Genomic DNA, 57,671 nt, shown 5'->3' on the forward strand with positions numbered 1-57,671 from the left:
GCGGCAAATCATGATCTCTGTTCAAACTCTGTTTGTAAAATGCCTGGGATTTCCTCATTCTTGGTGAGAATTGTTGTGATGACCCTGACAGGGTCATCATGAATAGAAGTGTATATTGAGTCAGTTTGGCGCAACTCAGCTTTTTCGTCTTCTCTAACTCTTGTCCTAAAATATGAAACTATTTCTGTTCAACAAGCTCCAGAGCTGATTTATGAAACGTATCTTCAATCTTGAGCTGATAATCAGATAGTCCTTGCTCGTGAGAGTAGCGGAACAGCGTTTCTAGTGTTTTTGTGTTTTTCTCATCAAGACCGTAGGTAAAGAAGTTATCTCCCATTAGGGTACGCGTTGCTTCTAGCTCTTGCACATACCAAGGCATCATATCTGCAGCCCAACCAAGCTTGTTCATTTGAGCGTAGGCAATGTCTTTGGCTTCAACATAGGCATCAAAAACAGCCTCTGCAAGCCACGGATGCTGCTCAAGCAACTCAGTTTTTATGGCGACAGCATGCATAATTGGAAAAATGCCAGTCTTGGCATAATAGGTTTGTTCTGCAGTGCGAGAATCTTCAAACAGTCGACCCACGCTCTCGTGCCTTTGCACGTAGGCTTTCGGTTCAGCGGCATGGAAAAGGGCATCCACTTCGCCCGTGACCAGAAGTTCTGATTCGTCTTTGCCAGGAGTGCCCGTGCGAATAACGACACCGTTTGGCATCATTGCTTCCTGCGCTGAAACCGCACCCGTCAGCTCTTTAGAGGAGTCTACATCGGATGCAATCCAGTTAACATCTTGCGGTGTAATGTCGTATTCATCTTGCAGCATGCCACGAATCCAAGTGAGAGATGTCGATGAATAACCCGGAGTGCCAATGGTTTTTCCTTTTAAGTCTTCAGGCTTTTCTATGCCAGATTCTTCATTGATGAAGATACTTTTGTGGCGGAAAACACGGAGTGGATAGATTGGAAGCAAGGTGTAATCACGAAAGTCTTCGTTTGCGTAAGCAAGCATATATGGGTGCAAACCGATTTCCGTAATATCAAGGGTTTGTTCGCCATTGAGAACATCATTATTCATCTCACCAATGCCCATTTTGACGTAATCTAGGTCAACACCTTCAATGTCAACTTGCCCGTTGAGTATCGGCTTTAGACGAGGAAACTCATAGCCAGAAATGGTTAACTGCAAGTTACCTTGTGCTGCGACTTGTGCTTGTGTTGTCGGAGCCACGTTAGCAAAAGCGCTAGAAGAGCCGATAGCAAGCGTTAAGAATGAAATGGATTTGTTCATAGTGTTCTCTTTCTCAATGTTTTAGATGATAGTGCGCCTCCTTGTGCAATCATCCGGCAGATTATTATGTGGTCAATAGAGACTTATCATTTCACCCGATAAGCCAAATAGTTGAGTCGTGACTGTTGTCAGTGATTAGATGATGTAACGTTGATTTTTGCCGATGGTTTGCATCATTCTTTCATCGCTGTAACGACCAAATTTAACCGGATAACCATAGACACGAGCGATTCGCGCGAGGCTTTGGTCGATATGTGCGAAGTACTTTTTCCAGCCAGCACAGAGGTAGTTGTGATTAGCCTCACCATTGGCATTTTTGATGAAACGGTTTTTGGGACATTCGCCATAGCATGCAAATACGTACTCGCAGCGTTGACACTCTGAAGTCAATGTTTCGATCTTCGCATGACCAAAATCTTGCTGCTTGTCGCCATATGAGACTTCATCGAGTTTGTCGTGATGAATGTTACCCACTTTGTATTCAGGATAAACATAGTGGTCACAGGCATAGAGGTCACCGTTAGGCTCCATGGCTAAACCTTTTCCGCAGACAGGGTTTAAGGTACAGAGCTGGCTGCTTTCTCCTATCCAAGAAGCTAGGTTCGCTTCAAAATATTGAACAAAGACATTACCGATGTCATTTTTTACCCACTCATCAAAGACAGCAATTAGGAAATTGCCCCAACCGAGATCAGAGACACAAAATGACTCGACAACAGAGTTCGCATTGCCAGGAATAAGGCGTTTGTCACCTTGCTTCACTTGTTTCTCAGCTTGCCATGATTGTCCGTCACTCTGTGGTGCTTCATCGCGAAATGTTTTTTGTTCAACAATCGGGATAAACTGAATCTGTGTCGATTTCACTACATCACGCAAAAATCGGTACACCTCAATCGGATTTTTGCTGGTGAGATTGTTCACACAGGTTAAGGTGGCAAAGCTGACATTGTGTTTATGAATAAGATCGACAGCCTTCATGACCTGTTTGTATGTCCCACGACCGGCACGGTTGGTACGGTGTGCATTGTGCAGCATTTCTGGACCATCAATACTTAACCCAACTAAAAAGTCGTGTTGTGCTAAAAATTCACACCATTCATCGTTGAGTAGAATGCCATTGGTTTGCAGATCATTTTTGATGATCACACCTTCAGGTCGGTATTTATCTTGTAATGCTACGACGTTTTTGAAGTAATCGAGCCCAAGTAGAGTCGGCTCACCACCTTGCCATGAGAAGATAATCTCAGGAGCATTGTGTGATTCAATATAGGTTCTGATATACGTTTCGAGTGAGTCTCCTTGCAAAGTAGGCGTACATCCTTGTTTGTATTCAAGCAGGTCTTGTTTACTTAGGTAATAACAATAAGTGCAATCAATATTGCATGCTGCACCAATGGGCTTCGCCATAACGTGGGTGCGTTTGATAGGTTTGCTATTAAAATTTTGACTGTCGAGAATAGTGTTCATGTATCACCTAAAGATTCGTTTGGGTATAAAAGCCTAGCGTTGACGGTGTTATTCGATATGGTTGAAGCGTTAAGCTTGCTATTGTTCAACTTTGGTTTTGTTTTTCGGTTGCTCTAGCAATATCTTCTTGGAGTCGCTCTAATAGTTCTGATGACCCCGCAGGTGAAACCAAGCTTGAGCCAGCAAAGGCATCATTAATACCCTCTAATACATAGTTTTTATCTACTTCGATGCCAACTGAAGTGGGGTGTTCTAATCCCTCGATGAGACGATTCGCGAACGTTGTACCTAAAGCATACGCTTGTTGTTGCTCGCGAGTTTCGATAATAAATTCTGATCTTTCGTGCTGATTAGTGACAGTGACACTGGGTTCTGATTGAACAGATGGTTGTGTTAATTGTGCTGCGCTTTCATCCGTTGGTTGGCATCCGGTAATTAATATCGCTGTGCTAATGAAAGCAGTGATTTTGATATTACTTCTCACGATGTTCTCCAAATGTAATGGTTTGTATTTTGTGGTGTGGAGAGACAATAAAGTAAATGATCTATTGAAGGAAGGTTATTTAGTGTGCAGGGTGAGTTGAGACGCTCGTAGCGGAAGGTATCTTAACATATTTGTTTGAGATTAAAAATAAAAGTTATTTATTTTCAGTATCTTATGCTTGTATCTTAGTGCTAATCATGAATCATAAATGAAAGTGAGGTCACAGTAAAACTTAGCTTTATGATGTTTATTTTGGTGATTCATAGAACATGTTATTCACTTTTCTTTATTGCTGCAGTATGTCGTTACAATACATAAATCAAATTGAGGTATTAATGCAAATCCACCTAATTGATTGGTTTGTTGAAAATATTCAATATATGCCCTGCACGGAGCGCAACCTTCTGTCAAATAGACAAGGGTAAAGCAGTCAGTATAGAGATTATTATTTGTCATCAGGGTTGGTGCTTAATAGATAGTTATTTCTAGCCTCAACAATAGGCAGCTGGCAGAACTATTCACCTTGATGTTGTGTACCAAGACGAGCATTTCGATATTTATGCTCGACCCAGAGAGACATAACGAAAAAGGATCATGCTGTGTTAAAAATTAATAAATCAATCGTAGCGGCGTCAGTAGCTACTGCGACTTTCGGGGCTGCTGCCGTTCAGGCTAATGAGATCATTCATGATGCGGAGCATTATATTCTGCATGCACAGAGTGGCGAACGTTGGGCTGTTGAAGATAAAGATCTTGATGCAAAACTTGCGGAGCTTGAAGCTCGTTTTGGTACTAAGCCAAACATCATTCATTACATGTGGGATGATACGCCACTGGGCGATGTGGGTATTCCCGATATTCAAAAAACACGTGGCTATGAAACTCCCGTTTTTAACCAAATGGCAAAAGACGGTGCAAACTTCATGCGCATGTATACCGAGCCTTCGTGCACGCCAACTCGAGCAGCTGCACTAACAGGCCGTTATGCCGTTCGTAATGGTATGTACACAGTTGGGTTCCCATATGAGTACGGTGGCCTACCGCGCACAGAAGTTACCATTGCAGAGGTTTTGAGCAATGCTGGTTATAAAACGGCGTTCCATGGTAAGGCACACCAAGGTGACACCGAAGGTGGCAATATGAACGAACAGGGATTTGATGAAGCATTCTGGACACCATATAACCAGGTGCCAAGTCTTTATAACGCACGTGGTCAGTTTGGCCCGTTAGCGAAAGGGGTACTGTTGCCAGAAATGTTCCCTGAAGACCCTTATGATCTCGATCCAGAATGGCGTCCAAGCGGTTTTGTTTATGCCCTAGAAGGTAATAAAGGTGGCCCTGTAACTGAATGGGGTGAGCCAACGGAAGAGTATTACTACAACATCGACCGCGAGGCGACAGACCGTACAATGGACTTCATGCAACGTAGTGTGGAAGAAGGTAAACCATTCTATGTCGCTCATTGGCCAACCATGGCTTCATTTATGAACATTCATCCGTCTGATCAGTTCCGCACAACCAATGGCTCTCACTTAGCTGAAGGCTTGGTAAGAATCGATGAAATGATGGGCGAGATCCAAGATAAAGTAATAGAGCTCGGTATTGAAGAAAACACTCTAATCATTGCCATGGCAGATAATGGCCCAATGGTTAACGGTGGCCCAGTGGGCTTCAATGAAACATTGCACACTGGTGGTAAAGGCATGTTCACGGAGGGGGCTGTACGTGTTCCTATGCTCGCGACTTGGCCTGGTATGATTGAAGAAGGCAGTACAGTAGGCGATATACTTCACGTCACTGACTTGTTCACTACATTTGCTCGCCTAGGTGGCGCATTAGATGGCGTACCGACCGATCGCATCATTGATGGTGTTGACCAAACATCACTATTCATTAATGGTGACACGTATAGCCGCCGTGATTATGTTTACATCTACACAGGTGATGAGCTAGGTGCGATTGTGAAAGGTCGTTATAAGCACCATGTAGCGGGTGCAGCGAAAGGTCTTTCTGGTGCAGAATACTACGATTTGTATGCTGACCCTCGTGAGCGTGTAGGTATGATGCTACCAATGTTCCCTGCGAAAGGTATGTTTACTTCAATGAAGACGCGCCACAACATGATGATTGATGCGTTCCCGAACATTGAGCAAGAACGTCAAATGCCGTTTACTTCAGTAGAGAACCCTCGTGCAGAAGTTGAGCAAGCGGGTAAGCTGCGCGTAGATGAAGAAACATTCCCAATTGATATTCGTGAGCATGTGAAAAACCTTAAAGGTTACGAAAACATTCAAGAAGAGTGGAAGCGCGCTCAATAATAGTGATTTAGACACCCCCAGAAAAGCCCTCATGATGATTTCACCAAAGGAATCCGCTCTTGAGGGCTTTTTTACGTGAGACAAAACAAAAGATTGGCTGTATTAGTCGGTGAACTATTGATAAGTTGTTGCTTCTACGTTCAATAATGTCCAATCAATAGGGAGAGCTCAATGGAACTGATGGCCCCGACACTTGAATTGATAGAGGCTTTTCACGCCTTTTATGAAGACTTTTTAAATCACGATGCTGAAAACGCTGATTATTATAAAGAAGGAAGAACGGATTTCACGACCTATGTTCAGCGGTTAACTGATGAATCACAGGGTCGTAACTTGCGAGTCGGCTATGTCCCATGCAGTCATTTTTGGCTGGTGGATACACAGCAAAATATACTCGGCGCTATTCGCGTCAGACACAACATTGATAATGAGTTTCTAGCTTTGGAGGCTGGTCACATTGGCTATGACATCGCGCCTTCTTATCGAGGGCGAGGCCATGGTAAGCATATGCTTGAGCTTGCTCGACCACAGGCCAAGCAGTTAGGTATTGGCCGTGCTTTGATCACCGCAGATGAGCACAATTGGGCTTCACGTAAAGTTATTGAGGCCAATGGCGGCGTGTTTGAAAGCATAGTGATGGGTAAAGTCTTTCCTGAGCCCACCGCTAGGTATTGGGTGGACTGCTAGCAACGGCTTGTTTGAAGTGAGTCGAAAACCTTGAGGTCAACTCAAATACATAGGCGACGTGAGGCTAGTATGTGTCCAGTTGATTAAAACAGGACTCACTGTGATTTTAAAAAGAATAGAGCAAGTACTAGAGCTAAATAGTCTTGCGTATGAAATCGGCGGCAATGTTATCTATTGCAAATTAGGTGGCGGTGCAAACGAGATTAAAATCCGCTATCAAGCTTCAGACAACACTTTTAGGCTCAATTATGGGTTTTGGAATCAGGTAGTCGTGTTTTTCTGTACTGCCACTGCATTTATGACATTGAACTTAAGTCTGCCTGATTGGAACAGTCACTGGCTGGTTTTGTTATTGATGATTACAGGTATCAACACTTTAGTTGTGCTAGTGATCACAGAGATACGGCTGTTGGATTTAAAAATCCAGTTAAGAGAGGTGGGGGTTTATCTGACTCCTGAAAGCCAGTTTAAATTTTCAAAAAATAAGATTCGGAATTGATCATTCCGACGGTGACGAGAAAAGTACATGGTGTTAACGAGGCATAAACGCCAGAGGTTATGCCTCAGTTCGGTAATTGGTCAGTTGGCAGCGAACATTATGCTGCATATTTTGACAGCTCGTGCGGGTAGATGCGCATTCCTGTCATTGTGTTCTCATACACTGAGTATTCTTTAAGGTATGACCAAGCGGTGATATCCGTGCCAGTGCGTGTTGCTAGGCGAAGAATCATGTTGTCGATATCACGACCAGCATAGTCTTTTTGAGGGACAAATAGGTTTTTGATTACTGTTAACATAGTAAAACTCCGTTTTGTAATTAACTTTCAGGTATGTATGTTAAATACAATAGACTAAAAAAATAATGTGATCAAGGTCGAGTTTATTGTGTCATTTAACTTTCATATTGTGAAATTTAATAACATTACTATCAATCAGATTGTGCAACTGTTGCACTGTTTAACTAGCGATATTATTAAATACTAAAGATCCATCACTGATCGGTTGCGTACGAGACTGTGTTTGTTAACCTAGTTTGGAGCGCACTATGGACTTAATCGTTGAATCGTTTGAAGGTGATATTTACCTCGCTTACAAGGTGCGTGGCACACACCGGCAGGTACTCGAAGACGAACGTCACCAGCCGCTTCGCTTTAATAGCCTCAATCAAATCAAAGAATACTGTGCTCATGAAGAGTATCTCACCGCGACCTTAATGCATTACAGCGCGTACAACGAAATGTGCGGTTCAATGGACGAACCACATGAGCCTGCCAAAATAGACTTAAAATGGTTTTAGTTGACGACAGCGATCGCTATTGGATCTGCGAGTGCAGGCCATCGATACACCTCTACTCAAAAGCACTCCAAGACGTTGCATCGCCCTCTTTGGTAAGAGGGTGAATCTTTTTGTCTGGCTTTGCATAGCTTAGTCGAGCCACTCGCTGTGTGACGTGGTAACTATCAAGGCCGGAGACGGACACAATATCAAGCGTCTCAATATCGATATAGCCATCAGTGTAGTGGCATAGTTAATTTGGCCACCTGATTAGAGGTGTTAGAATGCACCTCGTACACAACAGGTGAAACTATGACAAAACGTACAAGAAGAACTTTTAGTCCCGAATTTAAGCTAGAGGCCGCTCAGTTAGTCACTGACCAGGGCTATACCGTTGTTGAAGCAGCGAAGGCGATGAACGTAAGCAAGTCAGCCATGGACAAGTGGGTGAGACAACTCAAGCAAGAGAGGCAAGGTGTCACGCCAAAAGCTTCACCGCTCACCCCCGAACAGATCGAGATCCGTGAGCTTAAAAAGCGGATTGCTGAGCTGGAAGAGCACAATGAAATCATAAAAAAGGCTACTGCTCTGTTGATGTCGGACTCACTGAACAATTCTCGATAATCGAGAAACTCAAACAGAGCTACAGCGTAGCCAAGCTGTGTAAAGTGTTCGGTATCCATCGAAGCAGTTTTAAGTATTGGTGTAAGAAGCCCAAGACTCAATCTGAAGAAGATGTTCGTCTACGAGCCCTAGTTCAAGAAGCTCACAGCGTTAGTAACGGCTCAGCCGGTGCTAGAACTATTGCGAGTATCATAACGAACTCGGGCATCAAGTTCTCTCGCTACAGAGCCACTAAACTGATGAAAAAGCTTGGGCTAGTTAGCCGACAACTTCCCAAACACCGCTACAGCAAAGCAGCTCAGGAGCACATTGAAATCCCAAATCATTTAGATAGACAGTTCGCTGTGACTGCGCCTAATCAGGTCTGGGTTGGTGACGTGACCTATGTGTGGGCTGGAAATCGTTGGAGTTATCTTGCCGTTGTAATCGACCTCTTTGCACGTAAGCCAATCGGTTGGGCGATGTCATTTTCACCCGATAGCCAACTGACAGGAAAAGCACTTAAGATGGCCTATGAGTCACGCGGTAAGCCCTCTAATGTGTTATTTCACAGCGATCAAGGCAGTCACTATACGAGTCGTAAGTACCGCCAAACGCTCTGGCGATATCAGATAAAACAGAGTCTATCTCGACGAGGAAATTGCTGGGATAACAGTCCAATGGAGCGCTTCTTTAGAAGCCTAAAAACTGAGTGGGTGCCAGCTTGTGGCTACAGTAGTTTATCCGAAGCTTGGAAGAGCATTGTTGGCTACATCATTAGATATTACAGCCAAATCAGACCGCACCAGTACAATGGTGGCCTAACACCGAATGAATCGGAGAGGCAGTACTGGGAAACTTATAAAGCGGTGGCCAATTTTAGTTGACCACTACACAGGCATCACCGCGCGTTCTGGAACAATAACGTTATGAATTTCACCAATAATAAGCTCCGTTTGATTAACGGCTAAAGTTTGGTGTTCGACTAATCTCATTGCGAGCTTCAATGGACTTTCTAAAACGAAAGGCGCGGTAAAGCCATCAACGTAATAAGGAGAGAGATGGGCTTTATCAAACTCAGATTCACTCCTGTCATATCTCGCTGAGGTTTGATGAGCAGACGTAAGAAATTCAAGTGCTACAGCGTTAATGGTATAGCACTCAGTAGCAAGTATGTTTTCTAGTGTATGACGCTCAACACGATTAGGGCGAATTATAAAACCCATTAAGGGTGGCTCAGCACCAAGATGGAATACTGAGCTAACAATAGATAAGTTGGTATTGCCATTCTTATCACAGGTACCGATAAGGTTTGCACTTTTAAACCCTGATAAACTATTGATGAATCGTACACGTTTTCTCGGTTCCATATTAGCGATGCTGCGAGAGTCATAGTGCATCTGAACCTTCCTAGTCAGTGTCTTATCTCTTTATTGTAGGCTTTACGCTTGAAAGCTGACGGAGATCATTATAGTGAATACAACGGGTGAGGATATTAATGCCATTCTTTGAAACACAAGTAATTGTGGTAACTCGACTTTATCATCCTATACTCCAACTAATGGCTGTGCATATTCGTGCAAGCTTCTGATAAATTTAACAAAGGTTTAGGGCAATGATGAGGAAGGTTCGAATCGCATGTTGGAGTGTCGTCGTGATCGCAAGTATCAGTAGTTATCTCTATTTTGCGTATTTTGAATCAACACACAATGTACCGCATATTGAGCAACTATCACCGCACTCCGTTGAGCACGGTCATTAGCGATTAGACCCGATGGCGAGGGCTTACAATGAAATATCTGAATACTTTTGAGTCGATAGCAACGTTATTCATCGCTGTTTTGGCATCGGTATTTTTCGCTTTTAGTGCTCAATACAATTTAGTGTCAAAGCTTGAACATGCTTTTGTGAACCACTCAGAAAATCTTGTTGTACTCAAAAACCAATCATTGAAGCTGCCCTTTAATAATGAGGAACACAGAGCACAGCTTGCCTCTCACATCGACTCAGCCATTACTCAACTCGAAGTACTGAACAAAGTCGCTACAGATATTGAAAGGGCTTTTCCGCCTCTATTTTGGCTAGGAGAAAGCAATCTTGATGAGGTTGAAGTCTATTATGAAACAGCTGGGGAGTATCTGATTTTTCTCGCGTTAATCACTGATTCTTCTGATGTTGAGTCGCAATCTAGTGCTTACGTTGATGAAGAGACAATGAACGCTATCTTAAATGAAGAAGTTCACTATGCTGGTGTTGCTATTCATGAACACTTAATGAGTGCACTATTCACCACTAGCGATGGTGTTTTTCTCGCATTAGCGTCGATCTTTGGCGCGATATTTCTGATTATCATTTCGCTTCTGTATCGGTACATCAAGGCGCTAAAAAGAACGCAAACTGAACTGGAAGAGTCCTTGATTAAGGCGGAGCAGGCGAGCCACGCTAAGAGTTTATTCCTCTCCTCGATGACTCATGAATTTAGAACGCCGATGAATGGTGTATTGGGTATTGCTGAACTGCTAAAAGAGGATGAGCGCCTTAAAGAAGAACACCGTGAAAACGTGAAAATACTCATTGATTCCGGCACAAGGTTGTTAACCCTTTTAGAAGATGTACTTACCTACTCAACAATTGAACAAGGTCGAACGAAGCTAGTCGAGCACCCGTTTACCATTCCTTCACTGATATACCCATTTGAAAGCATCTTTAGAGAAGAATGCAGTAATAAAGGCATCACCTTTGATATTCATAATCACCTAAATGACGAAGATGTCCTATTTGGAGACCAAGTTAAAATACGCAAAGTGATTTTTCATTTGTTGAGCAATGCCATTAAGTTTACCCGTGATGGTTGTGTTGAATTACGACTGGATTATCAACAGGTATCGAATGAGCTTGTCATTACGGTTACCGACTCTGGTATTGGCATTGATGAAACCATACAGAGAAGGATCTTTGAGGCGTTTGAGCAAGGGGACGGAAGCTTTTCAAGAGAATATGAAGGAGCAGGTCTCGGGTTAACGATTGTCAATAGTATTGCAGCTTGTATGGATGGCAACGTAGAACTAAACAGTGACGTTGGGAAAGGAACGCGCTTTACTGTTCGTTTGCATGTACAAAAGGAACTACCACCTGAGGTGCTGGGAGTTGAGGCTGTCACTACGTAACTACCGACCTTAAAGTCGACTTACTTCCTCAAGCCATTGTTGGTAGGGTACCTTAGGTTAATGGTTCAGAAATAGAGTTTCTGAACCATTAGAAAGTAAAGTTATTTCAAAGCAGCAAGGATGGTTTCAGCTTTGCTCGCTTCGAATTGTTTTGCTTCTTCCACGTTGAGTTGTGTGACCACACCATTGTCTATAATCATGGCATATCGTTGTGAGCGAACACCACCAAATGCAGCAGTATCCATTTCGAGCCCCAGTGATTTAGTAAAACTGGCATCGCCATCGGCAAGCATCATAATCTCGTTCGCGTTTTGAGCCTCGCCCCATGCTTGCATCACAAATGCATCATTAACCGAAACACATGCGATGATATCAACGCCTGCCGCTTTAATTTCGTCCGCTAATACGACATAGCCAGGTAAGTGCGCTTCTGAACAGGTTGGTGTGAATGCCCCTGGTACCGCAAAGAGTACAACGCGCTTGTTGGCAAAGAGCTCATCTGTATTGTGAGTAATCATCCCAGATTCTGCTAATTCGCTGAGGTTTGCAGTAGGTAATGTTTGGCCTGTTTGAATCATATCGACTTTCCTTGTTGTGTTTCCATGATGTATTGGAGTGGTCAGTGTAGTCACTAAAATTCCGAACAACCATTATATCCAACGGTTTGTGTCGGCAATGTAACACTGATAAGGCACTAACAAGCGGGGCCAGAGTCAATTATGATGTTTTGGATCTGACCCCGTTTTAGTTCGCCGGTATTCGCTTTGCTAAAGTATCGTTGGGATACGTTCAGCGAGAATGTTGGCAAACTTTTCATGTTGATCGACTTGCCAGTGAATACCTTCTTTTGGGCAAGGCTGTACCTCAGTAGCGGCATCGAAAAAATGGCAGGCTAATTCTTCGGAACGAAGTTTGTAGTAGTGCCCAAGCTGTTTAGATTTTTCTTCTGCGTGGGTAAACCCTTCTTGGTTTGGGTCTGATTCATATACATGAGCTGGAGAGACCAATAGGACTTCGGGCGGCTTTGCCATGAACCCGTGATGGAAGTTTTGTATGACCTGAACAAGTCTTGCTGCGCCTTTCGATATATCACTGGCTGTTACATTGAATCGAGTTTTTAGATCATTGGTGCCAAGCATCAAAACCACAAGATCGGGGTGGTGGCTCTCTAAACAAGGTAATAGATAGTCGAGTCCTTTTTTGCCCGGTTCAAATGGGTCTTCAAACACCGTTGTTCGACTGTTTAATCCTTCTTCAATGACGAGGTACTCCTCAGGGAGTTTGTTTTGTAGCAGCTTTGTCCAGCGTTCTTCAGAGCTATATCTGCGCGGAAGATCAGGAGAATAGCCCCATGTATTTGAGTCGCCAAAACATAAAATGGTTTTCATTGTTGTCCTCATCATAAGAGTTTGTTGATCAAACTTAATTTAGTGTTGGGGTCAGAGTCAAAGTAGGTGGTTTGGCTCTGACCCCTGTGTATGTTTAATCTACTGGCCATTCGTGCTCACCGATGCTCCCTTTTTCAATGAGTCTTGCTCTAAGCTCACTAATGACTTGTTTGAGCTGATCTCGAATCAAACGAATAGCTGGTGAGATTAACTGCCTGCTGGGGAGCATCAGCCACATTTCGGTATTCGGGATATGGTAATCCGTCAAAATTCGCTCTAAGCGTCCGTTTAACAGATCTTCTCCTACATCGATAGCTGATTTCTTGGCAATCCCAACACCATCTACACACCAGCGACGAACAATATCACCATCGTTTACTGCTCGGTTGCTGTTCAGTTTAATTTTATATTGCTGATCATCATGGTCATAAAGCTCCCACGTGTCGTGGACAACTTCATACAGCTTATAAAGAAGCGCATTGTGGTCAGGTAGTTCCGCTGGTGAGGTAGGCTCGCCGTACTTTTCTTTATAACTAGGAGCAGCACAAATCACGTGGGGAATATTGCATATTTTGAAACCATAGAGATTAGAATCTAGCGCCGCATCTTTAGTCATAGCACGCAATGCGACATCGACACCATCGCGATAGAAATCGGTACGACTGTCACTTGCATGCAGGCGTAAAGTGAGTGATGGGTGCTCCTCCATCACCTTATTGAGTAGGTCTTTCATCAAGTTTCGTCCCATCTCAGATGAAACCGCAATCTTGAGTTCACCACCAATGGCTTGCTGCTCCTCATGGATAAGAATTTGCCCCTGTTGAAGAAGATCTAGAGCTTGCTGACATAGAGGCAGGTAGCGCTCGGCTTCTGGCGTTAGGCGCAGCTGACGCGTGGTGCGAACAAATATCTGAGCCCCAAGCGCTTGCTCAATGCGTTTTACTGCAATGCTCGCGGCAGAGGAGCTAATATCGAGCTGATTCGCGGCAGCGGTAATAGATTGAAGCTCTGCTACTTTGAGTAGGACTTGTAAATCTGCAATTTTCATAGCGTTTGTTGTTCTCACATATTGATTGTCCACGTTTTGACGAAAATGTTTTAAACATTTGCCCGTTTATCGAATTAATAGCAGGTCATAGAATCTCTATCAAGCTAAACCGATGGAGAAAACATCATGACAAACGTATTTAAAAACACCGCTTTTGCACTTGCAGCAACACTACTTTCTACTTCTCTTTACGCTGCCGATAACGCATCAAAAGTGGTTTCTGCAGATGATATTGAATGGGGCTATCTAAACCCGCTTCGTGGTGTATTGAGCCCAGGTGCCGCAGACTTATGGGGTGACCGCACAACAGATACCGCGACTGGTATGCTGGTTCGTTTCAATAAAGGTTTTGAGTCACCACCACACATCCACAACATCACTTACCGCGGAATTGTGATTGATGGCCAAATGCACAACGATGACCCGACAGCAGAGAAAATGTGGATGCCAACAGGCTCATTTTGGACACAGCCAGCAGGCGAAGACCATACAACCGCAGCCAATGGCGAGAACAACCTAATTTACCTAGAAATTGACGCAGGCCCTTACCTTGTTCGCCCGTCAGAGGAGCGTTTTGATAATGGTGAGCGCCCGCTAAACCTGCACCGCGATAATATCGTTTGGTTAGATGACAATGATTTGGTGGATGTAACTGCGAAAGGTGTTCAGTCAACTTATGTTTGGGGTAGTACGTCAGATATGGGCGGCTCAATGGTGAAACTGCCTGTGGGTTACAAAGGTGAGATTAAAACTGATGCCAGTGAGTTTCGTGCGGTTGTGATTTCAGGTGAAGTGGAATATCGATCAGCGGAGCAAGATAAGCTGTCGTTGACTGCGGGCAGCTATGTTGAATCGCAAGGTGATTTCACACATATCATTGAAAACAAGAGCGATAGAGAAACAACCATCTACATTCGCACTAACACGAAATACCAAGTTAACTAACTGCTTGAGCCTCTGATCTGCATGTTTGTTCGATTAGGGGCTTTCCCTGTATATAAAGCGTAGGGTTTTCCATGATGAATATCTTTAAGATGATAGTTGCTGCGGCACTAATGTCTGTCGCACCGTTTTTCACGGCTAATAGCATTGCACAAGAGCAAAGCGTGGTTGAGCTTGAGTGGCAAGACCTCATTCCCGAGTCAGAGCGCAGCAGAGTCGCAGAGCTTCAAGCATTGGCATTAGACCACAATAACGGTCAAGCGGAGCAGCTTGTCATGGGAGATGTGCGACCTGAACTCGATGGCGATATGGTTAAAATTCCGGGGTTTGTTATTCCACTAGAAGGTGATTCGGATACGATAACCGAGTTCTTGCTTGTCCCGTTTTACGGAGCATGTATTCACGTACCACCACCGCCGCCAAACCAAATTATTCATGTAAAGTTTGAGCAAGGTGCACCAACCAAAGACTTGTGGGATCTTGTTTATATTACAGGGACACTGAAAGCACAGACACTGCTCACTGAGTCTATCGGTGTTGAGTCGGGTTACGCGATAGCGGGCGCTGTGTTAGAAACTTACGATAAAGTGTGAGTTTGTTGAGTTAAGCAGCAATATTAATCTTGTCTGACTAGTGCAGAACACCCAAAAGCAGGTGTACTAATGCAAGGTACAGGGGGAGTACGTAAGCTAAGGTGGGCAAAATAAGGTAGTGGTAAAAGTGGTGGTGTTAGAGTGATTTACTACTACCACAGCGAAGAAATACCCGTGTTTTTGCTTTCTCTTTTTGGTAAAAATGAGAAAGCTAACCTATCTAAAGCGGAATGTAACGTTCTTAGTAAACTAACCAAAATACTTGCAGACACGTACAGGAGGCAATCATGACTAGTGCATTTGAAAGTATCCAGCAAGGTCTAATGGAAGCTATAGAGTTTGCCGAAGGCGAAACTAAAGGAGCTAAAGTCCATAAATTTGACCCTGTTGATGTTAAAGCCGTGCGGAATAATGTCGCAATGACACAAGCAGAGTTTGCATCTACTTTTGGTATTAGTCTTGGCACGCTGCGTCACTGGGAGCGAGGAGACAGAACACCAAGGGGGCCAGCATTAGTGCTACTCAATGTACTTGCGAAAGATCCACAAGCGGTAATTCGAGCTCTTTCGTAACCAAATAAAGGCCTCAGATAGGAAGTAAAAAGGTTAGGGTGAACTCACTCTAACCCTTTTATATTCTGCGATTTAAAGCTTATCTACCGTTGCCCAAACTGCCGCTAGAGTATCATGGCCGAACGCCGCACTGCGATCAGGAGACCAGCCATACAGCTCATCAGCTTGGCTAATGTGGTCTTTAAATGGCATCTCAATGGTGAAAGAAAGGCACTTGAACTGCTCACCGACCCAATTTGAACCCACTGTTAGGTTGGCTTTGCCCGGTTCATCTTTGTCGTAACCTACCGCATCTTGAAATTCAGGGGTAATGATTAACAATGCTTGCTTGAAGTGATTTTCAAGGCTTTGAATGCGCTCGTCGTATGAAGGAATGCCTTCACCTCCAGCGACAAAGTTGTATGGGATAGCTTCATCACCATGAATATCAAGGAACAAATCGACGCCCGTTTCTAGCATGCGTTCACGAACTAAATAAACCTCTGGGCTGCGTTCCATAGAGGGTGTTTGCCACTCGCGATTGAGGTTGACGCCAATACCGTTGGTGCGCAGGTGGCCACGAATACTGCCATCTGGGTTCATGTTTGGCACTACACGAATCACGACTTTATCTAGCAGCGCACGACCTACCGTGTCGGTTTCATCGAGAAGACGTTGTAAAAGGCCTTCAATAAACCATTCGGCCATGGTTTCGCCTGGGTGTTGGCGACCAGTGATCCAAATGTTTTTCTTTTCTTCACTCGGCTCACCAATGGTCAGTAAGCTGATGTCGTTGTTATCGAGGGTATGACCGAGCGTTTCAAGTTTACATGCTGGGTGTGTTTGCGCGCTGTGAAGCAAGTCCTGATGACGATCGAATGAGTAAGGTGCGAAGTAGGCAAAATACATTGAATCGTGCTCAGGAATGATATTAAACGTGAGCTTATCACCATCAAATTCGGCTGGAATACGGAACCACTCTTCACGGTCATAAGATGCGACGACATCATAATCTACCCAGCCTTCAGGGTAAGCGGACTTGGCCAAATCGCTAATAGTAAAATGGTGAGCTTGTTGCGCTTCACTCTCGAGGCGAAAGTGAAACCACTGTGCAATATCCGTTTGATTGTCGGCAGGGATAGTCAGTTGAATGTTTTGCGGGGAATCAGCAGAAACAACATGAATGTTGCCGCTCTCGAAGTTACTGAAAATTTTCATTTTGGTTATTGTCTCTTTGTTGAGGTTTTTTAAGATTACCACACTTTTATGGCTTTCAAGATGGTGCTGAAACTAACTGGATAATCGTTGCTCAACGGCATTCTAGGGAGGTACAGCGCGTCCAGAGTTCGAGTTTGTGACTGCATATCTTTGATTGTTTTTCATACAAATGCGATCTGACACAGCATTAGTCGCATAGAGTCATTGGTGTAATTTGAATTGTGCAACAAGTTTACTAGCCTACTCCTATTAATAACTCTCAACTAGGGCATTGCTGTGCTAATTGGAAATAGGAAGCAGTTATGGATGACTCTTGTCGTTGCTGTGATAGCACAGTTGTTTATTGTGAGTTTTATCTATCAACAAATGTCAGGTATCAAATCACTGAGTGAAGACTGGGAGGCGTTGAAAAATCAATACGTACAAGCATCAGCGAGTTTGGTGAAAGTTGAACGAGGCTTTGGCTATGTCGGCTTTATTCATCACTTTAAGAACTATATTATTCGGCGCTCCCCTAATTATTACAATCTCGCGCTCGATAGCCAATCTGACATTTTTAATGCCTTACAAGAGCTAAAGCGCAATCCTTCAATCGACAACCAAGACAGAGAGTCGATACAAGTTCTGGTGGATATACTCGTTGAGTATGCACTGCAGTTAAGCATTGCAAAAAATACCCCGCCATCAACATCTACTGAAGCGCTAGACGAGCTGATCAAAGTGGATGATGAACCAGCAGCAAGGGCACTTGAACGCCTAAGAGATAGTATATTAGCGAATAATATCGCAGGGAAAATAGCGCTGAACAACCAAGTTGCTCAGATGAGAATTAGCACGGGATTAATGGGTTTTTGTTTAATTCCGCTATTTCTATTTTCTACCTATATCACGATCATAACCTTGCGCTCTCAGGCCACAAATTTAAAGGAACTCACTGCTATTTATGATTCGTCGCCTGATGGAATTATATATGTCGATTCAAAGGGCATGATCAAGAAGGCGAATCAAGCCGCTCTAGATATTTTTGGTTACTCTAGGAGAGAATTTTTTCAGTTGAATATCGAGGCGCTAGTTGAAGAGTCCGTTCGAGAGCAACATGCAAAAATGCGACGTGCGTTTATTCAAGAGCAGGGCATTACACCGGAGAAAACGCGCGAAAGCCTGCCTGTGAAGGGAGTTAAAAAAGATGGTTCAACGGTAGAGTTGAGTGTAACCGTTGAGTCTAAAATAGTCGGCAAACAAATGGCAGCAGTTTGTTTGATAAAAGATCTGACGCTACTCAAAAGACTTCAAGAACACTCGAACCTTGATCACCTTACACAAGTCAGTAATCGTCGCCATTTAGACGATGTATTAACGAAAGAAGTGAGCCGAGCGAGACGTAATAATCGGGCAGCCTCTCTGTTACTCATCGATATGGATAACTTCAAAAGACTAAATGATGAATGTGGGCACATTGCGGGTGATTACGCCTTACAAAAAGTGGCCAAGTTCTTAGTGAATAGCTCTCGCGAGTGTGATTATGTATGTCGGTGGGGAGGGGATGAGTTTGTCATTTTTTGCCCAGACCAAGATTCCGCACATGCACATATTTTTGCCGAGCGTTTGAGAACGGAATATGAAGTGTTGACTGTTGGTGATGATGTACGGTTAACATTGAGTATTGGGATTGCAGATACCAATAGTATTGCAACGGTTAGCCCAAAAGACTTGATAGATGCAGCTGATCGCGCAGTCTACTCAGCGAAAAATGCCGGTAGGAATCGAGCGGTTCGCTTTGATTCATTTGGCTTGATGAACCAAGACGAAATGACGCTAGCCTAACTTAGTTACCATTTTAAAATCGCCCTTTATGAATATGGTGCCGATTCAATTGGGGCAGCATTTTAGTGTTCGCTGATCAATTTCCCCAAACCAAGTGAAATGGCTGAACACATTGACGTGATTAACATTTACTTAAGGCTTTTTAGTGATATAGCTCTAAAAACACTCGCATTCGTCGTGAAAACGAAGTAGTTTTTATTACTTAAGTGCGCATGGATAAGCGCATGGTGTATTGAATTCTATCTAATTGGGTTACGGATGACGCTCTCTATTTCTCGCAAGCTGCAATTAAGTTTTGCAGTGCTGACAATGATCTTTTTTATCTCAGGTGTCTTGGCCTATAACAAATTAAGCCGAGTGCAACTCACTACAGAATCCTTGGTATCGCAGGATCTTCCTATCGTTAATGCTAGCCGACAGCTGCAACTGACTCTTGAGCAGACGCTTTCGCTGACTCGCAGTTACATGCTACTTGGCAACGAACCTCGTTATTCAGAAGTGCTATTGCAGCAAATTGATGAAAGCAAGCAACAATCCGCTTTATTGATCGAGGAGCTCAATACTATCTTGGGTGATGTTGGCTCTGACGCTATTCAAACGCAACTATTGACGTTGGATGAGCAACTCACGCAAATCATCACGCTGAGCCATGCTACCGAGAACCTTCCAGCCCTAACCTTGTTCACCGAAGAAGCAGCGCCGATCGCCGAAGTGGTGATTGATATGCTGCAAAACCTCATTAATGATGAGGCATATGATGCGCAAGGTGGCGAAAGAAAGATGTTACTCAAGCTTTATGCGGATGCCAACAACGCGCTTGGTAGTGCACTTTCGAGTATGCGTGATTATCTGATTTACGGCACAGAAGATCATTTAGAGAGATATAACGACTATCTTGCGTTGCATCGCTCTCTGAGCCAAGAAATTAAGCAAGAAACGGTCAATATGTCTTCAACAGCGGAGCGTTTGTGGTCGTTGACAGTGGAAATGCAAGATATCTATTTCCCATTATCAGAGCAAGTGATTGCTCTTCGCCAAGCACCTGACTGGAACAGGGCCAATGCAATTATGGCGACAGAGGTTATGCCACAGATGCAGGTCTTATCTCAAACGATAGACACGTTAGTGAGTCAGCAGGCCAACCAAGCCGCGAGTCGTGCGGGTGATGTTCAGTCTAATATCCAAGAGATTGTTGTCTTTATGGCATTATCGATGCTGGTGGTCGCGGTTTGTGCATCGGTAGTTTCAATGGTAATGGGCAGAAGTATCGCTAATCGTTTAGCTGTGATTGGCCAGCGAGCGAAGTCAATTGCCCAAGGTGATATTTCCGCATCAGCGATTGATGAGAAGGGTAATGACGAGCTTTCTCAGTTAACACAGCATATTAATCAGATGAGCAGGTCGCTTAACGTAATGGTAAGCGGTGTCAATCAGCGTGTTCAGCAAACAAACATTGGTGTCGAAGAGTTGCTTGAGAAGAATACGCATACGGTTAAACAAGTGAATCAGCAGAATGTCGCGATTGAAGAGGTGTCTAAGCAGGCGGCCGAGATCAAACTAGGAGCTGAAAACACCAACCAACTTGCAGAAGAGTCTTTGACCGCCTTATCTGAATCTCAGAACACTCTCACAAAGGGCAGTGCTTCCCTTAAAGACAACCAAATCAGTATCGAGTCGTTATTTGAAAAAGTGACAGGCATCAGTCAACAAGTTGAAGTTCTTCAGCAAGAGACGAATGGAATCGAAAAAGTCACCGAAGTGATTGAAAACCTTGCTGAGCAAACCAACTTGCTGGCACTGAATGCAGCAATTGAGGCCGCGAGGGCGGGTGAGCAGGGACGAGGTTTTGCGGTTGTTGCCGAAGAAGTGCGTAATCTCGCTACCCGAACCACCGCTTCGACAGTAGAGATAGATAAACTGTTGAATGGCATTAAGCAGTCAACAACTTGTGTGGTGAAAGAGATGGAGCAGAGTGTCGCTTTGGCTCAGGAAAGCAATCAAGTCACTGAGTCTGTGGTTGAAACATTGCTGCAAGGCACTGAACAAATCGGCTCCTTAAGTAGCCAAATGACTTCATTGGCTGCGGCTGCTGAGCAGCAATTTGCAGCGGTGACAGAGATAGACAGCTTAATGCAAAAAGTAGACTCATCTGCATCCGTTGTTTCTAAGGTGAATAATGAGCAAAATACAATCACGCAGGCTGTTCAGAGCCAAATGGATGAACTTAAGCAAGATCTAAAGCACTTTCAGTTACGATAAGGTTATTAAGGGTTCACTGTTATTGGCAGTGAACCCTTATTAACGAGTTAAGGCAAGTCGTAAACTTAATTTGTTCGCGTGTGGTCAATTCTGGGGCGATCCATTGCGTTCAATAGTTTTAGCGTTGCATGTAACTGTTGATGCTTTGCTATGACAGTTTGCTCGAGTATCGCGATTGCCCAACTCGGTAAAGTCGACGAAATGGAGTAGTAAATCCAAAGCCCTTGGCGGCGACTTTGTAGCAAACCACACTTACTTAGTTGTGATAACGCTCGAGATATTTTGGGCTGTGGTTCTTGCAGAGATTCACAAAGCTCACCCACACTCAACTCTTTTTCAATATACAGCATGGCGACAATCATCAAGCGCGCTTTGTCGGAAATACATTTATAGAGTGATGTAATATCAAGTTCATCTTCAGGCTCATCGTTGTGAACCAGTGTAAATAGATGGATGCGTTTTTTCAGTTCTTCAAAGGTTGGCGAAAAACTGTTATCTATTGCTTTGATTTTGGGTTGTGGTACATCCCAAGAAAGGGTTTCTTTTACCCCCGGAATGGCAGCGCATTCAGAGTGAGCAGATGTGCACAGGGTAATGAGATAATCAAATTCTTTGCCATCGAAAGCGTCTAGTGCTTTGCTATGCATATTATCGGTTGGATAACCGTGTGCCTCTAATGTACTAAAGGTTCTTGGGTCTATCTTTTTGGATACGCTGCCTGCACTATAGGCAATATAGTCGTCACCATAGTCATGATTAACAATGGCTTCGGCAAGTTGAGAGCGAGCAGAATTACCCGTGCATACGAAAAGAATGCGTTTTTTCATGGAGTTCCCTTAATTACTTGATGTGATCCTACAAGATGGCAAAGGGATATTCAATCTATTGAGCCCTCACACAACAAGCAAATACGCTTAAGGTGTGAGGGAGTCGATTACTTACTTAGCCAAAATTACCAGAAATATATTGGCGAGTTTTCTCTTGGGTTGATGCATTGAATACTTGGTCTGTTTCTCCAAATTCGACCATTTCCCCTAAGTACATAAAGCCCGTGTAATCAGAAATGCGACGTGCTTGTTGCATGTTGTGGGTAACGATAACGATCGTAAATTTCTCACGCAGTTCGGTGATAAGCTCTTCAATAGCCGCTGTCGCGATTGGATCTAGCGCAGAAGTCGGTTCATCCATAAGGATCACTTCTGGCTCTAGAGCAATCGTACGAGCGATACACAGTCGTTGCTGTTGGCCGCCTGAAAGGCCTACTGCATCACTATTAAGTTTATCTTTAACTTCTTCCCAAAGGTGAGCTCGACGCAGCGCTTTTTCGATTCGAGCATCCATCTCTTGCTTGCTAAGACCTGAGTTTAGCTTCAAACCAAATGCCATATTGTCGTAGATGCTCATAGGGAATGGTGTCGGTTTTTGAAAAACCATCCCAACTTTTGAGCGCAGTTCACTCAGGCTCACTTTGTTGTTAAGGATACTGTGATCATCCAGTAGGATATCACCCTCTACTTGCTGACCTCTATAAAGATCGTAGATGCGGTTCATCGTGCGCAATAGTGTGGACTTTCCACAACCTGAAGGTCCAATCAAGGCAGTGACTTTTTTGTTGTGAACAGGCAGAGAAACCTTCTTTAAGGCTGGCTTTGCCCCCTTGTTGTAATAGAAGTTTAATGCTTGAACATCCATACGCAGTGTTTGCGCAGATTGAGTGTTGTGTGACGTCATCATGCTTTAGTCGCCTGAGTAAATTTTGAAACTAGGGTTGCAAGTACATTCAAAATGAAAATGAATGTGGTGATCAGTAGTGCACCAGCCCATGCTAGGTCAATCCAGCTTTCATAAGGGCTCATTGCAAATTGATAAATTGTGACTGGCAAGTTCGCCATTGGTTGTGAGAGATCCGTCGTCATGTAGTTACTGTTTAGTGCTGTAAACAGCAGCGGAGCTGTCTCACCAGACATTCGTGCAATAGAAAGCAAAACGGCAGTTATAATCCCTGGCGCAACCGCTCGGTAGCATAACTTTGTGGTCACAACCCATTGTGGTGCTCCAAGGCCAGCTCCCGCTTCTTTTAATTGAGCAGGAACAAGGCGTAACATCTCTTCTGTTGATGAGATAATTACTGGCAACGCCAATACCGCTAAAGCAATAGAGCCTGCGAGACCGGAGTAGGTTCCCATAGTGACAACCAACGCACTGTAAATAAACAGACCAATGAGTATCGAAGGTGCACTGACTAACATTAAGTTACAGAAGCGGATTACATCGGCCAGTTTGTCACCCTTTGGTGCTTGAGACAGCCAAGTCCCTGCTAATATGCCGACAGGGGCCGCAATCGCGATACCAATCGAGGTCATAATCAAGCTACCAACAATCGCGTTCTTTAAGCCGCCTTCGCTGCCCGGTCCCGGGGTGATTTCAGTGAAAACAGCCAGGTTGATACCCGATATGCCATTGCTAATCAAGGTGTAGAGGATACTAACCAATACGATAAGGCCAAAGACTGCTGATGCAGCACATGCACCTTTAAATATGTATTCTTTAATGAGACGAGCATTCATTATTTCTTTCCTAACAGCAGACGGCTAAGGGCAATGATCACAAAGGTAATGGCGAGCAGAACTAAACCCAGACCAATCAAAGCTGAAATATGAGTTGGGTCACTGGCTTCGTTAAACTGCTGCGCAATCGTCGCTGAGATAGAGCTTGCAGGCATAAAGAGTGAAGCTTGAATCGAGTTAGATCCGCCGATAACAAACGCTACCGCCATAGTTTCTCCTAGTGCTCTTCCTGTGCCAAGTAGGCTTGCCGCAACCACAGCACTGCGAATTTTAGGTAGCAGAATTTTCAAGATCACTTCATTAGAGGTTGCTCCTAACCCATAGCCAGCCTCACGTACTACGTTGGGTATTGAAGCAAGAGCGTCGCGTGTTAGGGCGATCATGATTGGTAAAATCATAAATGAAAGGATAATACCTGCGGTTAGAAGGCCAATACCAATCGGTGGGCCATCGAACAACACACCAATCACGGGAACATCGACAAGGTTCATCATTGCCCACATTTGGAAGCCATCTGCAAACCAAGGAGCAAACACAAATAAGCCCCACATGCCGTAGATAATGCTTGGAATAGCAGCAAGCAACTCAATAGCTTTACCAACAGGTACGCTGAACCACTTCGGTGTCAGTTCGTTTAGAAAGATAGCACTGCCTATCGCGACGGGAATAGCAATAACGATAGCAATGAGAGATGATACCAAGGTGCCAAAAATAGCAGGAAGAGCACCGAAGTCTCGTAGGACTGGGTTCCATTCTGTGCTAGTGATAAAGGAAAAACCGAGTTGGCTAAGGGCTAACTCACTTCCGATAATGAGTTCAAGTAGTAACCCAGACACTAAAATCAGTACCAAAAAAGCAGCGGCGAAACTGATTTTATTAAAGGCAAAATCGGCAGATATAATCTTTGCCGTTGTCTTAACGTGCATAACGAATTCTCAATGAATAAGGGCATCTAGACATAGTATTCATTCCTACGATGCCCCCGATTATTTGATGATTAGTAAATCACTTTACCGTTAGATTGGAAGCGCTCAGACCAAACGCCTTCGATAATTTCAACAACGTCATCTGGCATTGGAATGTAATCCAGTGCAAGTGCGGTATCAGCACCCGTTTCACCGAAGCTCCACTTAAAGAAGTCTAGAATTGCTTTTGCTGATTCTGCGTTTGCTTGCTCTTCATGCATTAGAACAAATGTCGCCGCAGTCATAGGCCAAGATTCAGCACCTGGCTGATCATTTAGCAAAATGTCCAAAGTAGGTGTATTCACCCAGTCAGCGTTCGCTGCTGCTTTAGAGAAACTGTTTAGATCTGGAGAGACAAATTCACCTTCTTTGTTTTGTAGCATGGTGTGAGTCATATTGTTTTGCTTAGCGTAGGCAAGCTCTACGTAACCAATTGCACCACGAGTACGTGCAACAAAGTTAGCAACGCCAGCATTGCCTTTACCACCAATTGTGGTTGCTTGTCTTGGCCAAGCAACGTCGGTGTTAACACCCACGGTATCAGTCCATTCTTGACTTACTAGTCCTAGGTAGTGAGTAAAGTTGAATGTTGTACCCGAGCCATCAGAACGGTGAACAACGATAATTGGGAAAGCAGGGAGGTTTAGGTCCGGGTTGATCGCTTTAATTGCGTCATCGTTCCATTGCTTAATTTTACCTAAGTAAATATCAGCTAATAGTTCGCCAGTCAGTTTCAGGTCATCACTTTCGATACCTGGAAGGTTTACCACCGGCACGATACCGCCGATGATGATTGGAAATTGTACAAGTCCTTGTTGTTCTAACCGTTCAGGTGCTAGTGGTGCATCTGATGCACCAAAATCTACGGTTTTTTCCTCGATTTGACGGATACCACCACCGGAACCGATAGCTTGGTAATTGAGTTTGACACCGGTTAGCTGATTGTAATTTTCTGACCAGCTAGAAATGATAGGGTGCGCAAAAGTAGAACCGGCGCCATTGACTGTTATGTCAGCAATCGCTGTTGTTGATAGCGTACCGACAGTGCAAGCAAGTAGCAGTTTCTTAGCGAGTTTGATCACTGTGTTTTCCTTTATTACATGACTCAAAAATAGATAACGCCTTTACATAGGGCATCGGAACCACAGTCGTCCTGTGGTGTGGCGCAAGTATATGGCGATTTTGATATATATGTAAATGGACATATATATAAAAAATGCCATATTACTGAAATATTGATTTAAGCGACTGTTTTATATTGATTTTTATGTTGTCACGAAAAGACCTGTACATTGGTGGTGGCAGTGGTTTGGGGTATGTCGAAGGTAAAATTTCAGAAAAGTTATCAAGTGATACCGTCTAAACATTATGGTCAGTTGTACTGGCTATCCTATGTTTTTACTGTTTTCTATTTCCTGAGTAAGTCTTCATTTTGGGTCACTTTATTGTTAAGTTGTTTGGAATCACTTGGTTTCACCTACTGCGACCCGTTCGCTGATTATGAGTTGGACCCATATAGTTACTTTATGACACGCGAGCTAACGGATAAGTTTATATAAATCGCGTTATCTGCAATCACATGGAGTGTGAGAGAATGTCAGACTATATTACAGGGGGCTGCTTGTGCGGCTTGGTGACCTTCGAGTTAGAGGACAGGTTCGATAACTTCTATTTCTGTCATTGTGAACAGTGTCGAAGAGTCACAGGTTCATCCCATGCATCGAATGCCATTACCAACAGAACCAACATAAAGTGGGTCAAAGGGCATGAGCTTGTCACTCGTTTTGATCATCCCGATGGAGCCTTTTCCAAAGTGTTTTGCTCTCGCTGTGGTTCGGGTTTGCCCCATGAGTCGCAAAATGGCAAAGACTTGGTTGTGCCTGTAGGCTGTCTTGATACCTCGCCTTCAATGTCGCCAAATGCTCAGATATTTTGCGCAGAGAAGGCAAGTTGGTATAAAGAGGGTATTCTCGCACCGGAGTACAAAGGGTTTGTGACCGTAAAGTAAGAGATTTTATGAATTACCGTGTGATAGCAATAAAGGACAGTAATGGTCATTAGAGACATTTTAAGCAAAGATCTTGATACGATTCTCGCGTTGAACGAGCAGTTCGTTAAGGTATTGAGCCCGATGGATAAGAGCAAGCTATTGAGGTTACTCGACATCTCTTATGTGTCTGTTGTCATTGAGGATGAAAACCAGGTGCTTGGTTTTCTTATCGCTCTAACGGAACATAAAGAGTACGAAAGCATTAACTATCAGTGGTTTAATGATTATTGTGATTCGTTTCTGTACATTGATAGAGTCGTGGTTGCAGATGATGCTCAGGGAAAGGGGATCGCATCAATGTTGTACCATTACGCCTTAGATTCCGCACTAGATAATTCAATTCCTTGTTTATGTGCAGAAATCGATGTTTTGCCACCCAATGAAGCATCGTTACTCTTTCACAAGAAAATGGGATTTAAAGAGTTAGAGTTACTGAGGCACAGCGAAGATAAAATGGTTTCTCTTCAAAAGCTACACATCAGTTAAGCGTTAGTCATCAAAGAGCATTCGCTAGGGACTATTGTTCGTTAGGTACTATGATTGAGCATTTAGGGTCAGAGTAACACTAGAGAGGTTAGATCTGACCCTACAAGGATTATCTAGAAATAATAGGTCTTAAGCGTTCAAGATAAACTCTTCAATACACACGGCGACACCGTGTTCGTTATTGCTAACGGTAATGTGGTCGGCGATCTGTTTGGTTTCTTCCATCGCGTTAGACATTGCAATGCCGAGGCCCGCGTATTTGAGCATGTGGTGATCGTTTTCAGCGTCACCCATCGTCATCACTTCTTCTTGCTTGATACCTAGGTGCTCTGCAATCGCCGCAACACCAATTCCTTTGTTCGCTAGCGGGTTAAGGAACTCAAGGAAGATTGGGGCGCTTTGTACAACAGTGAACTCTTCACGAAGTTCGGCAGGAATATTTGCGCTGGTTTTGGTCAGGGTTTCTGCATCAGCAACCATCATCACTTTGATGATCGGATGATCATCTGAGAGTGATTCAAAGTTCATTTCAGTGATGTCTAGGCCGTTAATGTTCGCTTCAACATCAGTGTATGGGTTGTGTTCCGTGGTAATGAGCCCATGCTCAGTGCTGAACGCGTGTACGTAAACGCCCATCTCTTTGGCTAGACGAGCCACTTTTTTTGCTGCTTTGCCATCAATAATCTGCTGGTGGATGATCTCGCCTGTTGCAATGTTTTGTACCATTGAGCCGTTGTAGCAAAGAACAAAGTCTTTGTCAGAGTTGATATTGAGAAGCTCTAGCTTGTCACGCATACCTTGAATCGGGCGACCCGACGCAAGAACAACGGTGACACCTGCTTCACGCGCTTTTGCAATGGCTTGTTGGTTTTCGACTGAGATAGACTTGTCACTGCTTAGCAGTGTGCCGTCTAGGTCTAGGGCAATGAGTTTGTACATGGATACTTACCGAACTGAAAAAGAAAAAAATAGAATAACAACTGAGTCGTATCTTACCGTGAATTTTTAGTTTCGGGTGAATTACTTTTAACCTTATGAGAGAGTAAAATAAGAGCCCCGAACTGGGCTATGTCAGTTCGAGGCTCTTGTCCACTCTGTGTTACTTTATCAAAGACTTAGCGTAAGAAAGTACAAGGAATCTCGTTAGGGTAACGCTCTGAAGCTGGCTGGTTGTAGTCAATTTCTTCTACGCCTAATAGGTTCAGCACCTGGTAAAGGGTTTTACCAACATGACCAAAGGCGATACCTGCGTGGTGTGGGTAACGTTTTTGAATCAATACATGTCGGTAGAAGCGCTGCATCTCAGGAATCGCAAACACTGCGATTGAACCGAATGATTCGGGGTCGATATCCAGAATGTTACCTTGCGCGACATAAGAGCGAAGCTTGGTGTCAGCGGTTGACTGTAGACGGAATAGAGTCACCTCACCCGGCTTGATTTGGCCTTCTAGTGTGCCACGCGTGATGTTCGGCTCTTCTGTTGGCTCAAGTAGGCTGTGCATGATTTTTTGGAAGCGAAGCTGAGAGTTCTTCATACAGCTTGACGCTGTGTTACCACAGTGGAAGCCCATGAAGAGATCTTTCTCTGTGTAGTCACCCATGATTGCTTGGTTTGCCGCAACCATGTCTTTAGGTACAGTGTTGTTGATGTCTAGCAGTGTCGCTGGGTGGTTGGTTGCACAAGTGATCATGTATTCAGACAGCGCACCATAGATGTCGACTTCACAGGCTACTGGAATGCCACGTTCAGCAAGACGCGCATTCACGTAACAAGGTACGAACCCAAAGAATTTTTGGAATGAAGGCCAGCATTTGTTGGCAAAAATACCAAATGTAGAGCCACCTAAATTGTTTTTGTGGAAGTCCAGAAGAGCGGCTTCGTATTGAGCAAGCTTTGGCAATAGATCAGGATATGGGTTGTTGTCACCTAGCTCTTTTTCCATATCCGCGATGATAGCAGGAATATCTTCATGACCTTCTGCTTCCAAGTACATGTCGTATAGGTCAAGCTCGCTGTTCTCCATGATCTCAACGCCTAAATCAAATAGGGCTTTGATTGGTGCATTACACGCGACAAAATCTTGTGGGCGAGGGCCAAAGCTGAAGATTTTAAGACCTTTAAGGCCAAGAATAGTACGTGCAACGGGTTCAAAGTCATCGATCATATCTGCAACCTCTGTTGGTGTGCCAACAGGGTATTCTGGGATATGAGGGCGAATATTGCGAAGGCCGGCGCTGTATGAAGCGTTGAGCATGCCACAGTAGGCATCACCGCGTTGATCTGCAAGACAAGAGGTAGACTCTTCGGCAGCAGAAACAAACATGACAGGGCCATCAAAGCGCTGGGCCATTTGTGATAGTGGGCCTTCTGGACCAAAGTTACCAAGGTAAATCACTAAAGAGTTAAGCTGCTTTGAAGACGCTTCTTCGAGTGCTTTGACCATATCATTTTCGTTTTCGATGATGGTCTCTAGCTCGATGATTTCAACGTCTTTTTCTGTACAAGCAGCAACAACAGCTTGGCGGCGTTGCTGAGATAGTGACAGTGGAAAACAGTCACGGCTTACCGCAACGATGCCAAGTTTTACTTGTGGAATATTAATCATGGTATTGCTCTCATTAGTATTGGGCGCTTCATAACGTCTGCTTAAGGATTGAAGCGCGTTGTTATTCTTTGCTAAGCGATAGGGCAAGCAAAATCTATTTTGTAATTTGGTAAACCACGCGATGACGGTATTGCTCGCCAGCGTTGTAGATACAGTCTGCGGCGTTGCTCATGTTGACCTGGTTTGGGTAGCATTGAGTCTCTAGGCAGAAGCCAGCTCGTTTGCCATGTACTTTGCCGTTGTGGCCCAACTCGCCAGAGATGAAATTGCCGGTGTAAAACTGCATACCAATCTGGTCACTGTAAACGTCGAGTGAAAGTCCCGATTGATTGTCTGTCACCGTGGCGTTTCGGTGTAAAGACTCATTAGGTTTAGTGCCATCAAAGCACCAGCAATGGTCATAGCCGCCAGCCATGGTGAGTTGGTCAAAATCATCATCAATCGATTGGCCGATCTTGATCGGGTTTCTCAGATCGAGAGGAGTGTTGGATACCGAACGAACCTCAATTGGAATAGCGGCACTGTCCACATGCAGATATTTATCTGAGTGGATTTGAACAACATGATTGAGAACATCATCCTCACCGCTCAAATTGAAGTATGAGTGCTGAGTCATATTGATAGGAACAGAGGCATCGGGCACAGCGGAGTATTCGATTTTTAGTTGGTCATTGTCTGTCAGCTCGTAGGTAACTTTGAAATTGATGCTAGCAGGGTAGCCTGCTTCATCAGCTTTCATTGTCACGCTCATGACCAAGGTGTTCTCTTCTACAATATCAACGTTCCAACGCTTTGCACCAATGTTAGCTGAGGCGCCATGCAGGTGGTTTGGCCCCTCGTTTGTCTCTAATTCGATTCTCTGGCCATCGTGTTGATACTGAGCGTTAGCAATACGGTTTGCCCAAGGGCCAACCACACAACCAAAGTACACCTTGCCTTCGATATACTGCTCTGGAGAGTCGTAACCTAAAACAATATTGCGGCGTTCGCCGTTTTTGTCTTGGGTGAAGAAGTTTACAATCACAGCGCCTAGGTCAGAAATATCGACTTGAGTGCCTTTGTGATTCGTTAATGAGTACAGATGATATTCGCCCCAAGTTTTGGGCTTAAGAGCTTCGTTTTGCGCCAACATAATTATTCCTCTCTTTTGTTGAGGTTATTTTGACGTGAAGAAAGAGTCTCTCGCTATTACGTTTATTTAGTAGTGATTTCACAAAAATCACTATGTTGATAGGTGTCATATTTTTCAGCCAATTTCGCCGATTTTTACGAAATAGCGTCAGTTCAGTGGGAAAAAACAGAATAGAGAACCCTCTGGTCGTTATCTGTTTTTCTTCGGCGCAGATCAATGTGAAGGTTGAGGTGCGATATATAGGTGGGGTGAATAACAGGATTTAATATAACAAAAGTGATATTTCATAAATATCAGATATGGCATTGTTGCGCTTATAGTCTCTCACGATAATCGAGTTTCAAATTGAGTTCTCCAGTAATAAGGACGTTGCTGACATCAACGTGGAGAAAAACATGGAATTGAATAAGAAGATTATCGCTCTGTCTGCCGTTGCTACATTGAGCTTTAACGCAGTTGCAGAAGAAGAACTACAAAATATGTCTGATCCGCTAGCGGTATACACACAGGCGGGTATTGGCTATACAGATAAAGGTTTGAACCTGAAAGTGGGCCAAGCTTATGACACTGGAAACCCAGTGACCATGGGCATGCATATCCTGGAGCTAAAAGGCCTTATGGGTGAAGACCTAGGCTGGGGGGGTGATGTACGCAAAAGCAACGATAATAGTGTTGATAGCTTCCGCTACCGCCACTTTGGTGTCGATCTAACGAATGGTCGCGGTTCACAAGTTGACGTGAACATGAACTTCCAAACCTACGGTATGAAAGATGACTATTCACGTGGTGAAACGGGGACACAAGGAACGGCGTCTTACAGTATTTTACAAGCATTGCCGAAGATGGGGCCTTTCAACTTATACCCGTTAGCCGGTGTTGGTGTTGCATTTGGTGACTCATTTGAGGCAGACAGAGCAGGCGATTCACAAGCACAAGATCGTTGGGATATTCACGGTACGTATTATGTTGTCGGCATGTATGGGAAGTTGGAAATAACGGATAAGATATGGTTAAACTACAACCCTATGTATCTCGGTACGATGTCTGGTTCAGATTTCTATAAGAACAATGCATTTGGTTTAGATAATGACACTGTGTTTGCACATGAAGCGACAATTTCATATCAAATCAATCCTCGTTCAAACATTCGCTACTTTGCTAACTGGAGCGAATATACAGACTTCGCGGATGGTGACCACCGTATTGAATACAACTACCAGTTCTAAATTGTATGCGTCGTTAGAGTGTCTGAAGTCAGACACTCATTGTTTTACAAGATTAACGGCACCTTCTTAGTTGAAGTGAAGGCGATAGGGGTAAGTTTGTCTAACTTATCGTTTACCCAGAGTACTTATAGTGTTTCTAGGCAATCTGTCTAACGTGTGATTTTTGATTCTTGGCCTCGCTGGCTTCAGCGAGGTTTATTTTGCTCAGCGTTATAGTTCGTTTATGTGCTAGTGGTGGTGGGGTAACACACTGTCGACAATCGCTTCGATCCAATTAAACCGATCTGATTTGAGAAAGCGGCTATTATAGATAAGGCCAAGGTCGAGCAGATTATAGGTCTCTAGGTCGTTCATTTTGATTAAGTCATAGTCATCAGAGTGAAGCGAGTCCAAGATGCTCATTGGAGCGATCAATATCGCGTCTGAACTTCTTACCTCACTTAATAGTGGGTTAATATTCTGAGCCCGCATTCTAGGGACGAGTTTTTTAAATGCCTCGCGTTTTTTTACTATCATTTCATTAGAGTTGAATTCAGGAACAATGAGCCCTAGAAGGTCTAGGTTTGCAAACTCGTCTAAGTCTAGTAATGCGCCTGCTTTCGGATGATTTTTTCGGCATAAGCCATGAAAACGATACTGACCTACCTTTACCTGGCGCAACTCTTTGGTGACATCTAGTGGAAAAAAGTTAATGGCAAAATCAAGTTCACCCGTGAGTAATTGGGCAGGTGTAGTGATAGAGTACGCGTGCAGCTCGATATTGATATTTGGCGCTTCTTTATTAAGTGCTTGGCAAATCTTATAGCCGTGTGTTTCCATGATAAAGGCATTGAGGGCTATCTTGAACGTGCCTGTGAGTTCGTGAGGTTTGAACTCAGAAGTTTGCAGGCTGACCGCTAGTTCATCCAATAGCTTAGGTAATATAGTGGCGAGTTCTTCCGCTTTAGGGGTCAATGTCAGTCCGCGAGATTGACGAATAAACAATTGGTCACCTAGTGCATCACGAATCTTCGCTAAATTCCGGCTGACCGCTGGCTGGCTTGTACCTAGTATTTCTGCCGCTTTGTTGGTGTTCTTTACCTTAAGAAGCACGATAAGTGTTTTCAATAAGTTAAGGTCAAATTTGGCCAGATCCATCTTGTGAACATACTCATATAACAAAAGTGATATTTATATAGTATTCGATATGCCGTATTGTGCAATGGTAGGCCGCAGAAATAGAAAGGCCACTATCGATAGTGGCCTTAAGTACGTTCAGTTTCGGAGCTGTTTAGTGAACAAACTGGTCTCGAATTACTGCTACGTTCTGATTACTGACTTCACCTTGTTTGTATATTGTATCGAGTTTTTCCGCGATAGCGATGTTGCTCTTTAGCAGTTGGTCGGTCTCTTCTACGTGAGAATCAATATCCTGAATATTGCTTAGAATGCTTTCCGTCTGTTGGTTTGCATTGTCCATCTCATTCGAAGCAAGCGAGACGTCTTGGGCGATTTGCGTTATCTGAGTGAGCAGGCGTGCGACACTCTCACGTGAATCATTGAGTGAGTTTTGCGTGTTTTGAGCCAATTTACGCACTTCATCAGCAACCACTGCAAAGCCTCGGCCATATTGCCCTGCACGAGCGGCTTCGATGCTTGCGTTAAGCGCGAGCAGGTTAGTTTGCTCGGCGATTTGCTCAATAATACGGAAGATAGATTCAATGGTAGATAGATCGCCTTCTGCTTTAGATACGTTATCCGTGAGGCTTCCTAGCTGTTGCGAGAGAGTTTGAATCGATTGATTGAAAATCGCAAATTGGGCATTGAGTTCGCGGCTGTCGGTATTGATAGCCTGTGTTTTCTCTTCGGCTTCTTTTGAAAGAGAAAGTGACTCGTTCGCTACAGACATCGCACTTTGGCTGGTGGTAATTAAACTCTCTTGCATTTGACTTAGGAGCTTGTTCGCTTGTAATTCTAGCTCTAAGAAATAACGTGAGAACGAAGCATATTGCGCCACAAAATTATCCGCCTTAGTAAAAGCTAAGTCCGTTTTTCTATAGAAGAAGAGGGCACTTAGAGTCTCATTCACGTTAACACCACAGAGTTCACCTAGCGTTGAAAAACCAGCACACGGGAAGTCATCAAAGGTATTTAAGCGCGAGAGAGCACTTTGGTTTTTCAAACGTCGAAGAATACAGTCAAACAAGATACCGCTGACAGGCTCTTTGTCACGTGGGTTGAAGGCATCGAAGTCGCGCTGAGTGGTGGCAACAAAGTCTTTGCTCTTCATCAAGTAAAGATGTGTGGCAAGAGGCAAGTCACAGTAGAATGACAATGAACCTTTCTCTAAATCAATACCGGCCACTGAACGAATGAAATATGTGTCTTTCACTTTAATCGCAAACGTGTAATTTGCTAGTTCTTGCTCAAGTTGCTCAGGGCGGCATCTTAGGTGTGAGCACAAGGCATCAACAAACCCATTCATATCCGTACCATCACTGCTTAGTACTTTGCTGACGCTACGAAACGCCGGGTTTGCATCGGTGATCAGCCAGTGATTGGCGGTTGGTTCATAGTTGTGACTGGTAAACAGTCGATATTGATAGTTTGGGTTAATTTTAACGAAGCACAAAATGGCTTGAGTTTGATAGGCTTTGTGACGTGTCGCGATGGTCGTTTGGTTATTGCTTAAGTCATTACCTGCTGTTCCCCCAACAAATGGGACAGCAAACTTCGCTTGTTGATAGATCGCTTCCATCAACCAGCTTTCACAGTTAGTAAAACCATTTACAAAGGTCAATGCAAAAGTATCGGAATGGTCTAAAGCAAATGAAGGGTGAATACTGCTTAGCTGCTGTGCAATGGCGGCAACGCGTTGGTCCTTCGATTGAGTTTGCTCATTACGCAAAATATCTTGGCAAGGTAGGTTGATTGCATGGCATGAAACGTCTTCGATGAGCTCACTAGAGAAGAGTTGAATCACGATATCTTCGCTATAACGAGTTTGATAGGTGTCACCATCCGCGGTATTGAGCTGCCCAGACGTTGTTGTAAGAATCAACTCACATGAACAAAGGCTTGCGAGTTTATGCCTCACACGGTCCATGTCTACTTTACAAGGCACAAATCCAAGGATTAATGCAGGTTTCCCGATAGTTCCAAACAGGCCAGCTTCATCAAGTTGAAGTAAATCATTAAAGCTAAGCGTAACTACTTTAGAAGGTTCTAACTGTGCAGACTGTTCCATAGTCTGCTTACGTTTTAAAAAGCGCATAGGTTACTCAAGTCAAATTGTATTAATTGCACATCCTTTGCCCACAACTATTAACTACCTTTGTCGCCTCTCCAATAGTGATATATACCTGTGGTATTAAAGCAAGGTGATGTATTCGTATTTTATTGTAAGAATGATTATATGAATCGTGTTGTTTGATTCGATGACAATGTAACATTTTCTTACATTAATTTATATTAATGTCAGTAAGTTAGACTCTTATCTCTTTCTGTGCATTCGGTTTGACTCCGATCAATACTCATTCTTCTCATAAGATTTATTGACGTCAGATTGATAAAAAGACTTAAATTTGGAATTTAGTGTAAACGTTTCCACTAACGTGAGGAGAATCACAAACCGATCTCTAATTGTTGGCTAGAATCATAATCAATGAATTGGGAGACTAACATGAACGTATTAGTAACAGGCGGTATGGGCTACATCGGCAGCCACACTTGTGTCCAAATGATTGAAGCCGGCATGGAGCCGATCATTGTTGATAACCTATGCAATGCAAAATCAGAAGTATTAAATCGCATTGAAGCCTTAACAGGTAAACGACCAACCTTCTTTGAAGGTGATATTCGTGATGAGGCATTTTTAGACGGTGTTTTCCAACAACATGATATTGGTGCAGTGATTCATTTCGCTGGATTAAAAGCGGTTGGAGAATCGGTAGCAAAGCCGCTTGAGTACTACGATAACAATGTGAACGGTTCTTTAGTGTTAGCACGTTGCATGCGCAAAGCGGGTGTGAAGAGCATTGTATTTAGCTCTTCGGCAACGGTTTACGGTGACCCAGAGATTGTGCCAATCACGGAAGACTCACCAACGGGTGCGACAACAAACCCATATGGTCGCAGTAAATACATGGTAGAGCAGTGTTTGTCTGACTTGTTTAATGCTGAAGACGATTGGAGCATTACACTATTACGTTACTTTAACCCAGTTGGCGCACATCCTTCGGGGACAATGGGGGAAGACCCTCAAGGTATCCCAAACAACCTAATGCCATTTATTGCGCAAGTTGCCGTTGGTCGCCGCGAAAAACTGGCTGTTTTTGGTAACGATTACCCTACACCAGATGGTACGGGTGTGCGTGACTACATTCATGTCATGGATCTGGCCGATGGCCATATTGCTGCTCTGAAATCAGTGGGTGAAAAGAGTGGTTTACACATTTTCAACTTAGGAACAGGTAAAGGCTCAAGCGTATTAGAAATGGTTGGCGCGTTTAGTGAAGCGTGTGGTCATGATGTGGCATACGAGATTTGTCCACGTCGTCCGGGTGATATTGCAGAGTGCTGGGCAAGTACGGACAAAGCCGAGCGTGTATTGGGTTGGAAAGCCACTCGCACAATCGCGGCAATGACGCAGGATACTTGGAACTGGCAGTCGAAAAATCCACAAGGTTACTAATAAGATTTACATTTAAAGATTTAGAGAAAGAGCAATGGCAAACACAGAATTTAACCCAGTGGATCACCCACACCGTCGTTATAACCCGCTTACGGGTCAATGGATTTTAGTCTCTCCGCACCGCGCAAAGCGTCCTTGGAGTGGTCAAGACGAGAAACCATCAACAGAGCAGTTGCCAAGTTACGATGGTAAGTGTTTCTTATGCCCAACCAATGAGCGTATCTCTGGTGATGTGAACCCGGATTACCAAGGCACTTACGTGTTTAAAAATGACTTTGCTGCGTTGATGACGGATTCTCCCGATGCGCCTGAGTCAGATAACCCGCTGTTCAAAACACAAGGTGTACGTGGTTTAAGTCGAGTGATCTGTTTTTCTCCTGATCATAGCAAAACACTTCCAGAACTGCCTGTCGATAAGATTCGTGGAGTCATCGATACGTGGGACGAGCAGATCGAAGAGTTAGGTAAAGAGTACGTTTGGGTTCAGGCATTTGAGAACAAGGGCGAAACAATGGGGTGTTCGCAGCCTCACCCGCATGGCCAAATCTGGGCGAACAGCTTCTTACCCAATGAGATTGAGCGTAAAGAGAAACACCTTAAAGCGTACTTCGAAGAAAACGGAACCAACCTGCTGGTGGATTACGTACAAGCTGAAATTAAAGATGGCTCGCGCATTGTAGTTGAGACTGAGCATTGGGTTGCGGTGGTTCCATACTGGGCAGCATGGCCGTTTGAAACCATGTTGTTGCCGAAAACCCACATTCGCCGTATGAGTGAATTAACCGATGAGCAGCGTGATGACTTAGCTGTTGCAATCAAGAAGCTAACGAGCCGTTATGACAACTTGTTCCAGTGTTCATTCCCTTATTCTATGGGATGGCACTACGCACCTTTCTTTGAAGAGGGCACGGACATCGATCATTGGCAGCTTCATGCACTCTTTTACCCACCGCTATTGCGTAGCGCTTCAGTTCGTAAGTTTATGGTGGGTTACGAGATGTTAGCTGAATCGCAGCGTGATCTTACTGCCGAGCAAGCGGCGCAGCGTCTGCGTGACTTAAGCGATGTTCATTACAAAGAACAATAACGAATTTCTAGCCTTGCAGTAGCAAGGCTACTTACCCATTTTTTTAATACGAGTTTATTGGGGACGAGAAAATGTCTGAATTAGTCCAAAAAGTGAAAGCCTCTTTCGAGTCGGTATTAGGTTACGCGCCGACACACTTTATTCAAGCGCCGGGTCGTGTAAACCTAATTGGTGAGCACACGGACTACAACGATGGTTTTGTTTTACCTTGTGCGATTAACTATCAAACGGTAGTAGCTGCCGCTAAACGAGATGACAACCTAGTGCGTTTGGTCTCAGTTGATTACAACGACGCGACAGATGAATTTGATTTGACCAAAGAGATCGAATTTCAACAAGACAAGATGTGGGCGAACTACATCCGTGGTGTAGTTAAGTGTCTAAAAGAAAGCAATTTTGAGTTTGGTGGCTTTGATTTATCTGTAAGTGGTAATGTTCCACAGGGTGCAGGTCTAAGTTCTTCAGCGGCGCTAGAAGTTGTTATTGGACAGACAATTAAAGAGCTGTTCAATCTCGATATTACACAAGCGGAAATTGCGCTGAACGGCCAGCAGGCAGAAAATGAGTTTGTAGGCTGTAATTGCGGAATCATGGACCAAATGATCTCTGCAGAAGGACGTAAGAACCATGCATTGCTACTCGATTGTCGCTACCTAAAGACAGAAGCCGTTTCAATGCCGGAAGATATGTCTGTCGTGATCATCAACTCAAATAAGAAGCGTGGTTTGGTTGACAGCGAATACAACACACGTCGTGAACAGTGTGAAGAAGCGGCACGTATCTTCGGTGTAGAAGCATTGCGCGATGTTACTTTTGCACAGTTCAAAGAGCGCGAAGCAGAGCTAGAGCCAATGGTAGCCAAAAGAGCGCGCCACGTTATCACTGAGAATGATCGTACACTTGAAGCAGCAGAAGCTTTACGTAATCACGACATGAAACGCATGGGTGAATTGATGGCGGAATCACACGCCTCTATGCGTGATGATTTTGAAATCACGGTGCCAGAAATTGATACTCTGGTGGACATCGTTAAGGCTGTCATCGGCGAGCAAGGCGGCGTACGTATGACAGGCGGCGGTTTTGGCGGCTGCATCGTCGCACTGGTTCCACCAGCGCTAGTGAGTGATGTTAAAGCAACGGTAGAGCGTGAATATCAAGCGCAAACAGGCCTGAAAGAAGACATTTATGTTTGTCAGGCGAAAGATGGCGCAGGTTTGATTGCGTAATATCGCCCTGTATATTGGTTGATAAGGTGGTTTTAATGTAAGCCCATTCTCATGAAGTATTGAGAGTGGGCTTTTTGTTTTATGTTGAGGTTTATTGCGCGAGTGATGGGAAAACAAAGCGGTATTGATTATTTAGCAAATGTTCACTTAATCGATACAGCGCAATGACCGGTGCTCATTCGCTACAGGTGTTGAGGAACCTGGCGAGCTAATCTCGGTGAGGGTTGGATGTTGAGTTTAAAGAGCCCGCGTGATGCGGGCTCTGATTCTGCAAGTTTGAAACTATTGGTATCGACGCTTGTACATAGAGCTGTGCAAGCGTTTAGCCGCTTCAACCATCGGTTCATAAGGTGTATCTGCGATAGAGACAAAACCAACATTGTAGTTTTCACCATCGTAGGAGCGACCAGTGATCGGTGAGTCTATATATTGGAACCAGTGAGCCCCTACAAAATAAGGGTTATCAATAACAGAGTGCATGTAGGCTTCATACATTTCACCGCGCTCTTGTTGATTGCCTGCTGTTACCAGGCCTGGGTGATATAGGCCGGTGTCTTTCGAACCGATGTGGAACTCACCGATGATACTGGGCATGTCCACCTCGGATAAAAAGCTCCATGGCTGAGGATGTAAACCTTCTTTGTAGTAGTTGTAACTGATGACGTCACAGTATTTTGCAGCTGCGCGCACGACGTCTGGTGTCATGCCCCAGTCTGCAAATCGGCAGCCTAAATATAGGTGATTAGGCAGTTGTGCTTTGAGTGCTTCACGAACCACTTTGAAGTACTGCGAGGCGTAAGCTTCTAGCAAGATACCGTAGTCTTCCAATTGAGCCTCATTGTGAGCAAGCCCTTTTACACCTTGACTTAGTGCTTCCCAAGAAGCGATATTGGTTCCCCAACGAGCATTAAGTACTGCAATATCGCCGTATTTCTCTGTTAGCACTTTCATAAACTCGGCTTTGGTTGGCGACTCTTGTGCATCACGGCTAAGGGTATGAATCGCGATACCGTGTTGACCTTCGATGGTGCCCATTCGCCCCCAGCTTTTTTCATTGTCGATAAAGATACCGACACACCATGGGGTATCATTGATTTCTGCGCGAACTTGTTTGACCGTCGCTTCTGCACGTTCTTTGAATACTGAGTCAAATGGGTCAGGCAGTGGAGACCAGAAGTCATCGCCGCTACTGACGGTTTTAAAGTTGCCGATGATCCAACCATTGGCAAAGAACGGGACTTTCTCATTGGAATAGAACTCTGGCGCGGTCCAGTTGCCGAGAGAGGTGAAGCCCCAGTTGAGCATACGGTCCATCGTGACCTCACGCCATTGTTGCATATAATCTTTGCCATACTTGCGTTGAAGGTTTGCAGCATAGAAGCTAAAAGTTTCACCTTGGTCTAGCGCACCTTCAAAGTTTTCGCGCATGTAAGCATAGTGTTCACCAAGCTCTTCTTCATATGTGGGTAGCCACTGGAAACAATTACGGCGCACATCGCTGCCCACGAATGCCGTTTGTTTCGCTTCCATAGATACTTCAAACTTTTCAATCGAGTCTTCCGGAGTGAGATCATCTGGAGAGCGCTGCTCGACTTTACTGTGGTCATAGTCGACACCAGTTTGTGTGTATGAGTTAGCTAGGCGAATGATGTCAATGCCTGTCGCGAAGTAAGGGTAGCCGTCAGGATCAACCAGCGACCATTTCCCATCGATTTTCTCGGTACGATAAAAACCAGTCACTTCGTAACGCTTACCTTCTTTATAACCACCAAATCGAGAGCGATCAGGCATCGCCCCTTCTTTTAGTTGCTGCAGCTCTTTGGTTGTAAAGTCAGCGAGCTCTTGATCAGTGTGTACCTTTTCAGGGTACTCAAAACCAGCATTTTGGCCGTAACGGTCAATTATGTTAGACAGGTAGTGCGGATTTATTTCGGGACTAAGCATCAAACGGAAGTTCGACAACTCCAGTTCATGGTCGATTAGAGTGCCATGAATACTGAGTTCAATTTGCACGATGTCAGAGAGGTCGATGTTCATCAAACCCCACATCCAAGTTGCGTAGACGAATGGACTGCCCCAAGGGGCTGGATTTGAGCGGAAGCCAGAGAAATAGTTGGTGTTGCCTTTTAAATATTCTCCCTTAAGTTCCACCAGATAACTATTTTCGGTTTCTCCGGTTACGTTGACACAGCGGCTGTGCATCTGTCCCTTGGAATCAAAGATATTGATAAACACTTGTGTAGAGCGAGATCTCAGGTTGTGAGCGTCAAATGCAAAACAAAATTCAGGCATTTGGCTCCAGTCCCATTTTTCACCTTGTGTCGGCTCGATAAACACTGACGTGTACATATTCTTTGCGCTATGGCAGTGGATCCTTAGCCTGCTGTCTTCTGTCATCGAAGCATCAATATTGTTGAAGCGAAATGTTGATGGTGGTGTGTTAGTGGAGAAATCGAACAAAGCGACGGAGCGATCGTGCTCTGAATGTTTCACCACATCGTGAATAGTTGGTATCATTCTTATACTCTCAGATAAAACAAAATTTGATTTACTGTAAAACCAAAAAAGCTTTTTGTTAACCAATTTTGATTTTGGTACTACCAATTATTGATCGGACTCCCACAATTTGTCTGTTTTCGAGACGTTTTCAGAGATTCATGCTGATTTTAGCGGCGCGGTTTCTGTGTGGCACTTTGCTTGTCGTACAAATAGTTAGTAAAAATGCGATCTACCGTGCTTTGCGCACTATTGGTACACTGATACAATAAAACCAATTAACGAATAAAGAGCGCCTAGTAGACCGCAGGTCTGGCAACAAGGTTAGGGTACTGAAGTATGCAAAAAACAACAAAGCGTCGTTACTACGATATCGGCCTACAAATCGAGGAACTACTCTATTCAGGCGTTTTTAAGGCAGGGGAGAGGTTGCCTTCTGAACGTGAATTGAGTGAACGATTTGAAACCAGCCGTGCCACCATTCGTGAAGCAATCATAATGCTTGAACTCAAGGGCTTGGTGGTCGTTCGTCAAGGAGCTGGAATCTACTTTATTGATTCACCAGAGAAAATTACGTCTCGCACTATTGTCCCACACAATGATGTTGGTCCGTTCGAATTGCTGCAAGCGCGTCAAATAATAGAAAGTAATATCGCGGGTTTTGCTGCTACTCAAATAAAAATCAATGAGTTAAGAGATCTAAAACGCGTACTTCAAGAGCAAGAAAAAGAGCTTGATGGAGACAGTGAACGCTTTGAAGAGCTTGACCGTCAGTTCCATACTTTAATTGCAGAATCAACGCAAAACCGTGTTTTAATCAACCAAGCAAGTGAAATGTGGCGCAGTGTGCGTACCCAAAATCCATTGTGGAAAGCGCTTAATGACAAGTATTTGCACGAGATTGCGTTAAAAACCACTTGGCTTGAAGACCATAAGAAAATCTTCATGGCGCTGCAAAAACGTAATCCAGAAGAAGCCAAGCAAGCTGTTTGGGACCACATTGAAAACAGTAAACAGGAACTGCTTAAAATTGCCAGCTCAGACAATATTGAGGCCGATCTCGATGACTATTTCTAGAAATCTAAGTCACTTTTGTCATGCTATTCAGGCTCCGTGACCACGGAGCCTTTACTTTATCCGCTTTATCAATACTCATTTTTCATTAGTTTGTGATACGCAAGTCACATAAATACAAACGTAAACTCGGAAATCTGCAATCTCAATCACTTTAAATTGGTTAACCGTGGTGTAGCATTTGCGCTGTTGTTACGGTTATTGGTCGACCAATCATTTTTAATTTTTTAAGTGTAAGTGGTGAGTAAGCATGAAAACCGACTCTAATCGCATTGCGATGGGCAAAGTTTGCTTAATGTATTTTTTCTACAATTTCTTTTGGTCTCTCAGTTCTGGATCACTGTTTTCTGTCTGGCTCAACGATAAGGTTGGTATTGATGGCTCACAAATCGGTGTGCTATTTGGTCTACAAACAGGCATTGCTGTGCTCTTTAAGCCGGGCTTTGGCTACATCCTAGATAAACTAGGGTTAAAAAAGCATCTCGTTATTTTTATCTCTTTGCTTAGTATCTTAATTGGGCCATTTTACATTTATGTGTATGGACCGTTACTCGCGAATGACGCCACTTTTGTCTTCGGTATTATCGCGGGCTCTCTCTATTTAGGTATGCTGTTCCAAGCAGGAAGTGGTGTTATCGCCTCTTACAGTGATCGTTTTGCACGTTGTCACGACAATGACTTTGGGTTAGTGAATGGCTTTGGTATCGCAGCTTGGGGTCTATCGGCTATCCTCGCTGGCTATTTGTATAACATTGACCCTGACTTAATCTTTGTTGCTTGTAGTGTTTCGGCCGTCTTGATGTTGCTTTGCGTTATGCTGCTTCGCGTTAAGCACCTAGACAATGTCGACAATGATGTAGTGTCAGCACAGAAGATTACAAAAGTTGATGTGATGAAACTGTTCAAAAACCCCAAGTTCTGGGCGTTTATGACCTATGCTGCGACCATCTCAGTGGTGTTCTGGACATCAATGAGTCAGTTTACCCGTTATTTCATTACCTTCTTCCCAACTCAAGAAGAGGGGATCACGTTTAGCTCAAACATGGATGGTATTACAGCGGTATTCTTGTTCGCGTTTAGTGCAAGTGTCCCATTTATCATCCGTCGAATTGGTGCAAAAGGGAGCTTGATTCTTACTGCCGCCGGTATCACAAGCTTTATGTTGTTAATCGGCTTTGCTGGCCTTGGTGAAGAGAAGAACCTTTATATGGCAGTTGTCGCAAAACTGTTATTCGGCATTGTTAATCCACTTCTGATTGTCTCTGTGTTTGCCTACATTGCGGAACAGTTTGATAAGAAAGTGAACTCGTTTACCTACATGTTTGGGTTCCAAACCGTGAACAACCTCATGACGGCAATTGCTGCCCCGGTTATGGGCACCATGTATGACAGTCATGGTTTCGCATGGAGCTATATCTACTTTGGCTTATTTGCTGCGGCGTCAACACTGATTGCGATGGTGACGTTAAGCTCTAAGAAGTCGACCAACAGAGAGCCAGAGCTGGAACCAGCAACCGCCTAACTGAATATTGGAAAACATAGGGACTATTATCGTGTTATTTGGCAATGTAGAGAAACTATTGTTGGTTGGATATATCCATCCAATGATGAAAAAATTGATTCAAGAAGCTTGGGTCGTTGCTCAAGATGAAACAAAACAAGATGGGAAGTATGACTTGTCTCAACCAGGGGCATTCGTAGTACTCGCCACAGCGGAGACAGAACTAACTTCTGCACGCAAAGCAGAGTTCCATAAAGACTATATTGATGTGCAGATTGTTACGCATGGTACTGAAAAACTGGGTTACTCTTACGAGTTGCCTGATGAATTGCTAGCGTTAGAGCAACTTGAGAATGATGTGGCGTTCATGGATGAAGTAGCAAAAGAGCAGTTTGTTTGCTTAAACTCAGGGGATTTTGCTGTGTTCTACCCGAATCAAGTTCACAGGCCACTTTGTGCGGTTGAACAGCCTGCCGAGGTTAGCAAAGCTATCGTTAAGATCCCTCGTACCTTGCTGGTATAATGTCCAAAGCAGCCATAACGATGAAATCTCTCGCTAAATGCGGGAGATTTTTGCTTTTATGACTAGAAGTGCCAACAACGCATAGGGTATTAGGGGCAACTCTGATAGAATCGCGCGCCTTATAAAGCAATCACGGTATAGTGTGTAACACTGCTATATTGTAATAGCGATTTGTATAGCGCTCAGCTTAACATTCGCCGCCAACCTCATATTAGGATCTCGTTATGATGACAGATGAAGAACGAATTGAATTACAGCAAAATAATCCACTACACGGCTTAAAGTTAGAGACGTTGTTACAAGATTTGGTGGACTATTATGGCTGGGACATTCTGGATGCAGCACTGCGCTTTAACTGTTTTCACACCAATCCATCGGTTGCGAGTAGCGTCAAATATCTTAAAAAAACCGAGTGGGCGAGAGAGAAGGTCGAGAACTTTTACCTTTATCGCTTCAAACGTATGCCGCGCGCATCTGAAGATGAGTACAACCTGCCTCCACGCGCTCGTACGTTTCCACACGGTTTAAAACCTAAAGAGCCTATGGAACTGACGGTCGATTCGATTTTGAAATCACAGGCTAAGGCAGCCTCAGCATTTAAAGACCGTCAATCACGCGGTCGAGGCCCTCGTCGATAGCAATTTGTCTATATAGATTGACTTGAAGATTAAAAAACGAGCTGGTGAGCTCGTTTTTTATTATCAGCAGATATCAGTAACCTCTCGCCCATCCTGCAGTATTTCTTCTATTTCAGCACCATCGAGCATCTGACCAAGCGGAGATTGAGGCGTGATAACGACGATCTTATCTTCTTCAAGTTTATACCCTCCACACACCGGTAAGAACCAACAAGTCATGCCGCCAGATAGAGAGACTATCGCGCCTAACTTAATCTCATCATCTTGGTTAAAGTCTTGAAGGGGTAATGCTTTTAAACGGTTGATGGTCACGTCAAAATCAGCCACACGCTGTGATTGCCCATGAGCAAGGTAAGCCGCTTCAAGCCCTACAGTGTCATATTGTGTCTCTGCGACACTCTGTTCGTGTGTTGCAAGATCGTGTGCAGTATCAGCAGCATCTAAAGCGTTTTGGCGCTGAGTGTATAAAAGGCCCAGGAGTTTCTCGCGAAGTCGCTCTTTATTTAACATGGTATCAACGTGGTTGAATTTGAAAGGGCGTATTTTAACGGAATTGAGAGGGTAGTGCGAGTTACTGCCAGCACAGAGTGTGCCGGCAGTCCGTGGTTTACAGAAGGTTATGCGAGTTTCAGCGCATGCTCTTCGAGATACAGCACCATATCTTCTATGGTGAGTACAGGCATGTTATGCAGTTTACCGAAAGCGATGATCTCGGGCGTTTTACTCATTGTGCCATCAGGGTTAGTCAGTTCACATAAAACGCCGGCAGGTTGCAGGCCAGCCATGCGCATCAAGTCGATGGTACCCTCAGTATGCCCACGGCGAGTTAATACACCGCCTTTGCGTGCGCGTAATGGGAATACATGGCCAGGACGGGCTAGATCAGAAGCGACTGCGTCAGGGTTTGCAGCGGTTTTAATTGTTGTGACACGATCTTGGGCCGAAACACCGGTTGTCACGCCGACTTTTGCTTCAATTGAAATCGTGAAAGCCGTTTGGTTAGCACTGTTGTTGTTGCTTACCATTGGGGTCAGTTCAAGTTTGTCGGCTTGCTCTTCTGGCAGGCATAGGCAAACAATGCCGCTACACTCTCGGATCATCAGCGCCATTTGTTGATTGGTGAGGTGTTCGACAGAATAGATGATATCGCCTTCATTCTCGCGATCTTCATCATCAAGAAGAAGAACGCCACGGCCTTCTCTTAGTGCTGTCAGTGCGTTATTTACACGGGTGATTGGGTTGCCAAACTCGGCAAGTAGTGATGACTGATTCATGGTGTACTCCAAAACTAATACCAGAATCAGGGCATGTATGAGTACTGACAATAAACGCCAGTTAAACGAAAAGCGTGTCAGCCAATGGCTGCCACGTGTATTCATTCTCTCTCATCCGGACTATGACCGTCGGCTCTGGGTTTACACCAGATCTGCTGACCTCGACGAATCGAGCGCTCGCGGGCTCATCTATAATTAGATTTACCGCCGGTGGGGAATTTCGCCCCGCCCTGAGAATAAAAATTATGTTCAAATTGCTTTAATCTAAACCTAAAAGGCGCCTACCTCTTGGTAAACGCCTCTGCATTCTAACGCTCAAGGCTTGGAAAGCAATAGAGCGAACACTCCGTGAACACTCCGTGAACACTCCGTGAGCACTTCGTGAGCACTCAAATAGTGATTATGAGACTTTAAGTTGCCGTAGCGTTACTCATTTCGTGTTATCGCACACAAGGCAACCCGCAATTGACCAACTCGGTGGCGCAGGGTCATAACGTTGTCGGTATAGGTATCATCAAAGTTCATAGACCGTTGGGTTAACAACTCGAACTGCACGCGTAATGATTCCAAGCAGAGTCGAGTGCGTTTGTTACTTGCTCTGAGAATAGAACGATGGAATTGGTTCGGGCCGTTATGGGCTTTGAGATCATGACGAATGGTGTTTAGGTGGATTAACTGACTGTCTATGTCTCCGAGAATACGATGAATTTGCTGCTCTCTTTGGCGTTCATCGATAGGGTCGAGAAAGTTAGTGGAGAAAATGTCATCAAGCAACAGATTTAAAGGTGAAAGTTCAGCATTCAACGTGTTCATATCGGTCCTCATCAGGTGAAAAGCACCCCATGTGCTCTTTTGGTTATGCCTAGCCGTTATTCGTGTGCGTTTTATGCATTTCTTTTCAAATTAGGTTAGAAGGGTATTGTGGAAAATGTAAGCCATTAATGTGACTTTATCCCCCTTTCTTTGATATGAAACAGTTTGTTAAATTCATATGACATGCCTGTATGCGGTTGCTAGTCACAATTATGGTCAGTGATGTAAGTGCATAAACGACAAGACAAAATGTGTTTGGTAATCTGAATCTATTTGCCTACTTATCTAACCTTTGAGAGTGAAACCTTAATGACTAAAGTCTATTTTATCTGTGGTTTTATTGGTTCTGGTAAATCCACCTATGCTGCAAAACTGACACGCGACCTTGGCGCTTTTTGTTTTACTCCAGATGAATGGATGATTCCGTTATTTGGTGAACACATGGAGCGTGAAGTGTTTGACGCTCGAATGTCTGCGCTTACGGAGCTATTCGACCGCTGCGCAGAAAGGCTTTTAGAGTTAGGTATTCCCGTTGTGTTTGATTATGGGTATTGGAATCGCCCAGAGCGCGATAAAGCGAGAGATTGGGCGAAGCAGAGAGGTATTGATTTTGAAATGATTTATCTCGATGTCGACTTTGCTACTTGTCAGTCAAGAGCCTTTGCCCGCAATGAAATTCGTGGCGAGCAATCTTATGAGATGACGCCGGAAATGCTGGAGCTATTTTGGTCTTGGTTCGAAGCCCCAGCCAGTGATGAAGAGTGCACTCGATTAGAAAATATGTAGATTACCTTCCTTGAAGCACCTTATTGTCACGCGCAGCAAGGTTACAGAACATGACGCAAAATGCTGCAACCATAGCGATTAACAACAGCGGAACAGTCCAGCCAGCGGTGGCGGTATAGAGATAACCAATTAACGTTGGTCCTGTTGCCGCAAGGGCATAGCCAATGCTCTGAGATAGCCCCGATAAAGCCGCGGCTTGTCCGGGGTTGGTGGTACGTAAACCGACGAATGATAAGGCAATAATAAAGGTCGAGCAGTTGGCTAAACCAAACAGTCCTACCCAAAAGATTGCGAAGTCAGGTAACGCAATTAATCCTAGCAAGGCAACAAACACCGAACCCGCACAGACGGTAATGATGGCTCTTTGATTGTTTGATTTTGACAAAATAGGCAGCAGTAATAACCCTGGTATCATGGTCGAAAATTGAAGAAAACCATAGATATAGCCCGCATCCACTTCACTAAAGTTCAAGTCACTGAGCATTTTTGGTAGCCAACCTGCAAACGCATAAAACGTAAACGAGTTGAAACCAATACCCAGAGTCACTTGCCAAGCAATAGGGCAGGTGAGTAGTGTTTTCATCGATGTCGGGGGGCTGTCTTTGACACTCGTAGACGCGCTACGTTTATCTTTAAGCACTTTCGGCAGCCAAATAACTAAAGCGGCGATAGGTAAGACTAAGTTAAACAGCAAGGCAAGTTGCCAGCCTGAAAAGTGAGTAATATTGAGGCTAGATAACGGCACCATGATGCTTGAGCTGAGAGTTGAGCCAATTCCCATGGTAAAAATATACAACGATGTGACGATAGAAATTCTGGCAGGGAAGGCAATTTTCACAACAACAGGCAACAAGACATTACCTGTAGCGATCCCTGCACCAATGAGCACCGTCCCCACATAAAGCAGCACTTCCACTCCAATCGAGCGCAGGATGATACCCCCGGCGATAAGGAACAGCGCTAAAGATAAGCTCCGGTATAAACCCAGACGACGTGAAAGGCTTGCTGCCATTGGGGAAAATATCGCGAAAGAGAGCAATGGTAATGCGGTAAGGAATCCCGCAGCCGAAGCGGATAGTGACAAGCCCTCCATCACTTGACCCAGAACCGGAGCAAGGCTTGTGAAAGGCCCTCTTAGGTTGAGAGCAAGAAATAAAATACCCAGTAGGGCGAAGAGATTGGCTCGCTTTGAGAGTGTCATTAAAATTACCAGAGCAAAATTAGGGGTTTAGTATATCAAATTCACTAAGAATATCGTAAGACAATATGAGGTAAGGTGGCAAAAAACGGGCAGGTACAAACACGTTGCCCGTTGGTGTTGAGGCTGTAACAGATTCGATGGTCAGCTCAACTTAAATCGTGACACGAGGTTTGTTAGCGATTGATTGGTTGTTGAGAGCTGCTCCATGTTATCAGTTGCATGCTTAGTGTTCACTTCCAAGGTGTGAACCATATGATTCATCGAAGTCATATTAGAATCAATCTCACTGCTGACTTTAGTTTGTTCGGCGGCGGCTTGAGCGATCTGTTCACTGGTTTCACCAATGGCATTGATGGCGTTGATCACCTCATTGAGAGATTGTGTTATCTGCGTTGTTGACGCCGAAGTTTCTCTGCAACGCTGTTGAGTGTCATTCAGTGAAGTGACGACCGTTTCGCTACTGGAATGCAAGGAGTTCAACATCTCATTGATCTGGCTAGTACTGTCTTGAGTTCTTGCCGCTAAAGCGCGTACTTCATCAGCGACAACAGCAAAGCCGCGGCCTTGTTCGCCAGCACGCGCAGCTTCAATTGCAGCATTGAGCGCAAGTAAGTTAGTTTGCTCGGCAATTCCGCCAATCACACCCAGTACAGAATGAATTTGTTCTACGTCCGAAACCATCGAGCTAATTGAGCTCGACATCACTTCAAACTCTTGATTGAGCGCGTCTACGCTTGCTACCGCAGAGTGGACGACACTGTCGCTTTGTTGTGCATGAGCAATGGCTTGCTGAGTAAGTTGTGCAGAGCGGGAGGCACTTTGTGAGACTTGCTCTGCTGTTGCACTCATTTCTGTCACTGCCGTTGCAGCTCGTTCCATCTCCTCGTTATGCTGTTGTACCATCTCTTTGTTTGACACTGTTTGCGTATGGAGTTGATGGATTTCGGTTGTAGAGTGGCCACTAAGCCCTTGAACCTCTCGAAGCATGGTATTGAGTTGTCGAATGAACGTGTTGATGCTTTTCGCGATATGGCCTAAATCGTCATCGCTTTTAACGATGAGTTGTTGGGTTAAATCACCTTCACCATTGGCTAGCTCACCAACTAATGTTCTTAACTCTACAATTGGTTTGTAGGCAAAGTGAATGATTGTCATGCCAATGGCGACAAGGAGCATAGCTGCGAACAATGTGGTCAAGAGGATCTTTTGGTTGAGCGCTGAGGTGTGAGCATCAATGTAATCATTGTCAACATGCCCGATCACCTGCCATTGCTGTTGATCGAATTGAATCGGAAGGGTAATGCTATGAGTGTTTGACGAGTCTTTGTTTGTGAACAGCGTTTGGCCGTTGTTGTCGATGAGTTCAATGAAACTGCCTTCGCGGTTCAGCATAGAAAGATTATCTAGTGATGGTTGCAAGTTAATTTCGAAGATATCGATGCCACCGCTGCTGTCTATCGAAGGGTGGGCAAGGGCAATGATAGGTAAACCATCTACGTGCTCGATAGAACCAATGTAGTCACCTGTCTCAGCAAGGTTAGCGATTTGGCGGTATCGCGCCTCTTGATTTGCGTCTAACTCCAAAAAGGTTGGAGGATTGTTCTCTACAAACGGAACGGACGGGTCTGGGCTGAATACTGAACCATACATCACTTTTGTGATGCGGTGGAAACCGGAAGACTCTAGTACTTGTGCGACATTAGAAAGGTTAACGGGAATGCTATCTGCCAATTGTATGTAGGATGAAAATTGATTCTCTAGTTGTTGGCTTATCAGCGAAATTTGGGTTTCAACCGCTCGAGTGTCTGATTCAATAAACTCATCTTGAATAAAGTATCGAGAGCTCATGAAAGAGACGGTAATAGAGGCAAGCAACAGTGTGAGAATAACGGTAAATATAGTTGTTTTGAAAGATAAGCGTTTCATATCTTTTCCTTAGAAGTTTCACGCGTTAAACGAATAATCAGCGCCATATTGGAGTATGTTGTGTTTGGCACTTATGTAGGGTTGTAGAAACAAAAAAGGCTGCAGCCCGTGACTATCGACGGACATGCAGCCAAACGTTAACTAACAATGGAGAGGTTAGTTAAAGAGGAGGACCCAAATCTAAATGCATCATTAGCTGACAAGGTAGTCATACACACCTTGTGCCACTGGAATACCGAGCTCTTCGCATTGTGCTTTGTATTCAACTTGAGGATCGTTTGGTGCTCTTACCTTATCAACGCCAGGTACAGGGCGAACTTCACGTAGCTCATGCATCATGACAGCCATCGTTGCAGAGAACAGTGGCGTACCTAAGCGAGTTGGGTCGATAACGATCACTAAGCTCGCCAGTTTGCGCATTTTGTCGTACTCGCCATACATACGAGTGATGTGGTTACCGAAGTTTGCACCCATCAACACACCAGTTAGGGCATCAATGGCTAGTGCAATCCCTGAACCTTTGTGTCCACCAAATGGTAGAAGGTTTTCAACTTCGTGAGGGTTGGTTGTTTCGTTACCTTCTTTATCGATGGCAAGACCTTTACCGATTTCTTGCCCCGTCTCTTTGGCATGTAATAGCTTACCAAATGCAGTCGCGCTGGTGGCCATATCGACGATCATTGGATGAGCGCCTTCTACCGGGAAACCGAAGGCAATAGGGTTAGTGCCCAAGAAACGCTCGGCACCGCCATGAGGCGCAACACACGTATCGGTTTGAGTCATTGCAATCGCAATCATGCCTTGTGATGTTGCTTGTTCCATGAAGTATGAAAGTGCGCCACAGTGTGACGTGTTTTTCACACTCACAAACCCAAGCCCTGTTTCAGCAGCCATTTCAATACCGTGTTCAGTCGCTGCGATGAGTGCTGAGTGACCCATGCCATCGTCTGAATCTAATATCGCTACCGATGGCGACACTTGCTCAATGCTGAATTTCGCCTCTTTATTCAAACCACCCGCTGCTAGGCGAGTGCAGTAATGTTCTACGCGCATTACACCATGAGAGTGAACTCCAGTTTTGTCAGCATGTACCAACACGTCAGTCACTTCTTGTGCCGTTGCAGCATCCAACCCAGCAGCAGTCAGCTTATTGAGGGCTAGTTCGCGGAGTTGTCCTTCATTAACACGTACAGTCGTCATAATATCTTCCTTAGTCCCTTAAAAGTTGATAACGCCTTTCACTAAATCGCGGTTCTCTACTACATCTTCTTTGTAGCGCTCACCGAACGTTTGGAAGTCGTAGTCTTTGTTTTTCATGATGTCTTGAGAAATTTTTCCAGCAGCCATAAGTTCGATAACTTTCTCGAAGTCTTGACGAGTTGCATTGCGGCTGCTCAGCAATGTTGTTTCCTTTTTATGGAACGTTGGATCATCTAGCACTAAATCACCAATGTAGAGACCGATAAAGACGATCTTCCCGCCATGGCGAATAAGCTCTACGCTACGGCTCATTGAGCCTTTATTGCCAGTTGCATCGAGAACCGTGCATGGCAGGCGACCATTAAATGCGTCTTTAAGCGCCGCTTCGTAGTTGTCTTCAAGAGGGTTAAGTGCTGGAACACCAAGATTAACTTCAACGTGCTCACGGCGACCCGCATCTACGTCTGCTACCGCAACCGTTGCGCCTTCAGCTTTTGCAATTGCCGCTGCTGCAAGACCGATTGGGCCAGAGCCAACGACAAGAACGTTATTACCTTGACGCACTTCAGCGCGGCGCACAGCGTGAGCACTGATCGCAAAACACTCAACCAATGAACCTTCGGATGCCGATACATTTTCAGGAAGCTTAACGAGGTTATCTTCATAAACGGCTAGGAACTCAGAGAAACCGCCATCTTGGTGAACACCGTACAGTGATACGTTTTCACAACAGTTAGTTTTGCCTTCTTCACATGCTGCACAAGTGCCACAGGGAATACATGGGATCACGGAGAAGCGTTCGCCTGTTGCCACGTTCTTACACGCTACCCCAACTTTTTCAGCGGTACCACAAATTTCGTGGCCTAACACGCGAGGGTATGAGAAGAAAGGTTGACGGCCTGCGTAGGCATGAATATCAGTGCCACAAATACCAACAGCATTGATTTTTAGTAGTACTTCATTGTCTTGAATTTCTGGAATATCACGCTCAACGTACTCGATAGAGTGTGGCTCATTACAAATTAGCGTTTTCATGTTAATGCCTTAAATTTTTAAATTAGTGAGTAAGCTCAGCGAACATCGCTTTGATGCCATTTTCTTCGATGCGTTCGAAGGCGCTTAGAATTTGTTGTTTGAACAGCTTGTGCTGTTCAGCGTTGTCACCGAAAACCTTTTCAATCTTGAGAAGAGTTTCAGCGACGAGTGATTTGTCTTCTGTAGAAGAAACGATGTCTGCAAACTGCTCTGCTAATGGATCGACCAGTGCTTCACCGGATTTAATGTTGTTGATGACATAGTGCATCCAACCAGCGATAAGAACAGGCAAGCAGCGTGTTGCGATTCCGCGGTCATGCAACGTTAGGAAAGGATCCACCGCACGTTGTGGCAGTTTTTGCGAACCGTCCATCGCAATTTGGCCAGTTTTATGTTTGATGTTTTGGTTACTAAAGCGAGCAACAAGCAGTTCGGCATATTGTTCTAAATCGACGCTTAGGCTCGGGCTGAGGGACTTCGCTTGCTCTTCTTTCATGAGAGTCAGTGTTACTTGACGTAACTCTTCATCTTGCATGCACTGATAGATGTATTCGTAACCTGCCAAAGTACCGTTATAAGCTAGGAATGAGTGGCTGCCGTTGAGCATACGTAGTTTCATTTCTTCATAAGGCAGCACGTCTTCTACTAGCATCGCTCCAGCAGCGTCCCAGTCGGGTCGACCAGCCACAAAGTTGTCCTCAACAACCCATTGGCGGAAGTCTTCACACACCACACCACATGGGTCGCGATACCCAGTTTCTTGTTTAATAACGTCGAACTGATCAGCAGTCATTGCAGGAACGATGCGGTCAACCATCGTGCTTGGGAAAGACGCGTTGTCTTCGATCCATGCACTTAAATCTGGGCTGCAGAGCTCTGCAAAGTGAAGTACGGCATCACGTGTTAAGTGGCCATTCTCTGGAATATTGTCACAAGACATCACACTAAATGCAGGCAAACCTAGCGCTTTACGTTGCTTGAGTGCCTCAGTGATTAAGCCAATAGCAGATTGTGGTTGTGTTGGATTCTCAAGGTCATGAGCAATCAAAGGATTTGCGGTATCAAGAACACGTGATTGTGGGTCTACACAGTAGCCCTTCTCAGTAATAGTTAAAGAAACGATCTTAACTTGGGGCTCAATCAGTTTGTTGATTGCTGCATTGATGCCTGTATCCGGTGTATGGATTTGTTCTGTAACTGTGCGTACTAAACGTGTTTCTGTTTCAGTTGCAGACTTTTCAACCACAGTAAATAGACCATTTTGCGCTTGTAAATCGTCGATCAGTGTAGAAGGTCCAAACATGTTAATTTCACAGATACCCCAACGTGAGCCTGTGATGTCATTTGTTAAGTCGTTATAAACAGCTTGATGTCCGCGGTGAAAAGCACCGAAACCAATATGCACAATGTTTGTTTCTAGTTCTTCACGAGCATACGTAGTTATCGTCGTGTATCTCGCTTTCTCAATATCTAAACCGTTCATGTTCAACCTTTGAAGTTAATTGATTAACCAATGCGTTATTTATACTGTGCCGGAGAAGCAATTTCAGTGACCAATGTCACGAAGAATATACCAACTTTCCCATATTGGTCAACCAAAGGGGGCTTTGTGGTTATTTTTGTGACTTGCATAACGTTATTGGCGACAGTTATTCAGTTGTTTTGAAATGAACTTTGTCCTTATATGGGTTAAAATAAGAATTGTGATCTTGGTTGGTAAATCAAATGTATGATTGGTTGACCAAAGTTGATGGCTCACTTAATATCGGTGATGTTCCTTTGCTGGAAGGGCTTTCAGCAAGCAAATTGAGTTTCAAGTATGAGGTCAAGTGATAATGAGTGTGGATATAAAGCAAGACTCAGTGGTGGGTTATAGCGATATTTTGAGCTTTGGTGAGCCAATGTTTGAGTTTAGCCAAGTTGGTCAGGCAGGATCTGGTCAAGCTGACTTTTTAAGTGGTTTTGGTGGTGATGCCTCTAATTTCGCTATCGCTGCGGCAAGGCAGGGTGCATCAGTTGGGATGTTGACACAGCTTGGCGACGATGAGTTTGGTAAACGTTTTATTGAGCTGTGGGAGCAGCAAGGGGTGAGTAGCTCTGCTGTACGCACGTTAACCAATAAAGCAACCGGTGTGTATTTCATTACTCACGATGATGATGGCCACCACTTTTCTTTTTTGCGCAAGAATTCTGCTGCAAGCTTAATTACCCCACAAGATTTGCCAATCCAAGCGATTGCTAATGCCAAGTTGCTCCATGTGACTGCGATTACACAGGCGATCAGTGATTCAAGTTGTGACTCAGTGTTCGCTGCAATTGAAACGGCGAAACAAAACGGCACTCAAGTCTCTTATGACACTAACCTGCGCTTGAAGCTTTGGTCACTGCAACGTGCACGCGCGATTATTAATGAAACGGCTTCACTGGTAGATGTGTGTTTCCCTAGTGTCGATGAAGCTCGCCTAGTCACAGGGCTGGAGCACGCAGACGACATTATCGATTTTTATCTAAAATCGGGCGCAAAAGTGGTTGTGCTTAAACAAGGAGGTGACGGTGCAACTGTTGCCAATGAGCACATTCGTCATTTCATTCGTCCCCACAAAGTGACACCTGTTGATGCAACCGCTGCGGGCGATTCCTTTGCGGGCTCTTTCTGTACGCACTATGTCAATGGAGAGTCGCTAGAGCAGTGTCTTGCCTATGCGAATGCAACCGCTTCTATCACGATCACAGGTTATGGCGCCGTTGCTCCTCTACCGACATTTGAGCAAGTGCTCGCGAGAATTAATGAATCAAAATAGGGAACAAAGAAATGGATCTTAATCAACGCCTAGCTGAACTGAAAGTTGTGCCAGTTATTGCGATAGATAACGCGCAAGATATTTTACCGTTAGGAAAGGCTCTGGTTGAAAATGGTTTACCAGTAGCAGAAATTACTTTTCGCTCAGAGGCTGCGGCAGAAGCGATACGCCTACTGCGCAATGCACATCCAGATATTTTAATCGGTGCGGGCACGGTATTGAACGAAGTTCAAGTTATTGAAGCTAAACAAGCTGGGGCAGACTTCATCGTTTCTCCAGGTTTGAACCCGAGCACAGTAAAAGCGTGTCAAAAACATAAAATAACCATCGTCCCAGGCGTTAATAGCCCATCTTTGGTTGAGCAGGCTTTGGAGCTTGGTGTTGATACAGTTAAATTCTTCCCAGCAGAGGCATCGGGTGGTCTAGCGATGCTTAAGTCTCTGCTTGGCCCTTATCAGCAAATCAAGGTGATGCCAACTGGCGGTATCAATCAAAACAACATTCATGACTACCTTGCACTCCCAGCTGTACTGGCGTGTGGGGGGACTTGGATGGTCGATAAGTCATTAGTCAATGACGCAGCTTGGGATGAAATTGGCCGTTTGGTCAGAGAGATTGTCGCGGCAGTATAGAGTAGGTACTTACAATGAAAACAACAATTAAAGACATTAAAACAAGACTGTTTAAGATCCCGTTAAAAGAAATTTTGTCTGATGCTAAGCACGGTGATCATGACCACTTTGAATTGATTACCACGACAGTCACGCTGGAAGATGGCTCTCAAGGTACAGGCTATACGTACACAGGTGGTAAAGGCGGTTATTCCATCAAAGCAATGCTTGAGCACGATATTCAGCCAGCATTGATAGGTAAAGATGCGACGCAAATTGAAGAGATCTATGACTTTATGGAGTGGCATATTCACTACGTAGGGCGTGGCGGTATCTCTACATTTGCGATGTCTGCGGTAGACATTGCGCTTTGGGATCTAAAAGGTAAACGAGAAGGCTTGCCGTTATGGAAAATGGCTGGTGGAAAAAACAATACCTGTAAAGCGTATTGCGGTGGTATCGACCTGCAGTTCCCACTTGAGAAATTGCTAAATAATATTCGTGGTTATCTTGAGAGTGGCTTCAATGCTGTTAAGATCAAGATTGGTCGCGAAAATATGCAAGAAGATATTGACCGCATTAAGGCGGTTCGCGAGCTGATTGGCCCAGACATCACCTTCATGATTGATGCCAACTATTCGTTGACAGTAGAACAGGCGATT

53 protein-coding genes, 3 pseudogenes and 1 riboswitch (1 of these 57 cut by a window edge) are annotated in these 57,671 nt (G+C 44.4%); of the genes and pseudogenes, 27 read left to right on the plus strand and 29 right to left on the minus strand.

Annotated elements, in window-relative coordinates; genetic code table 11:
• Positions 1-178: 178 nt before the first annotated feature.
• The 3 genes from QWZ05_RS01000 to QWZ05_RS01010 all read right to left on the minus strand — a co-directional run bounded on the left by QWZ05_RS01000 (position 179) and on the right by QWZ05_RS01010 (position 3,239).
• On the minus strand, positions 179-1,288 hold the full coding sequence (locus QWZ05_RS01000; RefSeq protein ID WP_290296002.1) for an ABC transporter substrate-binding protein: 1,110 nt from the start codon (positions 1,286-1,288) through the stop codon (positions 179-181).
• Between the two features lie 135 nt (positions 1,289-1,423).
• Positions 1,424-2,755, minus strand: coding sequence for an anaerobic sulfatase maturase (locus QWZ05_RS01005; protein ID WP_290296004.1), 1,332 nt, complete (start codon positions 2,753-2,755; stop codon positions 1,424-1,426).
• Between the two features lie 85 nt (positions 2,756-2,840).
• Positions 2,841-3,239 carry an FKBP-type peptidyl-prolyl cis-trans isomerase N-terminal domain-containing protein gene (locus QWZ05_RS01010; protein ID WP_264875726.1) on the minus strand — a complete coding sequence of 133 codons (399 nt, stop codon included), beginning with the start codon at positions 3,237-3,239 and terminating at the stop codon, positions 2,841-2,843.
• Positions 3,240-3,838: 599 nt separating this feature from the next.
• Between QWZ05_RS01010 and QWZ05_RS01015 the strand changes: the two genes are divergently transcribed.
• The 3 genes from QWZ05_RS01015 to QWZ05_RS01025 all read left to right on the plus strand — a co-directional run bounded on the left by QWZ05_RS01015 (position 3,839) and on the right by QWZ05_RS01025 (position 6,743).
• Positions 3,839-5,557, plus strand: a complete 1,719-nt coding sequence (locus QWZ05_RS01015) for a sulfatase-like hydrolase/transferase (protein ID WP_290296006.1) — start codon at positions 3,839-3,841, stop codon at positions 5,555-5,557.
• Between the two features lie 171 nt (positions 5,558-5,728).
• Complete coding sequence (locus tag QWZ05_RS01020) at positions 5,729-6,244, plus strand: GNAT family N-acetyltransferase (protein ID WP_264875724.1); 516 nt, start codon at positions 5,729-5,731, stop codon at positions 6,242-6,244.
• Positions 6,245-6,344: 100 nt separating this feature from the next.
• Positions 6,345-6,743 carry a hypothetical protein gene (locus tag QWZ05_RS01025; RefSeq protein WP_290296009.1) on the plus strand — a complete coding sequence of 133 codons (399 nt, stop codon included), beginning with the start codon at positions 6,345-6,347 and terminating at the stop codon, positions 6,741-6,743.
• A gap of 97 nt (positions 6,744-6,840) precedes the next feature.
• Here the strand turns inward: QWZ05_RS01025 and QWZ05_RS01030 are convergent, their stop codons facing one another.
• Positions 6,841-7,041 (minus strand): hypothetical protein, encoded by a 201-nt coding sequence (locus tag QWZ05_RS01030; RefSeq protein ID WP_290296010.1) that lies wholly within the window; start codon positions 7,039-7,041, stop codon positions 6,841-6,843.
• 248 nt (positions 7,042-7,289) lie between these two features.
• On the opposite strand from QWZ05_RS01030, the gene QWZ05_RS01035 reads away from it, so the two are divergent.
• A complete protein-coding gene (locus QWZ05_RS01035) occupies positions 7,290-7,541 on the plus strand; it encodes a DUF6482 family protein (protein WP_264875721.1) in 252 nt (83 codons plus the stop codon).
• Between the two features lie 52 nt (positions 7,542-7,593).
• Here QWZ05_RS01035 and QWZ05_RS01040 read toward each other — a convergent pair.
• Positions 7,594-7,758: pseudogene (locus tag QWZ05_RS01040) on the minus strand (flavin oxidoreductase); the annotation flags it as partial.
• A gap of 74 nt (positions 7,759-7,832) precedes the next feature.
• Between QWZ05_RS01040 and QWZ05_RS01045 the strand changes: the two are divergent.
• Positions 7,833-9,010 (plus strand): IS3 family transposase gene (locus QWZ05_RS01045; protein ID WP_290296012.1). Its coding sequence is split into 2 segments (ribosomal slippage): positions 7,833-8,100 and positions 8,100-9,010, totalling 1,179 coding nucleotides; the frame shifts between segments, so codons are not numbered across the junction.
• Positions 9,011-9,013: 3 nt separating this feature from the next.
• Here QWZ05_RS01045 and QWZ05_RS01050 read toward each other — a convergent pair.
• Positions 9,014-9,523, minus strand: coding sequence for a flavin reductase family protein (locus tag QWZ05_RS01050; protein ID WP_290296014.1), 510 nt, complete (start codon positions 9,521-9,523; stop codon positions 9,014-9,016).
• A 215-nt stretch (positions 9,524-9,738) separates the two neighbouring features.
• Here QWZ05_RS01050 and QWZ05_RS01055 point away from each other — a divergent pair, with 215 nt between their 5' ends.
• Positions 9,739-9,885, plus strand: coding sequence for a hypothetical protein (locus tag QWZ05_RS01055; protein ID WP_264875719.1), 147 nt, complete (start codon positions 9,739-9,741; stop codon positions 9,883-9,885).
• Positions 9,886-9,913: 28 nt separating this feature from the next.
• On the plus strand, positions 9,914-11,290 hold the full coding sequence (locus tag QWZ05_RS01060) for a sensor histidine kinase (protein WP_290296016.1): 1,377 nt from the start codon (positions 9,914-9,916) through the stop codon (positions 11,288-11,290).
• A 101-nt stretch (positions 11,291-11,391) separates the two neighbouring features.
• Here the strand turns inward: QWZ05_RS01060 and QWZ05_RS01065 are convergent, their stop codons facing one another.
• From QWZ05_RS01065 to QWZ05_RS01075, 3 genes are all read right to left on the minus strand, one after another.
• The gene (locus QWZ05_RS01065; RefSeq protein ID WP_289962997.1) at positions 11,392-11,868 is read right to left on the minus strand and encodes a peroxiredoxin; all 477 of its coding nucleotides are present in this window, start codon (positions 11,866-11,868) and stop codon (positions 11,392-11,394) included.
• 189 nt (positions 11,869-12,057) lie between these two features.
• Positions 12,058-12,678: an SGNH/GDSL hydrolase family protein gene (locus QWZ05_RS01070; RefSeq protein WP_264875716.1), complete on the minus strand. Its 621-nt coding sequence runs from the start codon at positions 12,676-12,678 to the stop codon at positions 12,058-12,060.
• A 94-nt stretch (positions 12,679-12,772) separates the two neighbouring features.
• Positions 12,773-13,726: a LysR family transcriptional regulator gene (locus QWZ05_RS01075; protein ID WP_290296019.1), complete on the minus strand. Its 954-nt coding sequence runs from the start codon at positions 13,724-13,726 to the stop codon at positions 12,773-12,775.
• Between the two features lie 126 nt (positions 13,727-13,852).
• Between QWZ05_RS01075 and QWZ05_RS01080 the strand changes: the two genes are divergently transcribed.
• The 4 genes and pseudogenes from QWZ05_RS01080 to nadS all read left to right on the plus strand — a co-directional run bounded on the left by QWZ05_RS01080 (position 13,853) and on the right by nadS (position 15,833).
• Positions 13,853-14,671: a DUF4437 domain-containing protein gene (locus tag QWZ05_RS01080; RefSeq protein WP_290296021.1), complete on the plus strand. Its 819-nt coding sequence runs from the start codon at positions 13,853-13,855 to the stop codon at positions 14,669-14,671.
• Between the two features lie 71 nt (positions 14,672-14,742).
• Positions 14,743-15,261 carry a DUF3299 domain-containing protein gene (locus tag QWZ05_RS01085; protein ID WP_415852282.1) on the plus strand — a complete coding sequence of 173 codons (519 nt, stop codon included), beginning with the start codon at positions 14,743-14,745 and terminating at the stop codon, positions 15,259-15,261.
• Positions 15,262-15,387: 126 nt separating this feature from the next.
• Positions 15,388-15,552 (plus strand): annotated as a pseudogene (locus tag QWZ05_RS01090) (type II toxin-antitoxin system RelE/ParE family toxin); the annotation flags it as partial.
• Positions 15,549-15,833, plus strand: coding sequence for a NadS family protein (gene nadS, locus QWZ05_RS01095; RefSeq protein WP_289963003.1), 285 nt, complete (start codon positions 15,549-15,551; stop codon positions 15,831-15,833). The pseudogene QWZ05_RS01090 and the gene nadS, both read left to right, overlap by 4 nt.
• Positions 15,834-15,905: 72 nt before the next feature.
• Here the strand turns inward: nadS and QWZ05_RS01100 are convergent, their stop codons facing one another.
• Positions 15,906-17,030, minus strand: coding sequence for a M14 family metallopeptidase (locus QWZ05_RS01100; protein ID WP_290296023.1), 1,125 nt, complete (start codon positions 17,028-17,030; stop codon positions 15,906-15,908).
• Positions 17,031-17,336: 306 nt separating this feature from the next.
• On the opposite strand from QWZ05_RS01100, the gene QWZ05_RS01105 reads away from it, so the two are divergent.
• Together QWZ05_RS01105 and QWZ05_RS01110 are read left to right on the plus strand one after the other, a co-directional pair.
• Entirely contained in the window at positions 17,337-18,854 is a 1,518-nt protein-coding gene (locus tag QWZ05_RS01105; RefSeq protein ID WP_290296025.1) for a sensor domain-containing diguanylate cyclase, read from the plus strand.
• A gap of 258 nt (positions 18,855-19,112) precedes the next feature.
• Entirely contained in the window at positions 19,113-21,113 is a 2,001-nt protein-coding gene (locus tag QWZ05_RS01110; protein ID WP_290296027.1) for a HAMP domain-containing methyl-accepting chemotaxis protein, read from the plus strand.
• A 65-nt stretch (positions 21,114-21,178) separates the two neighbouring features.
• Here QWZ05_RS01110 and QWZ05_RS01115 read toward each other — a convergent pair whose 3' ends face one another.
• The 5 genes from QWZ05_RS01115 to pstS form a co-directional block, all read right to left on the minus strand.
• Positions 21,179-21,940, minus strand: coding sequence for a metalloregulator ArsR/SmtB family transcription factor (locus QWZ05_RS01115; protein WP_264875709.1), 762 nt, complete (start codon positions 21,938-21,940; stop codon positions 21,179-21,181).
• Between the two features lie 115 nt (positions 21,941-22,055).
• Entirely contained in the window at positions 22,056-22,847 is a 792-nt protein-coding gene (gene pstB, locus QWZ05_RS01120; RefSeq protein WP_373875522.1) for a phosphate ABC transporter ATP-binding protein PstB, read from the minus strand.
• Positions 22,844-23,680, minus strand: a complete 837-nt coding sequence (gene pstA, locus QWZ05_RS01125; protein WP_290296029.1) for a phosphate ABC transporter permease PstA — start codon at positions 23,678-23,680, stop codon at positions 22,844-22,846. Before pstA ends, pstB begins: the two co-directional genes overlap by 4 nt.
• Positions 23,680-24,606 (minus strand): phosphate ABC transporter permease subunit PstC, encoded by a 927-nt coding sequence (gene pstC, locus QWZ05_RS01130; protein WP_264875707.1) that lies wholly within the window; start codon positions 24,604-24,606, stop codon positions 23,680-23,682. The genes pstA and pstC overlap by 1 nt, the downstream gene beginning before the upstream one ends.
• 71 nt (positions 24,607-24,677) lie before the next feature.
• Entirely contained in the window at positions 24,678-25,724 is a 1,047-nt protein-coding gene (pstS, locus tag QWZ05_RS01135) for a phosphate ABC transporter substrate-binding protein PstS (protein WP_373875538.1), read from the minus strand.
• A gap of 515 nt (positions 25,725-26,239) precedes the next feature.
• Here pstS and QWZ05_RS01140 point away from each other — a divergent pair.
• Together QWZ05_RS01140 and QWZ05_RS01145 are read left to right on the plus strand one after the other, a co-directional pair.
• Positions 26,240-26,653 (plus strand): GFA family protein, encoded by a 414-nt coding sequence (locus QWZ05_RS01140; protein WP_264875706.1) that lies wholly within the window; start codon positions 26,240-26,242, stop codon positions 26,651-26,653.
• A 42-nt stretch (positions 26,654-26,695) separates the two neighbouring features.
• A complete protein-coding gene (locus tag QWZ05_RS01145) occupies positions 26,696-27,181 on the plus strand; it encodes a GNAT family N-acetyltransferase (protein ID WP_264875705.1) in 486 nt (161 codons plus the stop codon).
• Between the two features lie 129 nt (positions 27,182-27,310).
• On the opposite strand, the gene QWZ05_RS01150 is transcribed toward QWZ05_RS01145, so the two are convergent.
• The 3 genes from QWZ05_RS01150 to QWZ05_RS01160 form a co-directional block, all read right to left on the minus strand.
• Positions 27,311-28,120, minus strand: coding sequence for a Cof-type HAD-IIB family hydrolase (locus QWZ05_RS01150; RefSeq protein ID WP_289963011.1), 810 nt, complete (start codon positions 28,118-28,120; stop codon positions 27,311-27,313).
• Positions 28,121-28,296: 176 nt separating this feature from the next.
• Positions 28,297-29,787, minus strand: a complete 1,491-nt coding sequence (locus QWZ05_RS01155) for an L-fucose/L-arabinose isomerase family protein (protein ID WP_290296033.1) — start codon at positions 29,785-29,787, stop codon at positions 28,297-28,299.
• Positions 29,788-29,881: 94 nt separating this feature from the next.
• The gene (locus tag QWZ05_RS01160) at positions 29,882-30,919 is read right to left on the minus strand and encodes an aldose epimerase family protein (protein ID WP_290296035.1); all 1,038 of its coding nucleotides are present in this window, start codon (positions 30,917-30,919) and stop codon (positions 29,882-29,884) included.
• Positions 30,920-31,314: 395 nt separating this feature from the next.
• On the opposite strand from QWZ05_RS01160, the gene QWZ05_RS01165 reads away from it, so the two are divergent.
• Positions 31,315-32,145: a hypothetical protein gene (locus QWZ05_RS01165; RefSeq protein ID WP_290296036.1), complete on the plus strand. Its 831-nt coding sequence runs from the start codon at positions 31,315-31,317 to the stop codon at positions 32,143-32,145.
• Positions 32,146-32,373: 228 nt separating this feature from the next.
• On the opposite strand, the gene QWZ05_RS01170 is transcribed toward QWZ05_RS01165, so the two are convergent.
• Positions 32,374-33,282 carry a LysR family transcriptional regulator gene (locus QWZ05_RS01170; protein ID WP_264875700.1) on the minus strand — a complete coding sequence of 303 codons (909 nt, stop codon included), beginning with the start codon at positions 33,280-33,282 and terminating at the stop codon, positions 32,374-32,376.
• A gap of 274 nt (positions 33,283-33,556) precedes the next feature.
• Positions 33,557-35,398, minus strand: a pseudogene (locus QWZ05_RS01175) (methyl-accepting chemotaxis protein); the annotation flags it as partial.
• Positions 35,399-35,806: 408 nt separating this feature from the next.
• On the opposite strand from QWZ05_RS01175, the gene galE reads away from it, so the two are divergent.
• The 3 genes from galE (at position 35,807) to galK (ending at position 39,130) form a co-directional block, all read left to right on the plus strand.
• Positions 35,807-36,817: a UDP-glucose 4-epimerase GalE gene (gene galE / locus QWZ05_RS01180; protein WP_264875699.1), complete on the plus strand. Its 1,011-nt coding sequence runs from the start codon at positions 35,807-35,809 to the stop codon at positions 36,815-36,817.
• A gap of 34 nt (positions 36,818-36,851) precedes the next feature.
• Positions 36,852-37,904, plus strand: a complete 1,053-nt coding sequence (locus QWZ05_RS01185; RefSeq protein ID WP_264875698.1) for a UDP-glucose--hexose-1-phosphate uridylyltransferase — start codon at positions 36,852-36,854, stop codon at positions 37,902-37,904.
• Positions 37,905-37,975: 71 nt separating this feature from the next.
• The gene (galK, locus tag QWZ05_RS01190; protein ID WP_264875697.1) at positions 37,976-39,130 is read left to right on the plus strand and encodes a galactokinase; all 1,155 of its coding nucleotides are present in this window, start codon (positions 37,976-37,978) and stop codon (positions 39,128-39,130) included.
• A gap of 282 nt (positions 39,131-39,412) precedes the next feature.
• Here the strand turns inward: galK and QWZ05_RS01195 are convergent, their stop codons facing one another.
• On the minus strand, positions 39,413-41,647 hold the full coding sequence (locus QWZ05_RS01195; protein WP_290296042.1) for a beta-galactosidase: 2,235 nt from the start codon (positions 41,645-41,647) through the stop codon (positions 39,413-39,415).
• A gap of 318 nt (positions 41,648-41,965) precedes the next feature.
• Between QWZ05_RS01195 and QWZ05_RS01200 the strand changes: the two genes are divergently transcribed.
• The 4 genes from QWZ05_RS01200 to QWZ05_RS01215 all read left to right on the plus strand — a co-directional run bounded on the left by QWZ05_RS01200 (position 41,966) and on the right by QWZ05_RS01215 (position 45,362).
• Complete coding sequence (locus tag QWZ05_RS01200; protein ID WP_290296044.1) at positions 41,966-42,703, plus strand: FCD domain-containing protein; 738 nt, start codon at positions 41,966-41,968, stop codon at positions 42,701-42,703.
• 247 nt (positions 42,704-42,950) lie between these two features.
• A complete protein-coding gene (locus tag QWZ05_RS01205) occupies positions 42,951-44,222 on the plus strand; it encodes an oligosaccharide MFS transporter (protein WP_264875694.1) in 1,272 nt (423 codons plus the stop codon).
• Between the two features lie 31 nt (positions 44,223-44,253).
• Complete coding sequence (locus QWZ05_RS01210) at positions 44,254-44,724, plus strand: NanQ anomerase/TabA/YiaL family protein (protein ID WP_290296047.1); 471 nt, start codon at positions 44,254-44,256, stop codon at positions 44,722-44,724.
• A gap of 224 nt (positions 44,725-44,948) precedes the next feature.
• The gene (locus QWZ05_RS01215) at positions 44,949-45,362 is read left to right on the plus strand and encodes a VF530 family protein (protein ID WP_264875692.1); all 414 of its coding nucleotides are present in this window, start codon (positions 44,949-44,951) and stop codon (positions 45,360-45,362) included.
• Positions 45,363-45,425: 63 nt separating this feature from the next.
• Here QWZ05_RS01215 and QWZ05_RS01220 read toward each other — a convergent pair whose 3' ends face one another.
• The 3 genes from QWZ05_RS01220 to QWZ05_RS01230 all read right to left on the minus strand — a co-directional run bounded on the left by QWZ05_RS01220 (position 45,426) and on the right by QWZ05_RS01230 (position 47,449).
• Positions 45,426-45,872: a hypothetical protein gene (locus QWZ05_RS01220; RefSeq protein ID WP_264875691.1), complete on the minus strand. Its 447-nt coding sequence runs from the start codon at positions 45,870-45,872 to the stop codon at positions 45,426-45,428.
• A 107-nt stretch (positions 45,873-45,979) separates the two neighbouring features.
• Positions 45,980-46,636, minus strand: a complete 657-nt coding sequence (ribB, locus tag QWZ05_RS01225) for a 3,4-dihydroxy-2-butanone-4-phosphate synthase (RefSeq protein WP_290297091.1) — start codon at positions 46,634-46,636, stop codon at positions 45,980-45,982.
• A gap of 99 nt (positions 46,637-46,735) precedes the next feature.
• A riboswitch (FMN riboswitch) is annotated at positions 46,736-46,878 on the minus strand.
• A 184-nt stretch (positions 46,879-47,062) separates the two neighbouring features.
• Positions 47,063-47,449, minus strand: a complete 387-nt coding sequence (locus tag QWZ05_RS01230) for a hypothetical protein (RefSeq protein ID WP_264875690.1) — start codon at positions 47,447-47,449, stop codon at positions 47,063-47,065.
• A 309-nt stretch (positions 47,450-47,758) separates the two neighbouring features.
• Between QWZ05_RS01230 and QWZ05_RS01235 the strand changes: the two genes are divergently transcribed.
• Positions 47,759-48,235 (plus strand): P-loop nucleotide/nucleoside kinase family protein, encoded by a 477-nt coding sequence (locus tag QWZ05_RS01235; RefSeq protein WP_264875689.1) that lies wholly within the window; start codon positions 47,759-47,761, stop codon positions 48,233-48,235.
• Between the two features lies 1 nt (position 48,236).
• Here the strand turns inward: QWZ05_RS01235 and QWZ05_RS01240 are convergent, their stop codons facing one another.
• The 5 genes from QWZ05_RS01240 to QWZ05_RS01260 form a co-directional block, all read right to left on the minus strand.
• Positions 48,237-49,436, minus strand: coding sequence for an MFS transporter (locus tag QWZ05_RS01240; protein ID WP_290296049.1), 1,200 nt, complete (start codon positions 49,434-49,436; stop codon positions 48,237-48,239).
• 141 nt (positions 49,437-49,577) lie between these two features.
• Complete coding sequence (locus tag QWZ05_RS01245; RefSeq protein ID WP_264875687.1) at positions 49,578-51,362, minus strand: methyl-accepting chemotaxis protein; 1,785 nt, start codon at positions 51,360-51,362, stop codon at positions 49,578-49,580.
• A 192-nt stretch (positions 51,363-51,554) separates the two neighbouring features.
• Entirely contained in the window at positions 51,555-52,562 is a 1,008-nt protein-coding gene (locus tag QWZ05_RS01250; RefSeq protein ID WP_290296053.1) for an Ldh family oxidoreductase, read from the minus strand.
• Between the two features lie 18 nt (positions 52,563-52,580).
• Positions 52,581-53,597, minus strand: coding sequence for a zinc-binding alcohol dehydrogenase family protein (locus QWZ05_RS01255; RefSeq protein ID WP_290296054.1), 1,017 nt, complete (start codon positions 53,595-53,597; stop codon positions 52,581-52,583).
• A 22-nt stretch (positions 53,598-53,619) separates the two neighbouring features.
• Entirely contained in the window at positions 53,620-55,080 is a 1,461-nt protein-coding gene (locus QWZ05_RS01260; RefSeq protein ID WP_290296056.1) for a mannitol dehydrogenase family protein, read from the minus strand.
• Between the two features lie 352 nt (positions 55,081-55,432).
• Between QWZ05_RS01260 and QWZ05_RS01265 the strand changes: the two genes are divergently transcribed.
• The 3 genes in view from QWZ05_RS01265 to QWZ05_RS01275 are tightly spaced (at most 14 nt apart) and all read left to right on the plus strand, a layout consistent with a single transcriptional unit that may run on beyond the window.
• Complete coding sequence (locus tag QWZ05_RS01265; RefSeq protein ID WP_290296058.1) at positions 55,433-56,398, plus strand: sugar kinase; 966 nt, start codon at positions 55,433-55,435, stop codon at positions 56,396-56,398.
• 11 nt (positions 56,399-56,409) lie between these two features.
• Positions 56,410-57,030 carry a bifunctional 4-hydroxy-2-oxoglutarate aldolase/2-dehydro-3-deoxy-phosphogluconate aldolase gene (locus tag QWZ05_RS01270; RefSeq protein ID WP_264875682.1) on the plus strand — a complete coding sequence of 207 codons (621 nt, stop codon included), beginning with the start codon at positions 56,410-56,412 and terminating at the stop codon, positions 57,028-57,030.
• Positions 57,031-57,044: 14 nt separating this feature from the next.
• A protein-coding gene (locus tag QWZ05_RS01275) for a 3,6-anhydro-alpha-L-galactonate cycloisomerase (RefSeq protein ID WP_264875681.1) crosses the window boundary here: on the plus strand, positions 57,045-57,671 show its 5' portion. Its footprint extends 462 nt past the window's final position; only the first 627 of its 1,089 coding nucleotides appear in the window; its start codon is at positions 57,045-57,047; its stop codon lies off the right edge, out of view.

The sequence above is a fragment of the Vibrio agarivorans genome, assembly GCF_030409635.1.
GTDB lineage: Bacteria > Pseudomonadota > Gammaproteobacteria > Enterobacterales > Vibrionaceae > Vibrio > Vibrio agarivorans.

Bases quoted from the DNA above. Each gene is read 5' to 3' on its own strand.
- QWZ05_RS01000 (WP_290296002.1), bottom strand. From the start codon at position 1,288: ATGAACAAATCCATTTCATTCTTAACGCTTGCTATCGGCTCTTCTAGC.
- QWZ05_RS01005 (WP_290296004.1), bottom strand. From the start codon at position 2,755: ATGAACACTATTCTCGACAGTCAAAATTTTAATAGCAAACCTATCAAA.
- QWZ05_RS01020 (WP_264875724.1), top strand. From the start codon at position 5,729: ATGGAACTGATGGCCCCGACACTTGAATTGATAGAGGCTTTTCACGCC.
- QWZ05_RS01030 (WP_290296010.1), bottom strand. From the start codon at position 7,041: ATGTTAACAGTAATCAAAAACCTATTTGTCCCTCAAAAAGACTATGCT.
- QWZ05_RS01035 (WP_264875721.1), top strand. From the start codon at position 7,290: ATGGACTTAATCGTTGAATCGTTTGAAGGTGATATTTACCTCGCTTAC.
- QWZ05_RS01050 (WP_290296014.1), bottom strand. From the start codon at position 9,523: ATGCACTATGACTCTCGCAGCATCGCTAATATGGAACCGAGAAAACGT.
- QWZ05_RS01055 (WP_264875719.1), top strand. From the start codon at position 9,739: ATGATGAGGAAGGTTCGAATCGCATGTTGGAGTGTCGTCGTGATCGCA.
- QWZ05_RS01060 (WP_290296016.1), top strand. From the start codon at position 9,914: ATGAAATATCTGAATACTTTTGAGTCGATAGCAACGTTATTCATCGCT.
- QWZ05_RS01065 (WP_289962997.1), bottom strand. From the start codon at position 11,868: ATGATTCAAACAGGCCAAACATTACCTACTGCAAACCTCAGCGAATTA.
- QWZ05_RS01070 (WP_264875716.1), bottom strand. From the start codon at position 12,678: ATGAAAACCATTTTATGTTTTGGCGACTCAAATACATGGGGCTATTCT.
- QWZ05_RS01075 (WP_290296019.1), bottom strand. From the start codon at position 13,726: ATGAAAATTGCAGATTTACAAGTCCTACTCAAAGTAGCAGAGCTTCAA.
- QWZ05_RS01080 (WP_290296021.1), top strand. From the start codon at position 13,853: ATGACAAACGTATTTAAAAACACCGCTTTTGCACTTGCAGCAACACTA.
- QWZ05_RS01085 (WP_415852282.1), top strand. From the start codon at position 14,743: ATGATGAATATCTTTAAGATGATAGTTGCTGCGGCACTAATGTCTGTC.
- nadS (WP_289963003.1), top strand. From the start codon at position 15,549: ATGACTAGTGCATTTGAAAGTATCCAGCAAGGTCTAATGGAAGCTATA.
- QWZ05_RS01100 (WP_290296023.1), bottom strand. From the start codon at position 17,030: ATGAAAATTTTCAGTAACTTCGAGAGCGGCAACATTCATGTTGTTTCT.
- QWZ05_RS01105 (WP_290296025.1), top strand. From the start codon at position 17,337: ATGACTCTTGTCGTTGCTGTGATAGCACAGTTGTTTATTGTGAGTTTT.
- QWZ05_RS01110 (WP_290296027.1), top strand. From the start codon at position 19,113: ATGACGCTCTCTATTTCTCGCAAGCTGCAATTAAGTTTTGCAGTGCTG.
- QWZ05_RS01115 (WP_264875709.1), bottom strand. From the start codon at position 21,940: ATGAAAAAACGCATTCTTTTCGTATGCACGGGTAATTCTGCTCGCTCT.
- pstB (WP_373875522.1), bottom strand. From the start codon at position 22,847: ATGATGACGTCACACAACACTCAATCTGCGCAAACACTGCGTATGGAT.
- pstA (WP_290296029.1), bottom strand. From the start codon at position 23,680: ATGAATGCTCGTCTCATTAAAGAATACATATTTAAAGGTGCATGTGCT.
- pstC (WP_264875707.1), bottom strand. From the start codon at position 24,606: ATGCACGTTAAGACAACGGCAAAGATTATATCTGCCGATTTTGCCTTT.
- QWZ05_RS01140 (WP_264875706.1), top strand. From the start codon at position 26,240: ATGTCAGACTATATTACAGGGGGCTGCTTGTGCGGCTTGGTGACCTTC.
- QWZ05_RS01145 (WP_264875705.1), top strand. From the start codon at position 26,696: ATGGTCATTAGAGACATTTTAAGCAAAGATCTTGATACGATTCTCGCG.
- QWZ05_RS01150 (WP_289963011.1), bottom strand. From the start codon at position 28,120: ATGTACAAACTCATTGCCCTAGACCTAGACGGCACACTGCTAAGCAGT.
- QWZ05_RS01155 (WP_290296033.1), bottom strand. From the start codon at position 29,787: ATGATTAATATTCCACAAGTAAAACTTGGCATCGTTGCGGTAAGCCGT.
- QWZ05_RS01160 (WP_290296035.1), bottom strand. From the start codon at position 30,919: ATGTTGGCGCAAAACGAAGCTCTTAAGCCCAAAACTTGGGGCGAATAT.
- QWZ05_RS01165 (WP_290296036.1), top strand. From the start codon at position 31,315: ATGGAATTGAATAAGAAGATTATCGCTCTGTCTGCCGTTGCTACATTG.
- QWZ05_RS01170 (WP_264875700.1), bottom strand. From the start codon at position 33,282: ATGGATCTGGCCAAATTTGACCTTAACTTATTGAAAACACTTATCGTG.
- galE (WP_264875699.1), top strand. From the start codon at position 35,807: ATGAACGTATTAGTAACAGGCGGTATGGGCTACATCGGCAGCCACACT.
- QWZ05_RS01185 (WP_264875698.1), top strand. From the start codon at position 36,852: ATGGCAAACACAGAATTTAACCCAGTGGATCACCCACACCGTCGTTAT.
- galK (WP_264875697.1), top strand. From the start codon at position 37,976: ATGTCTGAATTAGTCCAAAAAGTGAAAGCCTCTTTCGAGTCGGTATTA.
- QWZ05_RS01195 (WP_290296042.1), bottom strand. From the start codon at position 41,647: ATGATACCAACTATTCACGATGTGGTGAAACATTCAGAGCACGATCGC.
- QWZ05_RS01200 (WP_290296044.1), top strand. From the start codon at position 41,966: ATGCAAAAAACAACAAAGCGTCGTTACTACGATATCGGCCTACAAATC.
- QWZ05_RS01205 (WP_264875694.1), top strand. From the start codon at position 42,951: ATGAAAACCGACTCTAATCGCATTGCGATGGGCAAAGTTTGCTTAATG.
- QWZ05_RS01215 (WP_264875692.1), top strand. From the start codon at position 44,949: ATGATGACAGATGAAGAACGAATTGAATTACAGCAAAATAATCCACTA.
- QWZ05_RS01220 (WP_264875691.1), bottom strand. From the start codon at position 45,872: ATGTTAAATAAAGAGCGACTTCGCGAGAAACTCCTGGGCCTTTTATAC.
- ribB (WP_290297091.1), bottom strand. From the start codon at position 46,636: ATGAATCAGTCATCACTACTTGCCGAGTTTGGCAACCCAATCACCCGT.
- QWZ05_RS01230 (WP_264875690.1), bottom strand. From the start codon at position 47,449: ATGAACACGTTGAATGCTGAACTTTCACCTTTAAATCTGTTGCTTGAT.
- QWZ05_RS01235 (WP_264875689.1), top strand. From the start codon at position 47,759: ATGACTAAAGTCTATTTTATCTGTGGTTTTATTGGTTCTGGTAAATCC.
- QWZ05_RS01240 (WP_290296049.1), bottom strand. From the start codon at position 49,436: ATGACACTCTCAAAGCGAGCCAATCTCTTCGCCCTACTGGGTATTTTA.
- QWZ05_RS01245 (WP_264875687.1), bottom strand. From the start codon at position 51,362: ATGAAACGCTTATCTTTCAAAACAACTATATTTACCGTTATTCTCACA.
- QWZ05_RS01250 (WP_290296053.1), bottom strand. From the start codon at position 52,562: ATGACGACTGTACGTGTTAATGAAGGACAACTCCGCGAACTAGCCCTC.
- QWZ05_RS01255 (WP_290296054.1), bottom strand. From the start codon at position 53,597: ATGAAAACGCTAATTTGTAATGAGCCACACTCTATCGAGTACGTTGAG.
- QWZ05_RS01260 (WP_290296056.1), bottom strand. From the start codon at position 55,080: ATGAACGGTTTAGATATTGAGAAAGCGAGATACACGACGATAACTACG.
- QWZ05_RS01265 (WP_290296058.1), top strand. From the start codon at position 55,433: ATGAGTGTGGATATAAAGCAAGACTCAGTGGTGGGTTATAGCGATATT.
- QWZ05_RS01270 (WP_264875682.1), top strand. From the start codon at position 56,410: ATGGATCTTAATCAACGCCTAGCTGAACTGAAAGTTGTGCCAGTTATT.